Below are 57,135 nucleotides of genomic sequence, written 5' to 3' on the forward strand. Positions count from 1 at the left end.
CGCACCGGGCACCCCGCTGATCGCCAGTGGGGTGACCAGCCGGTCACCCGGAGCGGTAGCGGGGCTGACCGGGGAGACCGCTTCGAGCTTCAACGGTACGACGTCCGGACGCGTGTCGTCCGGCTGGAACTCGGCGATGCCCCGCGCATTCTCGACCGAGCTCTGGTTCAACACCACGACGTTGCTCGGCGGCAAGCTGATCGGCTTCGGCAATTCCCAGACCGGTTCGTCCACCACCTACGACCGTCACATCTACATGCAGAACAACGGGCGCCTGACGTTCGGCGTTCACCTGGATGTGCTGCGGACCATCTCGACGAGCGCCGCCTACAACGACGGCCGCTGGCACCACGTCGTGGCGACGCAGGGGGCGGGCGGCATCGCGCTGTACGTCGACGGCACCCGTGTGGCACAGGACACCACCGTCACGACCGCCCGGGCATACGGTGGCTACTGGCGGATCGGGGGTGACACGCTGAGCTCCTGGCCCAACGCGCCGTCATCGTCGCACTTCCGCGGCGCGATGGACGAGATCGCCGTGTACGGTTCCGCGCTGACGAGCAGCCAGGTCTCGACGCACCATGCTCTGGGCTCCGGGCAGCAACCGCCGACTGCTTCGTTCCAGTCCACGACGAGCGCGCTCTCCGCGAGCTTCGACGCGTCTGGCTCGAGTGCCGCGAGCGGCTCGACGATCGCGTCGTACGCGTGGCAGTTCGGTGACGGCACGGCGGGCACCGGGGTCTCGCCGACGCATGCCTACAGCCAGGCGGGCACCTACGCCGTCAGGCTGACGGTCACCGACAGCCGCGGACTGAGCCGCGCCATCACGCAGAACGTCACGGTGCAGGCACCCAACGTCCGGCCGACGGCCTCGTTCACCAGCACGGTCGACGAGCTCGACGCGGCGGTGGACGGCTCGGCCTCCTCGGATCCGGATGGCAGCGTGGCGTCGTGGAGCTGGAACTGGGGTGACGGTACGGCGAGCACCACCGGCGCGACGTCGACACACCGCTACGGGACGGCCGGAAGTTATACCGTCACGCTCACCGTGACCGATGACGACGGCGCCATCGCGGCCACGACCGGCGTCGTGCGGGTCTCCGACCCGGTCGTACTCCCCGCGGGCTTCGCGGCGTCCGACGACTTCTCGCGCACGGTGGCACCGGGTTGGGGCACGTCGGAGGTCGGAGGACCGTGGACGGTCACGGGCACCTCGGCTCCCGCATCCGTCGGCAACGGGGTCGGCACGCTCGCCCTCGGTGCGGGTTCGACGCGGGATCTGCGGCTGAACGCGCTGGCGCTTCAGGATCTGCGGGTCTCGATGGATCTGCGGCTAGACCAGGCGCCGGCGACCGGTTCCGCCTACCTGGGCGTCATCACGCGCTCGACCAGCGCCGGTGACTACCGGGTTCGGGTGTGGCTGCGCGACAACGGCACGGTGTGGCTCGTGGTGCAGCACGGCTCGACGGTGCTGCGCAGCTACCAGGTGCCGGGCATCACCCGCGCGGCCGGTGACTGGTTCACGCTCGAGGTCGAGGTCACGGGCACGACGAGCACGACGGTCGCGGCGAGCCTCTGGCGCGCGGGTACGCCGCAGCCGGCGGCGTGGCAGGTGAGCGTGACCGACGCCACCGGATCGAACCCCGCAGGCTCGGTGGGCGTGCATGCGAACCGGAGCAGCGCGGCCACCGCCACCGGCGTCTTCTCGATCGACGCGTTCCGGGTGACCGACCTCGGGTGACGGCGGGGGAGCGCCCGACGGCGACTCCCTCCTGGTGCTGGCCACGCTCGCGTACTCCGCGGGCGGGGCCGCGCTCCTTGATTCGCCCAGCGGCTACTCGGAGCGCGCTGCGGCGAGGTCGCGTGCCGGGTCAGCCGGCAGCTGCTGCGGCGCCGGGAGTCGGTCGGCGGCGCGTCGCCATCAGCCGGACGAAGCCCATGAGCGACTGCGCGTCGCGCCGGTAGATCGGCACGAGCAGGGACGCCGATGCGGTCACGAGGCCCGCGGCGAGTCCGGCTCCGACGGCAGCCCAGGGTCCCAGGGGCGAGGCCGCTTCGCCCGCACCCCAAGCGGCGACGCCGGCGAGCGGAGTGACGATGAAGATCCGGACCGCGCCGCCGTAGAGCCGCCGCGTCGGCATCGGCGTGACGCGGGAGAGCCACGCGAGTGAGATCGGCCACGCGATCGCCGGGTGCACGGCGAAGGCGATCGCGACGCCGATCAGGCCGAAGAACGAGCCGATCACGATGCAGACGACCTTGATCACCGCGGTGACGAGCGTGTATCGCAGCAGCTGCGCGCCGAGACCGCGCGCGAGGTACACCCAGTAGCCGACGTACGACAGCGTGGTGAGGAGCCCGGCGATCGCGAACATCCGCAGGATCGGCGCCGCCTCGGCCCACGCATCGCCGAGCATGATCGCGACGACCGGCTCGGCGAGGCCCGCGAGCATGGCGATAGGGATGCCGATCAGGTAGCCGAGCGCGAGCTGCGCGGCCGTGACGTAGGTCTCGAAGCGCGGCTGATCGCGCTGCAGCCTCGAGAGCACGGGGAGCGCGACGGACTGCAGCGGCGAGCGGACCTGCCCGAGGGGCGTCATCACCAACTGGAAGGCCCGGTTGTAGAGGCCGAGCGACGCCGTGCCGAAGCGGCCGGCGACGAGCACCGTGTCGACCTGCCGCGCGGCGTACTGCACGAGGTTCGCGGCCACGAGGTTCCAGCCGAACGTGATCATCGTGCGCACGCTGTGCGCTCGGGAGTAGCGGCGCGGCAGCCACCGGCCGGCGATGACGATGCCGATGAGCGAGATGGCGCCGTTGCACAGCTGCTGGATGACGAGCGCCCAGAACCCCGCGCCCAGCACCGCCGCGGCGATCGCGACCGCGAGCGCGATCGCCGCCGCGGCGACGTCGACGATGGCGAGCGGGCGGAGCCGCACCTCGCGCATGAGGTTCGCACGGTGCTGCGTCGCGAGGCCGTTGCACACGAAGAGGAGCGAGAGCCACTGGGCCATGCCGACGATGTCGGGCTCGCCCGTGATCGCGCCGAGCGGCCAGGAGGCGAGCAGCATCGCCAGCCCGAGCCCCGTGCCGATGCCGGCGTTGATCCAGAACAGGTTGTCGCGCTGCCCGGTCGAGAGCTCCGGCGCCTGGATGGAGGCGGAGGTGAGCCCGAAGTCGCGGAAGATCTCGCCGAGCCCGACGAGCACCAGCACGATCGCGAGCATGCCGTAGTCGTGCGGGGTGAGCAGCCGCGCGAGCACCGCGACCGAGATCAGCTGCAGCAGGATGCGCGCCGCCTGCGCGATCATCGTGAAGAGCGCGCCGCGCGCGGCGTCGTGCGCGAGGGTCGACGACATCATCGCGCCGCTCGTCGCACCCGGCGGAACGTGCCCCGCAGCACCCGCGCCGCCATGCGAGGCGCCGTCGCGGAGAGCCGCAGCAGGGCGTAGCCGGGGTAGCGCGGCGGGCGCCGGCCAGCGAGCATCGAGCCGAGCAGGCGTGCGCGCAGGAATCTGCGCCGCTCGGTCTGCAGCGGCTGCGCCGCCGCGAGGCGGTCCATCGAGAGCGGTGCGAGCTCGATCACGCCGGCTGCCTCTGCCTCGAGGATCGTCCGGCGTCCTCGCTCAGTGCGCGCGATGAGCGCGCTCACGCCCGCACCGTCGACGAAGGTCGGGTAGCCGTGCTCGTCCGACTCCCACGAATCCGCAGAGACGATGTCGGCGGCCTCTCCGACCGCGTCGACGCACACCTTGCAGCGCCACTGCGTCGTCGGCCCGAGCGTCCGTCCCCACGACTCGTCGTAGTCGGCGGAGACCTCGCGGTCGCCGCTCGTCGCGGTGAAGCGACCGGGCCAGCCGCGCCCGCGGTAGCGGAGCGCCCGGACCTCGGCGTGGCGCCCGACGCCGAGCTCCGACAGCAGTGCGTCGGTCGCGTGCTGGCTCGGCGTGCCGGCGCAGAAGAACGAGAGCATGAGCGGCGGCTCGCCCTCGATGAGGTCGGCGGCGGTCTGCCGCAGCGCCGAGATCTCGCAGGGCTTCGCGCAGACCGCGCTGCCGGGCGCGAGCACGTCGTCGTTGTCGAGGGCGGCGACCGGCGCGTAGCGCGAGCCCGCGGCGCTCAGCGCCTGCTCGCGCGTCATGATCGAGACGGGGACGGTGCGGCGCGGGGCGCCGGCGTCGACCGCGGCGCCGGCGACGCGCGCCGCCCTGCCGCTCTCGACGAGCCAGGTGTGCAGCGCGGTAAGCGCGCCGCCGCTGCTGCCCGTGTGGCGGATCTCGGGGTCGGTCGCCCAGGCGTTCCAGACGCCGAGGTGGGCCCCGAGCAGGGCGTGCGGCGTCGCGCCGCGCGGCGCCGTCGGCGCCTTGACCACGACGCCGGGGCAACCGCGGCGGAAGATCGCCTCGGCATCGGGAATCGGCTCCGACGGTCCGGAGAACACGGGGCGTGCATAGCCCTGCGCGTCGAGCTCCATCCGCACCGACCGATCCAGCCGTGAGCACAGGCCGCAGCCGGAGCACGCGTCCCGCTCGAGCACGTCGGCGACCGCCCGCTCGAGCCCGGTCGTCGCGCCTCCGGTCGTCGTGCTGCCGGTCACAGGGCGCCCAGCCGCTCGAGGAGGGGCAGCAGCTGCTGCTGGCCCTGCTGCTGCGCGGCGACGGCCTTCGCCCGGAGCCCATCGAGCCGCGCGTGGCGGAGGACGGCGGCGCCGATGCCGTCGGTCTCGGCGAGCTGCACGACGTGCGGCCAGCCGATCGCGTCCATGAGCGGCGCGAACTTCCGCGAGTACGCCATGGCGACCGTCGGCGTCCCGGTCGACAGCGCGTTGAGGCACGCGTGCATCCGCGCGCCGATGACGAGCTGCGCGGCGCCGATCGCGGACCGGGCGTCGTCGAGGTCGCGCGGGATGCGCAGCCCGACGCGGCCGTCGTACGCCGCATGCAGCTCGCGGGACGTCGGCAGGTCGTCGTCCGGGTTGTCGGCGTGGAGCACGTGGGGGAGCAGCGTGACGGCACGGCCGTCAGCGAGCAGCCCGTCGATCACCTCCCGGACCGCGGTCCGATAGGTGCTCGCGTCGCCATGCGCGTCGCTGTGCCACAACAGGCCGGAGACGTTGAGCAGCACGTCGAGCCCGGCCTCGGACGATGGCTGGCGCAGGCCGAAGACGAGGTCGCTCGTCACGGCGTCCGGCGCGCGTCCGAGCGCGGTCGCGGCCTCGGCGCTGATCGGGTCGCGCGCGAAGACGAGGCGGCTGCGGTGCAGCGAGCGGCGGGCGAGGAGGCGGCCTCGCGCCGTGCGGAACGGCCCGAGCGTCTGCGGCGCGAGCACCACCGGCGTGCCCGCCTGCACGGCGAACTCGTGCACGAGCGACATCGTGCCGTGCCGGCGCAGACCGTAGATGTCGGCGAAGCTGTCGCCCGAGCGGGTGTCCCAGACGAGGTCGAAGTCCGCGAGCCAGCGCATCATCCCCTTGCGGCCGGTCAGTCGCTCGCGAACCAGCGATCGGTGGTTGCCCCAGGGGATCGCGTCCGGCCGGCGCCGATAGTTCATGTAGACGAACTCGGCGTCCGGCCACGCCTGGCGCAGCAGATCGACCGAGCCCTGGCCGAGGGCGCGCACGCCGAGGTTCGGCGACGAGTCATCAGCCCATGCGACGAGGATGCGCATCGGAGCCTCCTTCATCTCGGGCGCCCGGAGACCCTGGCGTCACAGTAGCGGCACGGCGCGGGACGAGCCGGAGGGTGCGCGCCGGTAGTGTCTCACCCATGACGGGCCGATGCCGAAGCAGCAGGATCTCTTCGGCGTGCAGCGCCCCGGGTGCGAGGAGGACCGCGTGAGCGCCGAGCCGGTGCAGTGGAACCTGTCCCACGTCTGGGAGGCGCTGCGGAAGTTCTGGGCCGTCGTGGTCGGCATGACGCTGGTCGGCGGCGCTGCCGGCTTTGCGCTCTCCTCGGCGACCCCGCCGCAGTTCCAGTCCCGCGCATCGCTCTACTTCGCGCTCAACGAGGGCACGTCCGGAGCCGACCTCAACCAGGGGTCGGCCTACACGCAGAACCAGATGCTCTCCTTCGCGCGACTCGCGACGTCGTCGAGGGTGCTGGACCTCGTGATCGACGACCTCGACCTGCAGACGACGCCGCGCGACCTCGCGCGGTCGATCGCGGTCACCATCCCGCAGGACACCGTCATCCTCGACGTCATCGCCACCTCCGGCCAGCCGGAGCGCGCCGCCGCCGTCGCCAACAGCGTCGCCGAGCAGCTCGCCGTCGTCGTGCTCGAGGTCGGTGCCGACAGCGTGGAGGGCGCGGCGACGATCAGCGCCTCCGTGATCGACGACGCGGTCGCGCCGACGGTGCAGACCGTGCCGAACAAGACCCGCGACGCACTGCTGGCAGCGGCGATCGGCTTCCTGCTGGGTGTGCTGACGGCGTTCGTCGCCACCGTCGCCGACACCCGGGTGCGGAACGAGGCAGCGGTCGCGAGGGTCACGGATCTGCCGGTGCTGGGCGTCGTCACACGTGCGACGCGCGGTGTCGGCGCTGGGCTGATCGTCGCGCGCGAGCCGCACGACCCCGTGTCGGAGGACATGCGGCGGATCCAGTCGGCGCTCGCGTTCACCACGCTCGACGGCACCTCGCGCCGGCTGCTGATCACCTCGTCGTCGCCCGGCGAGGGCAAGTCGACGTTCTCGACCAACCTCGCCGTGACGCTCGCCGACTCGGGCGATCGGACGCTCGTGATCGATGCCGACCTGCGCCGCCCGCGAGTCGACGAGCTGTTCGGGCTCGACGGCTCGGTGGGCCTCACGACGGCGCTGATGGGCGGCATCGAGCTGTCGCGGGCCATCGTCGGGTGGCGTGAGCACGGCCCCGACGTGCTGACCTCGGGCGCGCTGCCGCCGAACCCCGCGACGGTGGTGACCTCGGAGGCGTTCCGGTCGGTGCTCGACGACGCGGCAGACCGCTACGACGTCGTCATCATCGACTCGCCACCCGTGCTCACCGTGGCCGACTCGAACCTGATCGCTCCGCTCGCCGACGGCGTCGTGATCGTCGTCGACGCGTCGAAGACCCGTCGGCCCCAGCTCGCGAACACGATCCGCTCGCTCGAGTCGGCCGGCGGGCGCATCCTGGGCATCGTGCTCAACCGTGCTCGCCCGTCGAAGCATCGCAACACCTACTACGCGGACGATCCCGGCGCTGAGCGTCGGCAGAAGCGGCCGGTCGCGAGAGTGCGGCATTCAGCGGTGCCCGAGGCCTGACCAGCGCCGGCCGTTCCGTACACGGCCGATCGCGGGCGAGTACACCGAGCGGAGCCGCCGCATCGGGCAGGTAGTCCCCGCAGGCGTCGTGAGGCCGAGGTCCGGCCGAAGCCGCGCGATCCGTCGTCGGGCGGTCGGGTGCTCGATGTCCTCGCGCCGTGAACGCCCGGTGCGGGAGCGCGACTCGCCGCCCGCGTCGGAGCGCGCGTCGCCGGTGTCGACGGCGATCGGCCAGATGCGGTGGGACTTCGCGTCGAGGATCCCGTCGTGCCGCATCACGACTCGGAGCCGCCGCGGCTCGCGGAGACGCCGCGGGCGCAGGGCATCGCGAAGTGCATGGGTGTCTCCTCGGTGGTGCCGGCGGCTCAGTAGGCGCCGGCAGGATGGATGACGACGCGGGCGGTGCGGACCATGATCATGAGGTCCTGCATCACCGACCAGTTCTCGACGTAGCGGAGGTCGAGGCGCACGCTCTCGTCCCACGAGAGGTCGCTGCGGCCGCTGATCTGCCAGAGACCCGTGATGCCCGGCTTCAGGTAGAGCCGCCGCATCGCCACGCCGTCGTAGGTGGTCGCCTCGCCCGGGAGCGGCGGGCGCGGCCCGACCACGCTCATGTCGCCCTTGAGCGCGTTCCAGAACTGCGGCAGCTCGTCCAGCGAGTGCTTGCGGAGGAAGGCGCCGACGCGCGTGATGCGCGGGTCGTCCCGCAGCTTGAAGAGCGGGCCGGCGCCCTCGTTGTGCGCCTGCAGCGCCGCGAGCTCCTGCTCGGCGTCGACGCGCATCGTGCGGAACTTCAGCATCGCGAAGGTGCGCCCGTCGCGGCCGACGCGCTGCTGGCGGAAGAGGATCGGCCCGGGGGAGTCGAGCCGGATCGCGATCGCGATCGGCACGGCCAGCACCCCGACCGCCAGCAGCGCGAAGGAGGAGACGACGACGTCGAGCGCGCGCTTCAGCACGTGCTCGCCCCCGTCGAAGGTGGGGATCCGCACCTGGATGAGCGGCAGGCCGTCGACCGGGCGGAAGGAGATGCGGGGGCCGGCGACATCCGTCAGGCGGGAGAAGAGCACGAGCTCGGCGCACGTGCCCTCGAGCTGCCGGCTGAGCCGCGTGAGGTAGGCGGGATCGGCGTCGGGCTTCGCCGCGAGGATCACGGTGTCGGCCCCCATGCGCTCGGCCATCTCGGCGATCCCCGCGTGGGCGCTCAGCACGGGCACGCTCCGGCCGCGAAGCTCGAGCGGGTCCCCCTGGTGACCGGCGACCGCGGCGGCGATGACGTGGTAGCCGAGGTCGGGCGCGCGCCCGAGCCGCTCGAGCACGTACGCGACCTCGTCGTGGTCGCCGACGAGGATGGTGCGCGACGCCCACTCGCCGTCGCGGCGGCGGGCGAGCAACCAGCGCCGCCACTGCCAGCGGCCGAGGAGCAGGGCGACCATGCCTGCGGGCAGCGCGATGAGCAGCTGCAGCCGGAGCGCGGGCCAGTCCGCGACGAGCGCGAGGGCTGCGAGGGCGGCGAAGGCGAGGCCCGTAGCATGCACGACCCGGCGGTACTCCATCGCGCCGGCGCCGATCACCGCGGCGTCGCGGGAGCTGATGGCGGTGAGCGCGACGAACCACACGAGCACCACGAGCACGGGCGCGGCGAGCACCTGCTCGAGCGGGACCGGCTCGAGCGCGGTCGCGCCGGCCGGAGCGGTGACGGCGCCCACGAGGAGCGTCGCCGAGGCGACGACCGCGAGATCGGTCAGCGTCAGGCGCAGCCGCGTGCGGCGCTCCTGCAGCAGCCTCCGGGCGAGCGAGGGCGTGGCGCGGGGCGACTGCGCGCCCGGGAGCGCGAGCGGGGGCGCCGTGGGGAGCGCTGCTGCAACGGCACCGAGCTTGCGCGATGTGCCATGCCATGCACGCTGCACCTGCACCACCCACTTCCGAGCGGGGCCGACGACATCTCGCGGCCCCTCGCGTAACACTGTTTGGGATCAGTATGGAGAAGTGAGGGATCTGCGACAAGCGAAGATCCCCGCACGAGGAGACTCGTGCGGGGATCGTCAGGCGGCACTGAGGCGTTGCTCAGCGGAAGGGGTGATCAGTACCCCGGGGTCAGCCCAGCGCGGACTCCAGGATCGCCGACAGCTCCTGCGCGGAGCGCTTCGCCGAACCGGTCGCCGGGCTCGCAGCGGGAGCCCGGCCGACGACCTTGAGCGTGCGGCCGTGCAGGTGCCGGGGGAGCGCAAGGTGCATGAAGGGCCATGCGCCCTGGTTGAGCGGCTCCTCCTGCACCCAGACGAGCGACGCGTTGGGGTAGCGGTCGACGGTCGCGTTGATCTCGTCGATCGGCAGCGGGTACAGCTGCTCGACGCGCACGAGCGCGATGTCGGTGCGGCCGCGCTTGGCGAGCTCGGCCTTGAGGTCGTAGTGCACCTTGCCGGAGTGCAGGAGCACGCGCGTGACCGCGCCCGGGTCCTGCACCTGGCGGTCGTCGATCACCGGCTGGAAGCGGCCGCTCGTGAAGTCCTCGACCGGGCTCGTCGCGTCGCGCAGGCGCAGCATGGCCTTCGGCGTGAAGACGACGAGCGGCCGGCGCGGCCGCGCGTATGCCTGCCGGCGCAGCAGGTGGAAGTGGTTCGCGGGCGTCGACGGTCGCGCGATCGTCATGTTGCGCTCGGCCGACAGCTGCAGGAAGCGCTCGATGCGGGCCGACGAGTGGTCCGGACCGGCGCCCTCGTAGCCGTGCGGCAGCAGCAGCACGAGCGACGACTGCTGGTTCCACTTCTGCTCGGCGGAGGCGATGAACTCGTCGATGACGATCTGCGCACCGTTGGCGAAGTCGCCGAACTGCGCCTCCCACAGCACGAGCGCGTCGGGGCGCTCGACGGAGTAGCCGTACTCGAACGCCATCGACGCGTACTCGCTCAGCAGCGAGTCGTACATCGAGAGACGACCCTGCTCCTCGCCGAGGTTGGCGAGCGGGAGCCACTCCTGGCCGTTCACGCGGTCGTGCATGACGGCGTGGCGCTGCACGAACGTCCCGCGACGCGTGTCCTGCCCCGACATGCGCACCGGCGTGCCCTCGATGAGCAGCGAGCCGAGCGCGAGCAGCTCGCCGAACGCCCAGTCGATGCCGCCCTCGCGGGTGGCCTTGACGCGCTTGTCAAGCACCTGCTGCACCTTCGGGTGCACCTCGAAGCCCTCGGGCGGGTTGCCGTGCGCGTCGCCGATCGCCTCGATGACCGACGGCTCGACGCCGGTCGTCTCGGGCTCGCCGACGAGCTGCTCGGGAGCGGGCGTGGGCGTCACGGCGGGCATGGAGCCGGTCGCGGCGGCGTGCGTCTCCATGAAGGCCTGCTCGAGCTTGCCCTGGAAGTCGGCCTGCGCCGCCTGGTACTCCTCCTCGGTGATGTCACCGCGGCCGACGAGGTTCTCGGCGTAGAGGGTGCGGACGGAGCGCTTCGCCTCGATGAGCGAGTACATGAGCGGCTGCGTCATGGTCGGGTCGTCGCCCTCGTTGTGCCCGCGGCGGCGGTAGCAGATGAGGTCGATGACGATGTCGCGCTTGAACTCCTGGCGGTACTGGAACGCCAGCTCCGCCACGCGCACGACCGCCTCCGGGTCGTCGCCGTTCACGTGCAGCACGGGCGCGTGGATCGCCTTCGCGACGTCGGTCGCGTAGGTCGACGAGCGCGACTCCGAGGGCGGCGTGGTGAAGCCGACCTGGTTGTTCACGACCAGGTGGATCGTGCCGCCGGTCTTGTACGCGCGCAGCTGCGAGAGCTGGTGCGTCTCGAACACCACGCCCTGGCCGGCCATCGCGGCGTCGCCGTGCACGAGCACGGGCAGCACCGATGCCTCGCCGTCGCCGATGCGGTCCTGCTTCGCGCGCACGATGCCCTCGAGAACGCCGTTGACGGCCTCGAGGTGCGACGGGTTGGCCGCGAGGTACACGGGCACGGTCGAGCCGTCGGCGGCCGTGAACTCACCCGAGTTGCCGAGGTGGTACTTCACGTCGCCCGAGCCCTGGAAGACGGCTGCGCCCTCGAACTCCTGGAACACCTGGCCGTAGGTCTTGCCCGCGATCGAGGTGAGCACGTTGAGGCGGCCGCGGTGCGGCATGCCGATCGCGACCTCGTCGAGGCCGGCCTCGGCGCTGCCCGCGAGGAGCGCGTCGAGGAAGGCGATCATCGACTCCGCGCCCTCGAGCGAGAAGCGCTTCTGGCCGACGTACTTGGTCTGCAGGAACGTCTCGAACGCCTCGGCCTCGTTGAGCTTGCGCAGGATGCGCATCTGCTCGTCGTGCGTCGGCTTGACGTAGGGCACCTCGAGGTGGCTCTGGAACCACTGGCGCTGCGCCGGGTCGGCGATGTGCATGTACTCGATGCCGATCGTGCGGCAGTACGAGTCGCGGAGCACGCCGAGGATGTCGCGCAGCAGCGCCGAGCGCTTGCCGCCGAACCCGCCGGTGACGAACTCGCGGTCGAGGTCCCAGAAAGACAGCCCGTGCTGCTCGATCTCGAGGTCGGGGTGGGTGCGCTGCACGTACTCGAGCGGGTCGATGTCGGCCATCAGGTGGCCGCGCACGCGGAACGAGTTGATGAGCTGCGCGACGCGCGTCTGCTTCGAGAGCTCGTCGGCGGCGCGCACCGAGACGTCGGTCGACCACTTGATGGGCTCGTAGGGGATGCGCAGGTCGGCGAAGATGCCGCGGTAGAAGTCCTGGTCGCCGACGAGCAGGTTGTTCACGATCCGGAGGAACTCGCCGGAGCCCGCGCCCTGGATGACGCGGTGGTCGTAGGTCGAGGTCATCGTGACGGTCTTGCCGACGCCCGCGTCGGCGAGCCGCTCGGGGCTCGAGCCCATGAACTCTGCGGGGTAGTCGAGCGCGCCGACGCCGATGATGCAGCCCTGGCCCTGCATGAGGCGGGGGACCGAGTGCACGGTGCCGATGCCGCCGGGGTTCGTGAGCGAGATCGTCGTGCCGGCGAAGTCGCCGGCCTCGAGCTTGTTGGCGCGCGCCTTCTTCACGATCGCCTCGTACGCCGCGACGAACTCCGAGAAGTCCATCGTCTCGCACGCCTTGATGCTCGGCACGAGCAGCGCGCGGCTGCCGTCGGGCTTCGGCATGTCGATCGCGATGCCGAGGTTGATGTGCGGCGGGGCGACGAGCGAGGGCTTGCCGTCGATCTCGTCGTAGTAGACGTTCTGGCTCGGGAACGCCTTGAGCGCCTGCACGATCGCGTAGCCGATGATGTGCGTGAACGAGACCTTGCCGCCGCGCGTGCGGCGGAGGTGGTTGTTGATGACGATGCGCTGGTCGATCATCAGCTTCGCCGGCACGGTGCGGACGCTCGTCGCGGTCGGGACCGCGAGTGACTTGTCCATGTTGGCGGCGAGCGACTTCGGCATGCCGCGGAGCGTCGTGACGACGGGCTGCTCGGAGGGAGCCTGCTCCGCCTTCGCCGCCTGCTTCGCGCCGGCGCTCGGTGCGTCGGCCGGGACGGGCGTCGGGCGGGCTGCCTGCCGCGTGGTGCGCGCGACGATGGCGCCGTCGGCGCGGGCGGGTGCGGGCGTCTCGGCCTGGCCCTCCTTCTGCTCCCGGGGCGCGTCCTGGGCGCGCTGGCCCTTGCCGGAGTCGACGGGTCCGTCCGGGCGCGACTCGGCGCGCACCGGCTTGCGGGGCGGCGCGGGCCGCGACGGCGCGGCGCTCGGGGTGGGGGCCGGGGCGGGCGGTGCCGCCGCGGGCGTCGCCGCCTCCGCAGCAGCCGCCTCGGGCGCGGCGGCCGGCGGCGTCGCCGCGCTCATGCTCGTCGTCGCATCACCGGAGGCACGCTGTGCGGCGTACCGCTCGAGGATGGGCCACCATGACTGGGCGACGGCGCTCTTGTCCTTGGCGAAGAGCTGGTACTGCTCCTCGACGAGCCACTCGTTCGCTCCGAAGTCGCTGTCGTCCGCAGGGCTGGACACGGTATCGATCGCCTCTTCCGAATTCTCGGGCATGCCGCAGGCAGTCCGCGGCCACGTGTCCTTCCAGCATAGGGCGTGCGGCTGGGGCTCAGTGCGTGAGCCCGAGCTCGGCGAGGTCGACGCCGGCCGCCTCGACCGCGAGCAGCATGACCTCGCGCCGCCACACCACGCGCGGCTCGAAGCGCAGCGGCATGCCGGCCTCGGAGGGCGTGCGATCGCCCTTCGCCCCGTTGCAGGCGACGCACGCGGTGATGGTGTTGAGCCACGTCGACTCGCCGCCCCGCGAGGCGGGATGGATGTGGTCGATGGTCGCGCCGGGGCCCTCGCAGTACGCGCACCGCCGCCGGTCGCGGTCGAGCACGCCGCGGCGGCTCCACGGCATCCGGTCGTACAGGCGCGTGTGCGGGATCTGCACGTAGTCGTTGAAGACCACGACGCGCGGCACCGGCAGCTCGAGCGAGTTCGAGCGGATGGTGCCGTCGGCGGCCAGCACGATCTGCGCGCGCTCCTTGACGATGAACGCGACCGCGCGCTGCAGCGATGCGACGCCGATCGGCTCGAGCGTCGCGTTGAGCACCACCACTTGCGCTGTCATCGCGTCTCCGGGTCCATCGTGCCGCATCCGCCTGTGGGTTGCGCAGAATAGTGTCGACGACGTGGATGCCGGACCTGGCGACGTCGGCGTCGTGCCCCTCGAGCGCGGCGCGCGCATCGCGGTCGCGACGCTCGTCGACGGCAGGGCGGTCGACGTGCGCATCCACCCGGCGGCCGAGGTCGGGCTCGACGATCGCCTGCGCGGCCGCTCGCCGGCGCGCATCGTCTGGCAGGACGCGAAGGGGGTCGCGCCCGTGCTGCTCGACGCCGCCGTGCCGATCGACCGCGTCCGCGACGTGCGGCTCGTGCACCGCATCCTCGCCGAGGCACGCGGGCTGCCGGCGGAGGAACGCTGGGCGCGCTCGCTGCGCTCCGACGCCGAGGGGCTCTTCTCGCTCGCGCCCGAGGCGGAGCCGCTCGACGCGCTCGCCGAGCAGCTGGGGCTGCAGGACGCGGCGATCGGCGACGACCCCGGGCTCGCGATGCTCGCGGCCGCCGAGTCGATGGGCGCCGTCGTCGCGGTCGAGCTGAGCCGCGAGGGGCTGCCGTTCGACCGGGCGCGGCACGACGCGCTGCTCGTGGAGGCGCTCGGCGAGCGCACCGCGCCGATCGGCGCGGCGGGCAGGCCGCGGCGCATGGAGGCGCTCGCGAGCGAGATCCGCGAGGCGCTCGGCGACCCGGCGCTCAACCCCGACTCGCCGCAGGAGGTGCTGCGGGCGCTGCGGCGCGCGGGCGTCGACGTCGCCTCCACCTCGCGCTGGGAGCTGCGCGAGCACGACCACCCGGTGATCGAGCCGCTCGTGGCCTACAAGCGGATGTCGCGGCTGCACACCGCGAACGGCTGGTCGTGGGCGCAGCGCTGGGCGCGCGTCGACGAGCGCGGCCGCTGCCGCCTCGCGATCGAGTACGTGCCGGGCGGCGTCGTCACCGGGCGCTGGGCGACGGAGGGCTCGGGTGCGATGCAGATCGCGCGGCAGATCCGCGGCGCCGTCGCCGCTGAGCCCGGCATGCGCCTCGTGGTGGCCGACGCGGCGCAGCTCGAGCCGCGCGCGCTCGCGGCGCTCGCCCGCGACGAGGCGCTCGCCGAGGCGGGCAGGGGCGCCGACCTGTACCAGGCGCTCGTCGACCGCGGTGTCGTCGACACCCGCGACCACGCGAAGCTCGGCATGCTCGGCGCGCTCTACGGCGGCACGACCGGCGAGGCGGCGGCCGTGCTGCCGAGGCTGGGCCGCGCCTACCCGCGCGCCATGGCGGCGGTCGAGGCCGCCGCGAGGGCGGGGGAGCGGCGGGAGCGGGTGCGCACGTGGCTCGGCCGCGCGTCGCCGCTGCCACCGCGCTGGCGCGACGACGAGCGAGGCGGCCGCCAGGCGCGCGCGTGGGGCAGGTTCACGCGCAACTTCGTCGTGCAGGGCACGGCGGCCGAGTGGGCGCTCGCGTGGATGGCCGGGGTGCGGCGGGCGATCCGCGACGTCGAGGGCGCGGCGCTCGTGTGCTTCCTGCACGACGAGGTGATCGTGCAGGCGCCCGCAGAGCGCGCCGAGGAGGTCGCGGACGCCGTGCGCGAGGCGGCGGCGCTCGCCGGCCGCACGCTCTTCGGCGGCTTCCCGATCGAGTTCCCGGTGCAGGCGGCGGTCGTCGGCGACTGGAGCCAGGCGAAGTAGCGTTGGGGCCATGCGATTCATCGGCGACGTGCCGGAGCACGACCTGACCTACTCCGACGTCTTCCTGGTCCCCAGCCGCAGCGGCGTCGGCTCCCGCATGGACGTCGACCTCTCGCCGGACGACGGCACGCGCGCGACGCTGCCGATCGTCGCGGCGAACATGAGCTCGGTCACGGGGCCGCGCATGGCCGCCGCGCTCGCGCGACGCGGCGCGCTCGCCGTGCTCACCCAGGACCCGCCGCTCGACGAGACCTGCCGCGCCATCGCCTGGGTGAAGGCGCAGTCGGTCACGCTCGAGTCGCCCCACCGCGCAGCCCCCGACGACGTCGTGCAGGACGCGCTCGAGCGCGTGCCCGCGATCCCGGGCCACTGCGTCGTGGTGGAGGCGCCCGACGGCTCGATGCTCGGCGCGATCCCCGCCGAGCGGCTCGCGTCGGCGCTGCCGGACGCGCGCCTCGGCGACCTGCTGCACTCGCACCTGCCGGTGCTCGGCCCGGACGACGTCCGTGACGGTCGCGCGATGTTCGCGGCGCTCGAGCGCGAGGGCGTCGACGTCGCCCCGGTCGTCGAGGACGGCCGCTGCGTCGGCATCGCGTCGCGACTCGGCGCCCTGCGCGCCGACCTCTACCTGCCCGCGCTCGACGCATCCGGCCGCCTGAGCGTGGCCGCCGCCGTCGGCATCAACGGCGACCCCGGCGCGAAGGCGAAGGCGCTCGCCGAGGCGGGCGCCGACGTGATCGTCGTCGACACCGCCCACGGCCACCAGGAGGGGATGCTGCGCGCGCTCGAGGCGGTGCGCCGCGCGATCGGCGACGACCTGCCCGTGGCCGCGGGCAACGTGGTCTCGGCCGACGGCGTGCGCGACCTCGTCGCCGCCGGCGCATCGATCCTCAAGGTCGGCGTCGGGCCGGGCGCCATGTGCACGACCCGCATGATGACCGCGGTCGGCCGGCCGCAGTTCTCGGCGGTGCTCGACACCGCCGCGACGGCGCACGAGCTGGGTGCGCGCGTCTGGGCGGACGGCGGGGTGCGCTACCCGCGCGACGTCGCGCTCGCGCTCGCCGCCGGGGCCTCGAGCGTCATGATCGGCTCGTGGTTCGCGGGCACGATCGAGGCGCCCGGCAGGCTGCAGCGCGACGCGCAGGGCCGGCTCTACAAGGAGTCGTGGGGCATGGCCTCGACGAAGGCCGTCGAGGGCAGGTTCGGCGGGCTCGACCCGTACGAGCTCGCGCGCAAGCGCCTCTTCGCCGAGGGCATCTCGTCCTCGACGATCCTGCTCGACCCCCAGCGCCCGAGCGTCGAGGACCTCGTCGACATGATCACCGCGGGTGTGCGCTCCTCGTTCACGTACGCGGGCGCGGACAGCGTGCCGGCCTTCCGCGAGCGTGCGCGCGTCGGCGTGCAGTCGGCGGCGGGCTACGAGGAGGGCAAGGCGCTGCCGGTCTCGTGGTGACCGAGTGGGCTCCGCACGGCGAGCGCCGGTAGGATGCCCGGGTGAACGACGACCCCAGTCATAGTCCCGAGCCGGGACCGATCCGCTGATGGACGTGCTGCTGATCTGCATCGGCGTCGTGCTGACGATCGGAACCGGCCTCTTCGTCGCGAGCGAGTTCGCGCTGGTGAACCTCAACCGCGCGGAGCTCGAGGCGCGGCGCGAGCGCGGCGAGTCCCGGCTCGAGGGCACCATCAAGGCGCTCCGCCAGACCTCGACGCACCTCTCGAGCGCGCAGTTGGGCATCACGCTCACGACGCTCCTCACGGGCTACACGATGGAGCCCGCGATCTCGCGGCTGCTCACCCCGGTGCTGGTCTCGTGGGGCATCCCGGAGGACTTCGCCGATCCGCTCTCGAGCGTGATCGCGATCACCGGCGCGACCGTGTTGTCGATGATCATCGGCGAGCTCGTGCCCAAGAACTTCGCGCTCGCGAAGCCGCTCGGCACCGCGATCGCGGTGACGCCCTTCCAGCGCGCCTTCACCGCGGTGTTCAAGCCCGCTGTGCTCGCGCTCAACGGCTCGGCCAACGGCATCCTCCGCTCGATCGGCCTCGAGCCGAAGGAGGAGCTCTCGGGCGCCCGCACCGCAGAGGAGCTGTCGACCCTCGTGCGCCGCAGCGCCATGGAGGGCGCGCTCGACGCGGGCGCGGCGACGCTGCTCTCGCGCACGCTGCGCTTCTCGGAGCTGAGCGCGGGCGACGTCATGACGCCGCGGCCGCGCGTGCAGGCCGTCGACCGCTCCGCATCCGTCGCCGACCTCATCGCGCTGTCGCACGCGACCGGGCTCAGCCGCTTCCCCGTCTACGACGACGACCTCGACGACGTGCTCGGGATCGCGCACATCAAGCAGGCGATCTCGGTGCCGCGCGACCGCCGCGCCGACGTGCCGGTCGGCGCGATCGCCGAGGAGCCCCACCGCGTGCCCGAGTCGGTCAAGCTCGACGCGCTGCTCGCCGACCTCAAGGAGCGCGGCTACCAGATGGCGATCGTCATCGACGAGTACGGCGGCACCGCCGGGATCACGACCCTCGAGGACCTCGTGGAGGAGGTCGTCGGCGAGGTCTCGGACGAGCACGACCGGATGCACGTCGAGGTCGTGCGCGGCCCCGGCTGGGTGACCTTCCCGGGCTCCTTCCGCCCCGACGAGCTGCGCGAGCGCGCCCGCGTCGAGGTGCCGGAGGACGGCCCCTACGAGACGATCGGCGGCTACATCATGGCCGCGCTCGGCACGGTGCCGGTCGTCGGCGACACCGTCCCGGTCGAGGGCGGCTCGCTCCGCGTCGAGCGCATCGACGGCCGCCGGGTCGACCGGGTGCGCTTCGTCGAGCATCAGCAGCAGCAGGAGGGCGCACGATGAGCGACTGGCTCGGCATCATGTGGCTCGTCATCCTGCTGGTGGCGAACGCCTTCTTCGTCGGCGCGGAGTTCGCCGTCATCTCGGCGCGGCGCAGCCAGATCGAGCCGCTCGCCGACCGCGGCAACCGCGCGGCGAAGCTCGCGCTGTGGGCGATGGAGCACGTCTCGCTCATGCTCGCGATGTGCCAGCTCGGCATCACGATCTGCTCGCTGCTGATCCTGAACGTGTCGGAGCCGGCGATCCACCACCTGCTCGAGGGGCCGCTGTCGTGGACGGGCCTCGCGCCCGAGGTCGTCTCGATCGTCGCGTTCGTCATCGCGCTGCTGCTCGTCACCTACCTGCACGTCGTGCTCGGCGAGATGGTGCCGAAGAACGCCGCGTTCTCGGTGCCCGACCGAGCGGTGCTGCTGCTCGCGCCGCCGCTCGTGCTCATCTCCCGCGTGTTCAAGCCCGTCATCTGGCTCATGAACGCGGTGGCGAACGGCATCCTGCGGCTCGTGCGGGTCGAGCCGGTCGACGAGGCCGCGAGCGCCTTCACGATCGACGAGGTCGAGACGATCGTCGAGACCTCGAAGCGCGAGGGGCTGCTCTTCGACCCGACCGGCGCGATCTCGCGCACGTTCGAGTTCACGGAGCGGCGCGTGCGCGAGGTGGCCCTGCCGCTCTCCGAGATCGTGACGATGCCGGTCGGTGCGACGCCCGCCGACATCGAGCAGGCGGTGCGCGAGCGCGGCTTCTCGCGCTACGTCGTCACCGACGCCGATGGGCAGCCGAGCGGCTACGTGCACATCAAGGACGTGCTGGGCGCCGACGACGACGAGGCGGCAGAGCCCGTGCCGGCCAAGCGCATCCGCCAGCTCGCCTCGATCTACCAGGAGGCAGAGGTCGAGGACGCGCTGGCGCTCATGCGCTCGACCGGCGCGCACATCGCGCGCTCGTTCGACGCGAACGGCGACACGACCGGGCTGCTGTTCCTCGAGGACATCATCGAGGAGCTCGTCGGCGAGGTGCGCGACGCGACCAGGAGGCTCTTCTGACGCGCGAGCGGGGCTGGCTGTGGCTCGGCTTCGGCGGCGTCCACGCGCTCCTCGCGATCCTCAACGTGCCGAGCGTCTCCGACGCCTTCGGCGACGTGCTCTACGTGTACCCGTCGTGGGTGCAGCAGGGCGAGGCGGGGGAGTGGCTCGGCATCGACGTGGAGTGGGTGTACCCGCTGCTCGCGTGGGCGCCCATCCTGGTCTCGAACGTGCTCGGCACGGATGCGCTGCCGCTCGTCTGGGTGCTGCTCGTGACGGCGCTCGACGCAGTCGCGTTCCACATGCTGCTGCGCGTGCCGCGCGGGCCCGTGCTCGCGTGCACGTGGCTGGCGCTGCAGCTCGCGCTCGGGCCGGTCGCGATCGCGCGCATCGACACCGTCGCGGTCGCGATCTCGATCATCGGCGTCGCGGTGCTGCGCGGCGGGCGGCCGGGGCTGGCCGCGGCCGCCTTCACCGTCGCGGCGTGGATGAAGGTGTGGCCCGGCGTGCTCTACCTCGCGCTGCTCATCGCGCGGCGCGAGCGCCTGCGGGTGCTCGCCGCGGGCGCGATCGTCTCGGCCGCCGTGCTCGCCGTCGCCGCGCTGCTCGGCTCCGGACACGCGCTGTCGTTCCTCACGCAGCAGGAGGACCGGGGGCTGCAGATCGAGGCGGTCGCCGCGACGCCCTACATGTGGCTCACGACGGGCGACGACGCCTACGTCTACTTCGACCGCGACATCTGGACCTACCAGGTCGACAGCGACGGCGTCGGGATGGTCGCGGCGCTCGCGACGCCGCTGCTCGTGGGCGCCGTCGTCGTGCTGTGCGCGCTCGGCGTGCTCGCGGTGCGCCGCTCGCACGGTCGCGAGGCGATCGTCTGGCTCGCGGTCGCGCTCGTCGCCGCGATGATCGTCACGAACAAGGTCGGATCGCCGCAGTTCGTGCTGTGGCTGACGGTGCCCGCGCTGCTGCTCGCGGAGCTCGGCGCGCGCCGCCACTGGATCGGCGTCGGCGCGATCCTGGCGGTGTCGGTCGCGACGCAGGTGCAGTTCCCGTGGAGCTACGACTGGCTCGTCGTCGGCGACCCCGGCGCGGTGCTGCTGCTGACGGTCCGCAACCTGCTGCACGTCGCGATCCTGGTCGGATCGGTCGTGATGCTGCTGCGTGCCGGACGGCGCGGACCGTTCGCGGTCTCAGGCGAGGAGCGGCGCGAGCAGGTCGCCAACGCGGCCGGTCTCGATGAGGAACCCGTCATGGCCGAAGCCGCTCTCGAGCACGACGGGCTCGGCGCCCGACACGCTGGTCGGCAGCCCGGCGGCGAGCCGCTGCTGGTCGGCGACGGGGAAGAGCCGGTCGCTCGAGATGCCGACGACGAGCGTCGGTGAGGTGACGCGCTCCAGCGCCGCCTCGACGCCGCCGCGCCCGCGGCCGACGTCATGGGTCGACATGGCGTCGACGAGCCGCACGTAGGAGCCGGCGTCGAACCTGCGGGTGAAGCGGTTCCCGTGCACGTCGAGGTACGACTCGACCTGGAACCGGCCGCCCGCGAGCGGGTCGACGCTCGACTGCCACTCGCGGCGGAACCGCTCGTTCAGCTCGTGCGGGGAGCGGTAGCCGAGCATGGCCATCCGACGGGCGAGCGCGAGCCCGCGAGCCGGGCCCGCGTGGCCGGGGAGGTCGTAGAAGTCGCCGCCGAGCCAGCCGGGGTCGGTCGTGACGGCCTCGATCTGCAGCGAGTTCGCCGCGATCTGGTCGGCGGTCGTGGCGGCGTTCGAGGCGAGCAGGGCGGCGGCGCCGACCCGCTCGGGATGCGTGATGGCCCACTCGAGCGCGTGCATGCCGCCCATCGAGCCGCCGACCACGGCGTTCCAGCGCTCGATGCCGAGCCGGTCGGCGAGCCGGCGCTGCGCCTCGACCTGGTCGCGCACGGTGACGCGGGGGAAGCGGGAGCCCCACTCGACGCCGTCGGTGGCGAGCGACGCGGGACCGGTCGAGCCCTGGCAGCCGCCGAGCATGTTGGGTGCGACGACGAAGAACCGGTCGGTGTCGACGGGCAGCCCCGGCCCGACGACGTCGCCCCACCAGCCGGCGGTCGGATGCCCGGGGCCCGCGTCGCCCCGCACGTGGCTGTCGCCGGTGAGCGCGTGAGCGACGAGCACGGCGTTGTCGCGCGCGTCGTTCAGGCGGCCCCACGTCTCGTACGCGAGCACGGCATCCGAGATCATGCCGCCCGCTTCGACGTCGATGTCGCCGATGCGCGCGAAGCGTCGCTCGCCCGGGTCGTCGCCGGGGCGCCAGGCGCCGGTGACGGGCACGGGCCGGGAGTGGCCGGTCGTCGTCGGGTCGCCGAACGGCAGCGCGTCGACGAGCCGCGCGGCGGGCACCCTGGAGGCAGGCTGGACGTCGTCGCTCAGCTGCCAGTCCACGGATGCCCGCCGTCTCGGCTCAGACCGCGGCGGCCTCGAGCGCGGCGGCCTTCGCGGCCGCCGCCTCGAGCCCGGTGCCGAGGTCGGCGATGAGATCGTCGACGTGCTCGATGCCGACCGAGAGCCGCACCAGCCCGGGCGTGACGCCCGCGGTCAGCTGCTGCTCGGGGGTGAGCTGCGCATGCGTCGTCGATGCCGGGTGGATGACGAGCGAGCGCACGTCGCCGATGTTGGCGAGGTGGCTGAAGAGCGACAGCGACTCGACGAGCGCCTTGCCCGCCTCGACGCCGCCGACGAGCTCGAACGAGAGCACCGCGCCGGTGCCGCGCGGGGCGATCTGCTTGCCGCGCTCGTGCCAGGGGCTCGAGGGCAGGCCGGCGTAGTGCACGCCCGCGACCTGCGGGTGCGACTCCAGGAACCGCGCGACCGCGGTCGCGTTCTCGACGTGGCGGTCGAGGCGCAGCGAGAGCGTCTCGATGCCCTGCAGGAGCTGCCAGGCGGTGTCGGGGGAGGACGAGGCGCCGACGTCGCGGAGCAGCGTGACGCGCGCCTTGATGATGTAGGCGATCTGGTCGCCGAGCGCCTCGGCGAAGGTGACGCCGTGGTACGACTCGTCGGGCTCCGTGAGGCCCGGGAACTTGTCGGACTGCGACCACGCGAATCGGCCGCCGTCGACGATCGCGCCGGCGACGACCGAGCCGTGGCCGCCGAGGAACTTCGTCGCCGAGTGCACGACGATGTCGGCGCCGTGCTCGAGCGGGCGGATGAGGTACGGCGTCGCGATCGTGTTGTCGACGACGAGCGGGACGCCCGCGTCGTGCGCGACGCCGGAGACGCCGGCGATGTCGAGCAGGTTGATGCGCGGGTTGCCGATCGTCTCGGCGAACAGCAGCTTCGTGTTCGGGCGGATCGCGCGGCGCCACTCGTCGAGGTCGTCCTGGTCCTCCACGAAGGTGACGTCGACGCCGAGGCGCTTCAGCGTGAAGTTGAAGAGGTTGTACGTGCCCCCGTAGATCGACGACGACGAGACGATGTGGTCGCCGGCGCTCGCGATGTTGAGGATCGCGTAGGTGGTCGCCGCCTGTCCGGACGAGAGGAGGAGCGCCGCTGCGCCTCCCTCGAGGGCCGCGAGCCGCTGCTCGACGACGTCGTTCGTGGGGTTCATGATGCGCGAGTAGATGTTGCCGAACTCCGCGAGCCCGAACAGTCGGGCGGCGTGGTCGGCGTTGTCGAACACGTACGAGGTCGTGCGGTAGACGGGCGTGATGCGCGCCTTCGTCGTGGGGTCGGGCTGCGCGCCCGCGTGGACCTGCAGGGTCTCGAACTTCCAGTCGCTCATGGTGCGCCTCCTCGGCTGTCGGCTGATCGACGTGCTCGCCCCAGGGTGGAGCGGATGCGCGCCGGTGGCCAGTCCGGCCCGACGCACGGCGTAACACGACGCGATTGGCGCTCGCGGCGCATCCGGTGCTTGCATTGCGGCATGAGCGAGAAGCGGATCATCGTCACGGGTGCGTCGAGCGGCATCGGGGAGGCGGTCGCGCGGCAGGCCGTCGCGCGCGGTTGGCGGGTGCTGGCGGTCGCCCGCCGCGAGGAGCGGCTCGAGGCGCTCGCCGCCGACATCGGCTGCGAGGTGCTCGCGGCCGACCTCACCGACGAGGGCGACATCGCCCGGCTCGCCGAGGCGGCGGTGGCGTTCCGCCCGACGAGCCTCGTGCAGGTCGCCGGCGGCGCGAAGGGTGCCGCGCCCCTCGCAGAGACGACGATCGAGGACTGGCGCTGGATGTTCGAGTCGAACGTCATCGCCGCGAAGCGCGTCATCGACGCGGTGCTGCCGCTGCTGCGGGCGTCGACCCGTGCGACGGAGGATGCGCCGGGCGGCTACGCCGAGATCATGGTCGTCACCTCGATCGCCGCGACCGTCGCCTACTCGGGCGGGTCGGGCTACAACGCGGCGAAGTCGGCCGAGAAGCAGCTCGTCGACGTGCTGCGGCTCGAGCTGCACGGCGAGCCGATCCGCGTGATGGAGGTCGCGCCCGGCATGGTCTGGACCGAGGAGTTCTCGCTCGTGCGCTTCGAGGGCGACAAGGAGAAGGCGGATGCCGTCTACAAGGACGTGCAGGACCCGCTCTCGGCCGACGACGTCGCGCAGGTGATGACCGACATCCTCGCGCTGCCGGGACACGTCTCGATCGACGAGACGATCATCAAGCCCGTCGCGCAGACGCACCCGTGGATGGTGCACCGCGGGCCGCTCGTCGCGAAGGGGTAGCCGGGATCGGCCTCAGCGCGTCGTGGCTGCCGCGTCGGGCGCCGGCTCGGGGTCGGCGAACGCGAGCCGCGGTACCGCCACGAGCCCGACGGCGGCGACGAGCGCGGTGACGCCGCAGACGATCCAGACGACGATGTAGCCGCCGATGCTCGCAGCGGTGCCGATCGCGCCGACCGCGAGCACGATCGCGAAGATCGACGACGCGAAGGATCCGCCGATCGTCTTCGTCGTGTTCGTCATGGCGGTGGCGACGCCGGTCTGCCCGCGCGGTGCGGCGGCCGCGGCAGCCGCCGGGAGTGCACCGACGAGGGCGCCGGAGCCGATGCCCGCGATCGCCATGCACGCGAAGACCTGCCAGGTCTCGAGGTGGAACGGCACGAGCAGCAGGTAGCCGATCCCCACCAGGGTCGCCGCGACGATGAGCAGCAGTCGGGGGCGGATGCGCGTCGACAGCACGGCCAGCGCGGCGGCGCCGACGATGAGCGACAGCAGGTAGACGCCGATGAGGATCGAGCGCCCTGACGCATCGAGGCCGAGTCCGTAGCCGAGCGACGGGTCGGTGCCGGCGTAGGTGGCGAGCGGCGTCTGCGCGCCGAGCAGGCTGACGCCGACGAGGCCGGCCGTGAGCTGCACGGGCCACATCTCGGGGCGGCGCATGACGCGCAGGTCGATCGCGGGGTCGTCCTTGCCGAGCACCCAGCGGCCGAAGGGGAGCAGCAGCCCGACGCCGATGAGCATCACCGCCCAGCCCCACCACGCATCCGCACCGCCGATCTTGAGGAAGGTGAGCCCCGAGGTGATCGTGAGCAGCGAGAGCGCGAGCAGCACGAAGCCTCCGGCGTCGAGGCTGCGGCCGGGGAGCGGCTCCGACTCGGGCACGCCCCACAGGATCGCGAAGAAGGTGAGCGTCACCATCGCGGCCGGCACCATGAGCGTCGGCGCCATCGCCTCGCCGAACGCGCCGAGAGCGATCGCGGACCCGAGCGCGCCGAGGATCGCGCCCGCCTCGAGCGCGATGACGAGCAGTCCCGCCGCACGCCGGGTGGTGGAGGGCGCGGCACCCGTGCGACGACCGCGATCGAAGATGAGCGCGACCTCGAGCGGCAGCCAGACGGCGTAGGCGCCCTGCAGCGAGAAGGCGATGAGGTAGCTCCAGAAGTCGCCCGCGAACGCCATCCACCAGCTCGCGCCGGCGGTGAGCGCGGTGGCGACGAGCAGCATCCGCTTGTGGCCGTGCATGTCGCCGAGCTTCGCGAGCACCGGCACCATGAGCGCAGACAGCAGCAGCTGCCCGGCCTCGAACCAGTTGACGTCGGCGTCGGTGACCGACAGGTGCCGCGCGATGTCGGGCGTGAGGGTGACGTACCAGCCCTGCAGCACGCCGCTCGTGAGCTCGACGCACACGAGCCAGCCGATGAGGGCGAGGGGGACGGCGCGCGTCGTTGGCACGAGTGCATCATGGCATCGCGCTCGCGGCCCGGCGCGCAGCCGGCGCGAACGCGAAGGCGTGGCGGAGATCTGTCCCCCACGACACGGCTCCCGGACGTACGCTTCCCGCATGGGGGAGTCGCTCATCTTCGGCATCGTCGCCTCCAGCGCGCTCATCATCGGCGCGCTCGTCGGGGTCCGCTTCGATCTGCCCAAGCGGCTGCTCGCGATCCTGCTCTCGTTCGCCGCCGGCGCGCTCATCACCGCCCTCGCCTTCGAGCTGTTCGAGGACGCCTACGAGATGGGTGGCATCTGGCGTGCCGCCGTCGGCCTGTTCGTGGGCGCCGCCGTCTTCACCGGGCTCAGCGCGCTGCTGGACCGAGCTGCGCAGCCGGGGAAGGGCAAGCCCGCGGACGAGGTCGAGGGCAGCGCGAAGCTCGACACGGATGCGGCGGCCTCCGATCGCAGCGCGACGAAGGCGACGACCCGCGGTGCGGCGGGGCTCGCGCTGCTGGCTGCCGTGACGCTCGACGGCGTGCCCGAGAACGTGGCGCTCGGCGTCTCGCTGGGGGAGGGCTCCGGCGGCCTCGCGCTGCTCGCGGCGATCTTCGTCTCGAACCTGCCCGAGGCGCTCGTCGGGGCATCCTCCATGCGGACGCAGGGGATGGCGCGAGCCAAGATCCTCGGGCTCTGGACGGCGTGCGCGGTGCTGCTCGTCGGCGCGGTGGTCCTGGGTGCCGGGCCGCTCGCGTCGGTCGACCCGGAGTCGATCTCGCTGCCGCTCGCCTTCGCGGCCGGTGCCGTGATCGCCTCGCTCGCCGACACGCTCATGCCCGAGGCCTACGAGCACGGTGGCCCCGCCGTGGCGATGAGCACGGCGGCGGGGTTCGTGCTGTCGTTCGTGCTGTCGCTCGCCTGACAGCGACGGCTTGCCTGGTCGAAGTCGGCTCAGAAGGGTGGCGGGTCGCCGGGCGGTCCGGTGGCGGCGGTGACGGGGAGTCCCCAGATGGGGTCGCGCTCGACGAACACCGGTCCTTGGGGTTCGGGCTCGTCGCGGATGATGCGGCCGAGGGGTGAGGTCCACTCGAGCACGCCGCCGGGCAGCTGTCTCACCGTCCACCGGGTCGAGTGCTTCATGACGTGGTGGCGGCGGCAGAGGTGGGCGAGGTTGCCGATCGTGGTCGTCCCGCCCTTCGCCCAGTCCTGGGTGTGGTCGAGGTCGGCGCGGTGGACGGGGTTCGAGCAGCCGGGCCACCGGCAGTGCCCGTCACGGGCGCGCAGCGCCCGCCGCTGCGCCCGGTTCGGCGTGTAGGTGTCGACGGTGACCGGCATGCCGGTGACGGGGTGGAGGAAGAGGCGCTCCCACGTGACCGTCTCGGCCGCGAGCGACCGGATGGTGGCGGAGTCGACGAGGATCCTCCCGTCGAGCAGGGCCGGGAACCGCAGCTGCGGCACGTCGGGGTCGTCGGGGTCGCCCAGCAGCTCGGTCGCGGGGACCGTCACCGTGACGGTGGCCGTGATGGCGCTGACCTCGTGGAGGTCCTCGGGGGAGACGCCGGAGAGGAGCAGCTCGAGGAACGCATCGGCGCGGAACTGGTCGAAGGTACGGGGGTCGTCCTTCGGCTTCCGCCTCGCCGCATCGGTGAGTCGGTTGAACGCGGCAGTGCCCGGGAGCGCGGGGAAGTACCCGCCGAGGAAGACCATGCCGTTCGACGCGTCGACCAGGTGCACCTCGCGCTGCTCCCGAGCATCGTCGTGGCGCTGCTGCAGCGGCGCGGTCAGGACCCGGTTGACGACGAGCTTCGCCCGCGACCGCAGCCGCGACGGGCTGGTGTCCTCGGCGATCGCCACGAGCTCCGCCTCCACCCGGGCCGCCTGCTCCTGATCGACGCCGTCGTCGACCCGGACCGCGCGGGTCTCCTGCTCGATCACCCGCAGGTGGCCGCCGGAGATCCGGCCCGCCTTGTGGGCGGCGTGCGCGAGCGGCAGCTCGTGCACGATCGTCCACGCGGCCGACATGCGCTGCTCGATGCCGCGATCCGACTGGCGCAGCTCGACCGCGAGGATCGACGCCGCCTCCCGCAGCCCCGTCGAGACCTCGCCGCCGTCGGCCCGCACCCGGTCGAGGCGGGCGGCGAGCATCTCCCGCTCCTCCGCCTCCAGCCTCGCCCGCTGCGCCTCGAGCGCCTTCACCCGGCCCGCGAACTGCTCCTCCAGCCGCAGCCGCCGCATCGGCTCCGACTCCGCCGGCCGCGGCAGCTGCGGCACCTCCATGCGCCCCTCGACCACCGCGTCGAGCTCCGCCGGGGTCATCGCGATCAGCCGCTCCGCCCACTCCTCGTCGTGTGCGTCGAGCTCCGCCTGCAGCTCGTCGGCGGTACGGCCGAAGGGATCGATCGCGCCCGCCCGGATCGCGGCGATGTAGCCCTCGCCGTCGATCCCCCAGTCGTCCATGAGCGCAGTACACCACGGGCCACTGACATGGAATGGGGGCTGTGGAGAACGGGGGTCGGATGGTCTCGACTCGGTCAGGGCGCCGCACAACCGGACCGGCTCGACCGACAGCAGGGGTGGTCTCGACTCGGCCAGGGCACTGCGCGCACGGACCGGCTCGACCGGCCGGAGCGGTCGCCTAGACTGGAGGCATGGCCACCCCCCACCCCTTCACGCTGTCTGTGCGCGACATCGTGCAGAAGCCGGGTCGGATGCGCGAGGTCGAGGAGACCGCTCCCTTCGGCGAGAAGGTCGGCGAGGGTCTCGCGACCGTGCTGCCCGACCAGCCCGTCGAGCTCGACGCCCGGCTCGAGAGCGTCCACGAGGGCATCCTCGTCACGGGCGAGGCCTTCGTCACCGCGCTCGCCACGTGCTCGCGCTGCCTCGTGGAGTTCGACCTGGATGTCGAAGTCGACTTCCTCGAGCTGTTCGCGTATGCTGGTGCGTCGGAAACCGACTACCTCGTGGTCGACGAAACTGTCGACCTGCTTCCGGTGGTCCGGGACGCGGTCGTGCTGGCGCTGCCGTTCCAACCGGTCGATCGACCGGACTGCTCTGGGCTCGACCCGGAGACAGGGGAACGGCTCGAGCCTGGTACGGAATACGTGCCGAAGGAGACCATCGATCCTCGATGGGCAGCGCTCCAGGGTTTCACCGAAGACGTGACCGACGACAAGTCGGAAGATGGCGCCCAGGCGCCGAAGAAGGAGTGAGCAATGGCTGTTCCCAAGAGGAAGATGTCGCGGTCCAACACGCGTGCGCGTCGTTCGCAGTGGAAGGCCGTCGTGCCCAAGCTCGTGAAGACCATCGAGGGCGGCAAGACCGTCTACAGCCTCCCGCACCGCGCGAAGGTCGTCGAGGACTCGGCCGGCACCCCGCTGTACATGGAGTACAAGGGCCGCAAGGTCGCTGACGTCTGATCTCCGTCCTGTGACGGAGCACCGACTGCTCGAGCAGCTCGGGGTCGACATCGACCCCGGGCTGCTGTCGTTGGCGCTCACGCATCGGTCGTGGGCGTACGAGCACGGCGGGACGCCGCACAACGAGCGCCTCGAGTTCCTCGGCGACTCGATCCTCGGCCAGGCGATCACGATCGAGCTCTACCGCCGCTTCCCCGACGCCACCGAGGGTGAGCTGGCGAAGCGGCGCGCCGGCGTGGTCTCGTCGGTCGCGCTCGCGGAGGTCGCGCGCAGCATCGGGCTCGGCGAGCACATCCTCCTCGGCAAGGGCGAGGCCGCATCCGGCGGCGCCGACAAGCCGTCGATCCTCGCCGACACCGTCGAGGCGATCTTCGGAGCCGCGTTCCTCAGCGCCGGTCACGCCGCATCCGCCGCGCTCGTGCTGCGGCTCGTCGGCCCCCTGCTCGACGACCCTGGCCGCACCGGCGCCGCGCTCGACCCGAAGACCGCGCTGCAGGAGGTCGCTGCCGCCCAGGGCGTCGGCGCCCCCGTCTACGAGGTGGATGCCACCGGTCCCGACCACGCGCGCACCTTCACCGCGACCGTGCGGATCGACGGCGAGGCTGTGGCGACCGGCTCGGGCACGAGCAAGAAGGTCGCCGAGATGGCCGCCGCGCTCGCTGCGCACGGCCGGCTCACCGCCTCGGACCCCGCGCGGTCCTGACGTGCCGGAGCTGCCCGAGGTCGAGGTGGTCCGCGCCGGCCTCGCGCCCGCTGTCACCGGCGCTCGCATCGAGGGCGTCGAGGTGCTCGACGTGCGCTCGCTCTCGCGCCACACCGGGGGACCCGAGGACTTCGAGGCGACCCTCGTCGGACGCACGCTCGGCGTGCCCGCCCGCCGGGGCAAGTTCCTGTGGGTGCCGCTCGACGGCGAGATCGGTGAGCGCGGACCGGAGGCGCTGCTGGCCCACCTCGGCATGTCCGGCCAGATGCTCGTGCGCGAGCCGGGCGCTGCCGCCGATCGGCACACGCGCATCCGGCTGCTGCTCGACCAGCCCGGGTTGCATCCTTCTGGGCACGGCCCCGTCGAGGTGCGGTTCGCCGACCAGCGCCTGTTCGGTGGCCTCGCCGTGCGGCCCACCGTCGACGGTGTGCCCGATCAGGCTGCGCACATCGCGCTCGATCCGATCGACCCGGCGTTCGACGCATCCGCCGTCGCCCGACGCCTGCGGATGCGCCGTCAGGGCGTCAAGGCGGCGCTGCTCGACCAGACGCTCGTCTCGGGCATCGGCAACATCTACGCCGACGAGGCGCTCTGGCGCAGCCGGCTGCACTACGCGACGCCGGGGGAGCGCATCACCCAAGCGCGGGCGCTCGCGCTGCTCGCCGACGTGCGGGACGTGCTCGACCTCGCGCTCGCTGAGGGCGGCACTTCCTTCGACGCGCAGTACGTGAACGTCAACGGCCAGGCCGGGTACTTCGCGCACAGCCTCAACGCCTACGGGCGCGGAGGCCTGCCGTGCCCGCGCTGCGGCTCGACGATGGTGCGAGAGCCGTGGGCGAACCGCTCGTCGACGCGCTGCCCGCGGTGCCAGCGGCGGCCGCGCGGCATCGCCGTCTGAGCGTCGGCGCTAGCCACTCCGACGAGCGGCTGACACCCATCCATCTTTGGGCGGCGGAGCCGCTAGCCTCGCGGGGGTGAGCCACCACCGCAGGGAGCCGCCGCGCTCCTCCGGCCGTGCCCTCATCGCGAGCGGCATCGGCTTGATCGTCTTCGCCGCGGTCGGGGCCGTCTCGCTGTCCACCGGCAGCGACGCACCCATGAGCGTGCGTTCGGCGCTCAGCCCTCTCGTGGCGATCCTCGGCGTGCCGGTCGGGATCGGCCTCATCGTCGGCGGCATCGCCAAGATCAGGCGCGGACACCGCTGAGGACGCGCTCCGCCGACCGTGGCGCTTCGCGGTTCGACGGTCGTCGTAGGCTCGAGGGATGGCATTCGACGGATTCGGTGACGATGCGTTCGCGTTCTACCGCGAGCTGGAGGCGAACAACGAGAAGCCCTGGTGGCTGGCCAACAAGCACCGCTACGACGAGGCGGTGCGCGCGCCGTTCGAGGCGCTCGCCGAGGAGCTCGAGCCGGTCGCGAGCACGGTGAAGATCTACCGGCCCTATCGTGACGTGCGCTTCGCCAACGACAAGACGCCGTACAAGACGCGGCAGGGGCTGTTCGCGCAGCGCGCTCCCGGCATCGGCTGGTTCCTCAACCTCGACGCGACCGGTGTCTCGCTCGGCGGTGGCTTCTTCGGCGACGCGACGCTCACCAAGGCCTACCGCGCCGCCGTGGAGGCGGTCGCGCCGGGCACGGAGCTCGAGGGGATCGTCGCCGAGCTCGAGCGCGCGGGCTACGAGCCGGGCGGGGAGGCGGTGAAGACGGCGCCGCGCGGCGTCGACCCGCAGCATCCGCGCATCGAGCTGCTGCGCTACAAGTGGCTCACCGCGCGCCGGCACGTCGAGCCGGCGGACGCGGGGCCGGCGCTGCTCGACGCGCTCTTCGACACGGTGGAGGACCTGCAGCCGCTCGTCGGGTGGGCGGCGAAGCATGTGGCGCCGAAGCGGTGATCTCGATACGCGGTGCTTCGCACTGCTACTCGATCAGCGGGTTGGGCGGTGCTTCGCACTGCTACTCGATCAGCGGGTGGGGCGGCGCTTCACGCTGCTACTCGATCAGCGGGTGGGTCAGCCGAGGATGCGCCTCGCGATCCGGCCGCGCAGCGCGGTGAACGGCGGGTAGATCACCCGCAGCGTGTCGACCGCGGTCGGCTTCGAGAGCACGGCCTTCCGGTGGCTGAAGACCTCGAACGAGTGCCGCCCGTGGTACGCGCCGGAGCCGCTCTCGCCGACGCCACCGAACGGCAGCCCCGCCGCGCCGACGTGCGCGACGGCGATGTTGATGCCGAGCCCGCCCGATGAGGTCTCGCGCTCGACGCGCCGCACCGCATCCCGGTCGCGCGCGAAGACGTAGAGCGCGAGCGGCTTGTCGCGCCCGCGCATCGTCTCGATGAAGCCGTCGACGCCGTCGACGGGCAGCACGGGCAGGATCGGGCCGAAGATCTCCTCCTGCATCACCGGCGCATCCTCCGCGACATCCGTGAGGATGGTGGGCGCGATGTAGCGCGCGTCGGCGTCGACCTCGCCGCCGGTCACCACCGAGCCGCTCCCGAGCAGGCCGCGCAGGCGCTCGAGGTGGCGGCCGTTGACGATGCGCGCGAAGTCGGGTGAGGTGCGCGCGTCGCCGAGCTGCTCAGCGGTCGCGAGGCGCAGCTGCTCGACAAGCTCGTCGGTGACCTCGCGGTCGACGCGGATGTGGTCGGGCGCGACGCAGGTCTGCCCGGCGTTGATCCACTTGCCCCACGCGATGCGGCGCGCGGCCGCCGCGATGTCGGCCGAGCGGTGCACGTAGACCGGGCTCTTGCCGCCGAGCTCGAGCACGGTCGGCGTCAGGTGCTTCGCCGCGGCCGCGGCGACGACCCGCGCGACCGTGCCGTTGCCGGTGTAGAAGATGAGGTCCCAGCGCTGCTCGAGGAGCGCGGTCGTCTCGTCGACGCCGCCCTCGACCACCCGCACCGAGCGGGGGTCGAGGTGCTCCGGTGCGAGGCGCGCGAGCAGCCGCGAGGTGGCGGGCGCGAGCTCGCTCGGCTTCACCACGGCGGCGTCGCCGGCGGCGATCGCCCCGATGAGCGGCGCGAGCGCGAGGTGCAGCGGGTAGTTCCACGGCGCGATGATGAGCGTCGCACCGAGCGGCTCGGCGACGGTACGCGCGGTCGCCGGCTGCAGGGCGAGCGGCGCCGCGACCCGCGTCGGGGCCATCCAGCGGCGGAGGCTCCTGCGCGCGGCGCGCGCCTCCGCGACGACGTAGCCGATCTCGGTGAGGTGCGCCTCGATCTCGCTCTTGCCGAGGTCGGCCTTCAGCGCCGACTCCCACTCCGAGGCGTGCTGCAGCAGCATGCGCACCAGCCCCTCGAGCTGCTGCTCGCGGTAGACCCTCGGCCGGGTGACGCCGCCATCGACCGCGGCCCGCAGCTCGGCGGCGATGCCGTCGACGGATGCGGCGGGCGGGGCTTCGGTGCGGATGTCGCTCATCCGCTCATGCTGGCAGGTCACGCTGTGCTCAACCGGCGGGGGAGACGCGCTTCTGCCAGCCGCCCTCGGCGCCGACCGGCGTGAAGCCGAGCGCCTCGTTCACCGCGAGCATCGGGCGGTTCTCCTCGGCGTTCCAGGTGACGACGCGCGAGCGGTCGGGGTGGAGTCGGCCCAGCTGCAGCAGGTTCTCGGCCTTCACGAGCATGCCGAGCCGGTGTCCGCGGTGGTCGGCGTGCACGAGCGTGTCCTCCTGCGTGGCCGGGCGGCCCTCCGCGGGCACGAGCAGCACGGTGAAGGCGACCACCTCGCCGGTCGCGCGATGCACCGCAGCAGCCTGCAGGATCGACTGCCCGGCCTCCTCGAGCTCGCGCTCCGTGCGCTCGAGCCGTGCGGCGTCCCAGTGCTCGTCATCGGTGTCGAGCCCCGCGCTCGGGACATCCGTCGCCATCCGGGCGTGCAGGGCCGCCATGCCGTCGCGCAGCTCCGGCGGCGTGCGACCCGACCACGAGCGCGCCTCGTAGGCGTCGCCCGCCTTCGCCGCCGCATCCGCGCGGTGCTGCTCGAGCGATCCGCGGGCCGCCTCGACGTCGAGCTCGGAGATGCGCTCGACCTGCTCGAGCGCGTAGCCCATCGCGACCGCGAGCCGCGCCGCGGCATCCGCGGCCACCGAGCCGTGCCCGCTCACGGGCGAGACCGCGGCGTCGCCCTCGACGGGCGCCCGGTGGTCGGCCCACGCCTGCAGCGTCGTCGCGCCGAGCTCGATCGCGATCCGCTCGGTGTGCTCGGCGATCGCTCGACCCAGGCCGTGCCCGCGCGCGTCGGGCACGACCCAGGCGGAGACGTAGGCCACCGAGGAGCCCTCCTCGGTGTTGAGCGCGGCCACCGATCGGCCGACGTCGCGGCCGTCCTCGACGACGAGGAAGCGGCGCACGACCTCGTCCTCCTGGTGGCGCATGCTCGCGAGGATCTCGTCGACCGTCGTGTCGCGCGAGTCGTCGCCCCAGAAGTCCTGGGTGACGCGGTTGGCCGTCGCGACGTAGCGAGCGATGCGCGAGAGCGCCGGCTCGTCGAAGTCGTCGGCCGGAGCCTCGAGCTCCAGGTACTCCACCGTGCCGGTCATGCCGCCGACTCCTTCCGTTGCCAGACCCCGCCGTGGCAGATCGTCTCGAACCCGAGCGCCTCGTTCACCGACAGCATCGGGCGGTTCTCCTCGGCGTTCCAGGTGCGGACGACGCCCCGAGGGTCGCGCTCCGCGAGCGCGAGCAGGTTGGCGACCTTCACCGCCATGCCCAGCCGGTGCCCGCGGTGCTCGACGTGCACGAGCGTGTCGTGCTGGTACCAGGGCTCGCCGACGCCCTGCCCCGCGAGCGTCGTGAACGCCACGACCTCGCCCGTCGACTCCTCGACGGCGACCGCGCGCAGCAGCGTGCGCCCGCCGTCGAGCTGGCTCGTCTCGTAGCGCTCGAGCCGCTCCGCGTCCCAGCCCTCCGCCTCGTGCTCGACGCCCGCCGACGGCGCATCCGTCGACATGCGTGCGTGCAGCGCGGCGAGCGATGCGACCCGCTCGGCCGGTGCTCGCCCCTCCCAGGTCTCGACGCGGTACCGCGGCGCGGCATGCGCCTCGGCATCGGCGCGATGCGCGGCCAGCGCGGGCACGGCAGTCGCGAGGCGCAGCTCGCTCGCCCGCTCGATCTGCTCGAGCTCGAAGCCGTAGCGCTGCAGCAGCGCCACCTGCGCGCTCCTGGCGGGGATCTCGCCGAAGCCAGTCGGCGACGGCATCGTCGGTCCGGGCTCCGGGTGATGGTCGACCCAGGCCTGGAACGTCGTCGCGCCGCGCTCCCGCATCCGCGCGATGAGGTCGTCGGCGAGCGCCGCGCCGACGCCGCGGCGCCGCGCGCTCGCCAGCACCATCACGTCGACCTCGGCGATGGTCGTCCCCTCGAGCAGGCCGCGCGAGGCGTAGCCCCGCCCCGCGGGCACGCCGTCGAGGAGCGCGACCGTGCGGAGGTCGTCGCTCTCGCCCACCTGGCTCTGCCACTGCGCCCACGCCTCCCGATGGCTGAAGGCGTGGCTCTCGTCGCCGCCCCAGCCGTCGGCGACCACCGCGTTGCGCACGTCGACGAGCATCCGCAGCCGCCTGGCGCCCTCGCTGTCGTCGTTCCATGCCGCCGGCACGGGCACGTCGATGATCTCGATCGTCATCGCTCCGCCTTCCACTGCCACTGCGCCTCGTAGGCGACCGGTGCGAATCCGGATGCCTCGTTCACGGCGAGCATCGGCCGGTTCTCCTCGGCATTCCAGGTGACGACGCGCACGAGCTCCGGTCGCAGCTCGCGGAGCCGCACGAGGTTGTCGAGCTTCATGAGCATGCCGAGGCCGTGCCCCCGGTGCGGCTTCGTGACGAGGGTGTCGTGCTGGCGGGCGGTGGCACCGCTCAGCGGGAGGATGAGCGTCGAGAAGCCGCCGAGCTCGCCCGTCGACCGCTCGCGCGCCGCGACCGTGAGCAGCGTGCGGCCGCCCGCCTGCACCGTGCGCTCGAACTCGACGAGCCGCGCCTCATCCCACACCTCCTCCTCCCACGCGAGGTTGCCGATCGGCGCATCCGTCGACATGCGCTCGTAGAGGGTCCGCATCGCCGGCCGATGCTCGGGCGGCGTGCCGCCGATCCAGCGCACGAGCTCGTACCCCGGCGCACCGGCCGCCGCCGCGGCGAGCCGCGCGTCGAGGTCGGGCAGGTCGGCGAGCTCGGCCACGCTCACCCGGTAGACCTGCTCGAGGGCATAGCCACGGCGCACGAGCGGCGCGGCCTCCGGATGCGCGGGGTCGGCACCGCCGAAGCCGCTCGTCGCGGTGACCGCGCCCTCCGCGGCACCGACGGTCGACATGATGACCGTCGAGCGCCCGTCCGTAGCCGCCAGCTCGTGGGCGCGCTCGGTGAGCGCCTCGGCGAGCTCGTGCTGCTCGGCGGCGCTCAGCGCGCTCGAGAGCTCGGGCTGCGCCTCGACGACGTCGGTCGAGTCGAGCAGGTTCGAGTAGAGCGTGATGATGCCCACGAGCCGGTCGCCGTCCCACGCGTGCAGCCGGTCGAGCCGGTAGTCGGCGTTCGGCTGCAGCGAGGCGAGGAACTCGACCGGGGTGTTCACGTAGAGGCCCTCGCCGTAGCGCTCGGCGTTGCTGCGCTCGTTGTAGGCGTGGGCGAGGCGGAACTCGTCGCCCGCCGGGCCGTCCTCGTCCGGGTGCGCCGGCAGCACCATGGGGCGGATGTCGATCTGCATGGGATTCCGCCGCTCGCACCGGCACCGTGCCGGCGGGCAGCCTTGCAGAGTAGCCGCGCGCGTGCCGTCCGCGCAACGAGCGATCGCCCGGCTACGGTGTTCCCAGCACCGACCCGGGAGCCGCATGCACCTCAAGAGCCTGACCGTCAAGGGCTTCAAGTCGTTCGCGCGCCCGACGACCTTCCAGTTCGAGCCGGGCGTCACGTGCGTCGTCGGCCCGAACGGGTCGGGCAAGTCGAACGTCGTCGACGCCCTCGCCTGGGTGATGGGGGAGCAGGGCGCGAAGACGCTCCGCGGCGGCAAGATGGAGGACGTCATCTTCGCCGGCACCGCGACGACCGGGCCGCTCGGCCGCGCGCACGTCGAGCTGACGATCGACAACGCCGACGGGGCGCTGCCGATCGAGTACGCCGAGGTGCAGATCTCGCGCACGCTCTTCCGCAACGGCGGCTCCGAGTACGCGATCAACGGCGAGTCCTGCCGCCTGCTCGACGTGCAGGAGCTGCTGAGCGACTCGGGGCTCGGCCGCGAGATGCACGTCATCGTCGGCCAGGGCCAGCTCGACAACGTGCTGCAGGCGACCCCGGCGGACCGGCGCGGGTACATCGAGGAGGCCGCGGGCATCCTCAAGCACCGGCGGCGCAAGGAGAAGACGCTCCGCAAGCTCGACGCGATGCAGGCCAACCTCACGCGGCTGCAGGACCTCACGGGCGAGATCCGCCGCCAGCTGAAGCCGCTCGGCCAGCAGGCCGAGATCGCGAAGGAGGCCGCGACCATCCAGGCGACGGTCCGCGACGCTCGCGCACGGCTCATGGCCGACGAGGTCATCGGGCTGCGCCAGCAGCTGGAGTCGGCCGCCCGCTCGGAGTCGGAGCGCAAGTCGGAGCGGATCGTGCTGCAGGAGCAGCTCGAGCAGGCGCGCCTGCGTGCCGGCCGCATCGAGGAGTCGATGGTGGGCGACGACGTCGACCGCGCCCGCACCGTCGCGCACGCGCTCGAGCGCGAGCTCTCGCGCCTGCAGTCGCTCCACGCGCTCGCGGGGCAGCGGCTCGCGCTGCTCGAGGAGGCGCCGGAGGTCGGCGACGCCGCACCGCTCATCACGCCCGACATGGTGCAGGCCGCGCGCGACGAGGCCGCGGCGCTCGGCGCTCGGGTGGCGGATGCCGAGGGCCGCCTCGGCAAGGCCGCGTCGGCGACCGCGCTGGCCCGCGCCGGGCTCGACTCGCTCGACGAGGAGATCGCCGCGCAGGCCGCGCTCGTCTCGCGCCACGACCTCGAGGCTGCCGCCCATCGCTCGAAGGTCGAGGTCGCGCAGTCGACGCTCGCGGCCCGCGAGGCGGAGGTCGCGCGACGCGAGAGCGCACTCGCGAACGCCGAGCAGCGGCTCGCCGACGCGCAGGGCGCCGCCACCGACCTCGGCGACGAGCAGGCCGACGGCGACGCGGAGTCGCTTGCGCAGCGCTACCGCGACGCCGACGACCGGCAGGCTGCCCTCTCGGCCGACCTCGACGAGCGGCGCGAGGCGCTCCACGCGGTCGAGCGCGAGCGCGATGCGCTCGCCGCCCGCACCTCGGCCCTCACCGCGGCGCTCGCGACCGCGAACGCGTCGGCGGGTCTCGTCGACGCGGGCATCCCGGGACTCCGCGGCCTGGTCGCCGAGCGGGTCAAGGTGAAGAAGGGCTTCGAGGCGGCGATCGCGGCGGCGCTCGGCACGCTCGGCGAGGCGGTGCTCGCCGACACGCGCGAGGCCGCCGCGGCGGCCATCGAGCACGCGCACGAGGCCGGCCTCGGCCGCGTCGAGGCGGTCGTCGCGGATGCCACGCCCATGAGGCCCGACGTGCGCCCCGTCGAGGGCGCCGTGCACGCGCCGACGGTCGTGGATGCGCCGGCCGGCGTGCTCGGCGTGCTCGCCTTCACGTTCGTCGTCGACTCGCTGGAGGCGGCGCGGCAGGCGGGGCCGGCGATCGCCGCGCTCGAGCTCGGCGCGCCGGTAACGATCGTCACGAGGCGCGGCGACTACGTCAGCGAGTACCTGCTGCGCGGCGGCAGCGACGACGCGCAGTCGCGGCTCGAGCTGCTCGCCGAGCGAGACGCGGCGACCGAGCGGCTCGATGAGCTCTCGACCGCGATCGAGCGGGAGGCGGGTGCGCTCGAGGACGCGCGCCAGGCGCACCAGCAGGCCAAGCGCGGCGCGCAGGAGGCGCTCGAGGAGCTCCGCGCGCACGACGCGGCGTCGGCGGCGCGCGGCGAGCAGCGCAGCCGGGCTCGGGCCCGGCTCGAGTCGGCGACCGATGAGCACCAGCGGGCGGAGGCCGCGCTCGCCGAGGCGAGGCAGGGCATCCGCGAGGCCGCAGAGGGGGTCGAGGCGGCGCAGCTCGCCCTCGAGCGCTTCCAGGCCAAGCCGCGGCCGATGCTCGACGCCTCCGCGCGCGACGGGATGCTGCAGGAGCTCGAGGCCGCGCGCACGGCTGAGACGGATCTGCGCATCGAGCTCGAGACGGCGCGCGAGCGCGTGCGAGCCGAGCTCGCCCGCGCCGAGTCGCTCGCCCGCGACGTCGAGGCGCAGCGGGCGCGGGCCGAGGAGGCCGCGCGCCGCGCCGTGCTGCGCGAGCGCCAGCGCGAGCAGGCGGCGCGGGTGCTCGCCGCGATCCCGCCGGTGCTCGGCGTCGCCGAGCGATCGGTCGCCGACGCCCGCGGCGTGCTCGCCGAGCGCGAGGCTGCGCGGCGCGACCGCAACGAGGAGCTCGGCAGGCTGCGCCGCGACGAGGCGAGCCTGCGCGAGCGGCTGCAGGTGATCACCGAGCACGTGCACGTCGCCGAGATGGAGGCGTACGAGCAGCGGCTGCACCTGTCGAACCTGCTCGAGCGCGCCGGGAGCGAGCTGGGCCTCGAGGAGGCGGTGCTCGTGGCCGAGCACGCGCCCGAGGAGGGCTGGGACCGCAAGGCTGAGCAGGCCCGGCTGCAGGACGCGGAGCGCAAGCTCGCCCGGCTCGGCCGCGTCAACCCGCTCGCGCTCGAGGAGTTCGCCGCGCTCGAGCAGCGCCACACGTTCCTCACCGAGCAGCTCGCCGACCTCGCGTCGACCCGCAAGGACCTCGAGCAGATCATCGCCGACCTCGACGTGACGATGGAGCAGATCTTCGCGGCGGCATTCGAGGACACGAAGGCGGCCTTCACCGAGGTCTTCCCGATCCTGTTCCCGGGCGGCTCCGGCGCGCTCGCGCTCACCGATCCCGACAACATGCTCGAGACGGGCATCGAGGTGACGGTGCGGCCGGCCGGCAAGAAGATCGACCGCATCTCGCTGCTGTCGGGCGGCGAGCGCTCGCTCGCAGCGGTCGCTCTCATGGTCGCGATCTTCAAGGCCCGGCCGAGCCCGTTCTACATCATGGACGAGGTGGAGGCGGCGCTCGACGACGCCAACCTCGGGCGACTGCTGACCGTCTTCGAGCAGCTGCGTGAGGCGAGCCAGCTCATCATCATCACGCACCAGAAGCGCACGATGGAGATCGCGGATGCCCTCTACGGCGTCTCGATGCGCCAGGACGGCGTCTCGGCGGTCGTCGGTCAGCGCACGGTGCGCGAGCGGGAGCGCGTCGAGGCGTAGCGCCCGCGGGTCGCGACGGCTTCAGTCGACGAACCACGACGTGACGTGGATGACGCCGTCACCGTAGACCCGGTCGAACGCGGCCTGCATCGACCCGTCGTCGTAGACGACATCGACGACGTAGGTGCCGTTCTCGCCTCCGTGCCCCAGCACATCCGGCCGCTCGAGCGTGAGCAGATCCGCCTGCAGCGCCGCGAAGGACGCCTGGTCGAGGTCCCCGGCGGGGATCTCGCGCGCCGGCATCGTGAGCGCCGCGGGGTCCAGCGGCGGCTCGGTCGGCGTGACCGTGAACGCCTCGGCGTCGTAGGTGGTCCGCAGCGCGACGAGGTCGGCCCAGCGCACGCCCGACGCCTCCTCGTGCGCGACGGCCGTCCAGTCCCAGCCGACGATCGCCGGCCCGCCGCACTGCGGCGGGTACGACGTGGCGACGTTGAAGCAGAGCATCGGCGTGCCCGAATCGATGACCGTGCCGACAGCGAGCACCGGCTCGGTCGCGCTCGGCATCGGCAGCTCGCCGAATCGGGTGTCGGCCGTCTCACCGATCTCCGGGTCCGCTGTCGGTGCGGACGATGACGGAGCGGGTGGCACCGTCGCTGTCTCCGAAGACGGGGGTGTCGCAGAGCCGCTGCCGGCCGTCGCCGCGCAGCCCGCCAGGACCAGCAGGGTGGCCGCCCCGACGATGGCGGTGTGCAGCCTGCTCATGGGCTCACCGTAGCGCTGGCACCACGAAGACGACGCCGTCGCCGTAGATGTCGTCGATCGCGGCCTGCACCGAGCCGTTGTCGTACGTGACGTTCAGCACGACCGTGCCGCGCTCGCCCCAGCTGCCGAGCATGTTCGGCCCGGGGATGCTCGTCAGGTCCTCCTGCACGGCCGCGATCGTCGCCTCGTCGAGCTCGCCCTCGGGCGTCTCGACCGCGGGCAGCTGGATGGCGGCGGCGCTCGTCGGCTCGCCCGTCGGCGTGAAGGCCTGCGCCTCCGCGTCGTAGGTGCCCTCGATGGCGACGCCCTGCACCCAGCGCACGCCGCCGGTCTCCTCGTGGTCGAACGCGGCCCAGTCCCACCCGAGCAGCTCCGGGCCGTCGCACTGCGGGGGCGCGGACTCGGCCACGGCACCGACGCAGAGGATCGCGCCGCCGTCCTGCTCGAGCACGGTGCCGATCGCGAGCACGGGCTCGGTCGCGCTCGGTGTCGGCAGGTCGGCGAGCCGTGCCTGCGCGTCGGCGCCCGTACCGACCGGTGCGGCTGGAGCAGCAGGGCTGTAGGTCGCGCCCGGTGACGCAGGGACGTCCGGAGCGCTGCCGGCTGTCGAGGCGCAGCCGGCGAGGGCGAGGGCGAGCGATGCGGCCGCGATGCCGCCGAGCACGATGCTTCTCATGGCATCACGCTAGGTCGGCGCCGCGCGAAGCACATCCCAACGTTCTCCGGCATTCGCACGTCCAGCGCTCCGCGCTCGGGCTAGCGTGACCGCATGCCGGTCATCCTGTCGCCGTTCCACCTCGACGAGCGGCTGCGCGGCGGCTGGCCGCTCGACGCCGCGACCGTGCTCGACCCGTCGCTGCCCGATGCAGCGCCGTGGGAGCGCATGGCGGTCATCGCTCGCGGCATCGCGGATGCGGTCGCCGCGGAGCGTGCGCGCGGTGCGGTGCCGCTCGTGCTCTCGGGCGACTGCGTCGCGGCGCTCGCGGTCGTTGCCGGCGTGCAGCGCGCCGGCGACGACCCGGTCGTCGTCTGGCTCGACGCCCACGGCGACGTGCAGTCGCCGGAGACGAGCGCCTCCGGCTACCTGGGTGGCATGCCCATCCGACAGCTGCTCGGCGGCGCCGACCGGACGGTCCCGGAGGCGCTGGGCCTCCGGCCGCTCGACGAGGGCGACGTGATGCTGCTCGACGGCCGCGACCTGGACCCGCCGGAGGCGGCCTTCCTCGCCGCCTCGCGGGCGCGGCACGAGCCGCTCCACGCGGTGGAGACCGATCGACCGGTCGTGCTCCACGTCGACGTCGACGTCGTGGACGGCGCGGACCTCCCCGGCCTGCTGTTCCCGGTGGGCGGCGGACCGTCGCTCGAGCGGGTCGTGGAGGTCGTCACCGCGATCGTCGACGGGAACGACGTCGCCGCGGTGAGCCTCGCGTGCACGACGGCGGATCGCGCGTCGGCCGGGATGCGGGCGATCGCCGAGGCTGCGCGGGGAGCGCTCGAGCGATCGCGCTGAGCCGTCGGGCTGAGCCGCCGCCTGGCTCGCCGAGCAGCTGCGAGGTCAGCGGGGGAGTCGCCCCTCGTGCAGCACGCCGTCGGGGTCGGCGGCGTCGCGGATCGCGCGCAGCCGCGCCAGGTCGTCGGCGGTCGCGCAGCGCTCGAGCGTGTCGTCCTCGCCGAGGAAGGTCGGCACCATCCGCTCGGAGGAGTGCGGCCGCAGCAGCGCGTCGAGACCGGCGAGGCTCGCCGCGCCCGCCTCGGGCGGTGCGCCGGGGAACATCGGCGCAAGCCCCATCGAGAGCCACGAGGCGCCCGCGAGCGTCGCGAAGCCCGGACGCTGCGGCGCGTCGAGCGCACCGCCCAGCATGCGCATCGTCACGCCGATGAGCGCCGCCTGCTCCGGCCGCGCGCGCCACTCGAGCAGCTCGTCGATCACCGGGTCGGGCAGCCCCTCGAGCGCGATCGAGCTGCCGCGGCTCGGCGACGGGTCCTCGGGCTCCATCGACATCGCGGCCATCGCCGCCTGGGTCGTCGCTCCGAGCTGCTCGCGCACCGGCGTCGCCACGGCGCGCAGGTCGGCGAGCGGTGCGAGGTCCGCCTCCGCGCGCGCGAGCACGTCGACGGTCGTGAAGCTGCGCCCGCGCACCTCCTCGGGCAGCATCGGCGCGTCCGGCATGCGCATCGTCGAGACGAACAGACCGAGCCCCTCGGGCGCGTCTGCCGCCGCATCGCGCACGGCCCGCAGCACCGCGGGTCCGTCGGCGGCCGAGAACACGAGCGAGCCGCCGAAGAGCGTCGGCGCCTCGAGCAGGTCGATCTCGAGCTCCGTGACGATGCCGACCGCGCCGCCGGCGCCGCGCAGCGCCCACATGGTGTCGGGGTCGGATGCGTCGTCGACGCGCTCGTGCGTGCCGTCCGGCCGCACGATCCACGCGGCCCGCAGCGACTGCGCGCCGAGCCCGGCCCAGCGGCTCAGCCACGAGTGGCCGCCGCCCAGCAGGTAGCCGGCGGGGCTCACGACCCGGCTCGTGCCGGAGGGCACGACGAGGCCCGTGCCGTCGAGCGCCGCGATCACCGCGCCCCACTGCACGCCCGCGCCGACGACCGCGGTGCGCGCATCCGCGTCGATCTCGAGCCGGTCGAAGGCGGCGGGACGCGTGAGGATCGCCCCCTCGAGCGCGCTCGAGGCGCCGTGCCCGTTCGGCTGGACGGTGACGGTCGCGCCGCTGTCGCGGGCGAAGGCGAGGATCGCCTGCAGGTCGTCGACGCCTGCGGGGTGGGCGATCGCCGCGGGGCGCTGGTCGACGGCGAGGTTCCAGGGGGAGCGCTCGGCGTCGTAGTGGGGGTCGTCGGGGGTGGTCAGGCGGCCGCGGAGGGTGTCGGCGAGGGAGGTGAGGGCGGCGGGGGCGACGTAACGCTGTTCCGTGGTCACGCGGGCGAACGTACTCCCTGCGACGGACGCCCGCCAGAGTCGCGAGGTGCGAGGATCGACGGGTGACCGACCGCGACGCCCTCTTCGCCGGCCTCCGCCGGTGGCCCGACGTCGAGGATGCGGCGCTGCAGGCGCACGACGCGAGCGACGCGCTCGTCCTCGACCAGGCGGCCGGGGGGATGGCACAGGGCCGGATGCCCGCCGAGGTCGTCGTGATCGGCGACCGGCACGGGGCCCTCACGCTCGGCGCGCTGCACGACGGCGCCGAGCACGTGCGGGTGCACCAGGACTCGATCGTGGGGGAGCGGGCGCTCGACGCGAACGCCGCGGCGGCGGGCATGACCGGCTACGCGCACCACCAGCTCGACGCCTCGCTCGTGGAGGGCGCGCGGCTCGTGCTGCTGCAGCTGCCCAGGTCGCTCGACGAGCTCGACGAGATCGCCGAGCTCGTCGCCACGCACGCCGACGAGCGCGTCGTGCTCGTCGCCGGCGGGCGCGTGAAGCACATGTCGATGAGCATGAACGCGCTGCTCGAGCGCAGCTTCCGCAGCGTGCACGCGTCGCTCGGCTGGCGCAAGTCGCGGGTGCTGCGTGCGCAGGCGCCGCGTCGGCCCGGCATCAGCTGGCCGCGCACGCGCCGGCACGACGTCGCGGGGGAGCCGCTCATCGTCGCGGCCCACGGCGGCGCGTTCGCCGGCACCTCCATCGACATCGGCGCGCAGACGCTGCTCGCGCACCTGCCCGAGATCCTCGACCGCCCGCTCGCAGCGGATGCGCCGCAGGTCGTCGACCTGGCGTGCGGCACCGGCGTGCTCGGCGTCGCGCTCGCGCTCGCGCACCCCGACATCCGGGTGCTCGCGACCGACGCCTCTGCCGCGGCGGTGGCGTCGGCGCGGGCGACGGCCGCCGCGAACGCGGTCGAGGACCGCGTGGTCGTGCGGCAGGCCGACGGCCTCGAGGACGTGCCCGACGGCTCCGTGCCCCTGATCCTGCTGAACCCGCCGTTCCACATCGGCGCGGCCGTGCACACGGGCATCGCGGAGCGGCTCATCGCCGACGCCGGTCGGGCGCTCGCGCCCGGCGGCGAGCTGTGGTGCGTGTGGAACGGCCACCTCGGCTACCGCCCGCTGCTCGACCGGATCGGCGAGACCCGGCAGGTCTCCCGCAACGCGAAGTTCGTCGTCACCGCCACGCGGCGTCGGTGACCGCGCCCGCCCGATGAACGCCCGATCCGCGTCGGCCCGCGAGTTCACCGCGGTCGAGGAGGCGATCGACCGCGCCGCGCACCGGCTGCTCGACGGCCGCGGCCGCTCGCGCTGGCGACGCGGCGTCATCGAGCTCGGCGTCTTCACGCTCAAGCAGGCGTGGGCGAGCGTCTTCGGCGGCCTGCTGCTCGCCTGCATCCTCGCCGCGCGGCTCTGGTGGCCCGACGACGCGGCCGTCGCGCGCAACGACGCGCTCACCGTCGCGGCCGTGCTCATCCAGCTGGCGATGCTGGGCTTCCGGCTCGAGACGCTGCGCGAGCTCTGGGTGGTCGCGCTCTTCCACATCGCGGGCACGGTCATGGAGCTCTTCAAGACCGACGTCGGCTCGTGGGCCTACGAGGCGGAGGGCATCCTGCGCGTCGGCGGCGTGCCGCTGTTCTCGGGCTTCATGTACGCCGCGGTCGGCTCCTACATGGTGCGCACGATGCGCATGTTCGACCTGCGCTTCACGCGCTACCCGCCGCTCTGGGCGACGATCGTGGTGGCGGTCGGCATCTACGCGAACTTCTTCCTCCACCACTTCTGGATCGACCTGCGCTGGGTGCTCGTCGCCGCGATCGTGCTGCTGTGGGGCGCGTGCACCATGCGCTTCCGCGTGCTGCGCACCCACCTGTGGATGCCGATCCTCGCGGCGTTCGCGCTCGTCGCGATCGTCATCTGGGGCGCCGAGAACATCGCGACCTGGGGCGGCGCCTGGGCCTACCCCGACCAGGTCGGCGGCTGGCAGCCGGTGTCGTGGACGAAGATCGTCAGCTGGTTCCTGTTGATGATCCTGTCGGTGGTGCTCGTGACGCTCGTGCACCGTCCGCAGCCGGCCGTGCACGCGCGCGCCGACACGCCGTCACCGCTGCGCGACGGCGTGCACGGCGACTGATCTGATGGCGGCACAGGAACCCGGCCACGTATGAGGTGGCCGGGCTTCGTGCATCCGGGGCTCCATCGCCGGCGCGACGGCCGCTGACGAGGAGGAGGCCCCGCGCGGTATGAGCGTGCGGGGCCTCCGGCCCTCCGAGGAGGGTCACCCTCCGGAGAGGGTCGCATCAGCATGCGCCTCGCACCGACGGAGCGCAAGCCCCGTCGGCGAACCGGCCTCGACCGATGGTCGAGGGTTCGATCAGGCCGGCTCGCTCGCCGCCGCCCAGCAGCGCAGCATGAGCGCGGAGCGGTGGCCTGCGCAGTCGGCGGCGAATGCGGCGAGATCGGCGAGCCCGTCGCCGATGCCGAGCCGCCGGGCGCCCTTCCGCACCGCGACGTCGCCGAGCAGCAGCACATCGGGATCGCCGAGCCGCAGCGAGAGGTAGCCGACGGTCCACGGGCCGATGCCCTTGAGCTCGAGCAGCTGCGCGCGGATCGCCTCGAGGTCGGCAGTGCCGGCGTGGGATGAGCGCTCGAGGGGGATCGCGCCGCTCGCGACCGCCTCGGCCGCCCGCCGCACGGTCGCGGTCTTCGCGGCGGGCCCGCGCAGCACGTCGGCGCCGTCTGCGACCTGCGCCATCGTGGGGAAGCAGCGCTCGATGCCGTCGTCGGCGAGCTCCGGCGGCAACGAGTCGCCGAGCGCGCCGAGCAGCGCGAGCTGCTGCGTCGCCGCGACCACCGAGATCTGCTGCCCGACGATCGCGCGCACGAGCATCTCGTGCGCGTCGGCGCACCCCGGCTGGGCGAGCGCCGGCTGTGCGGCGATGGCGTCGGCGAGCGCCGGCACGCCGTGCCGCTCCGCCGCCCACGTGAGGCGCGCATCCGCATCGGCCCGAGCATCCGTGCCACCGGCTGCCCGGTGCAGGTCGAAGACTCGCGCGAGGTCGGGGTCGGCTGTCGTGGCGACGTCGTCGGCGACGGCCGCGGTCGCTACGCGGGGACCGCGCAGCGACCGCCGGTAGCCATCGGGCCCGACGACCTCGACGCCCGGCACCGCGCGCGGCGCGAGCCACGCGAGGATGCCGGACGCCCCGGTCACGCGTCGGTCAGACGTTGCGGTCGCCGCGCTCGTCGAGCTCGCGCGCGTCGAGGTTCTCGCCCTTCGCGATGCGGCGACGGAGCTCATCGAGCGCATCCGGGTCCATGTCCTCGCGAGCGGCCTCGCGCAGCACGTCCTCGTGGAAGTCGGCGGCGGGCGCCTCGGTGCCCTTCGCGTCGATCACCTGGAGCGTGCCGGTCTCGGAGTGCTCGACCCGCAGCGGGCGGTAGAAGGTCCGGCCGGTCGCGTCGACGATGTGGTAGTGGCCGTCGGCGCCCAGCTCGGCCTCGGACGGGCCGAGGTGGAGCGATGCGTCGCCGGTCTGCTTGGCGTCGATGCGGATCTTGATGAGCGACGCGACGACCGCGACGACCATCGAGACGAGGATGACGAGCAGCGAGTGCCAGGTCTCGATGTGGGGGACCCACTCGATGTGCTGGCCGCCGTTGATGAACGGCAGCTCGTTCTCCTCCATGGCGTGGAAGACGAGCTTGACGCCGATGAAGCCGAGGATCGCCGCGATGCCGTAGTGCAGGTAGACGAGGCGGTCGAGCAGGCCACCGAGCAGGAAGTAGAGCTGGCGGAGACCCATGAGCGCGAAGATGTTGCACGCGAAGACGAGGAACGGATCCGTCGTCACCGAGAAGATCGCGGGGATCGAGTCGATCGCGAACAGCAGGTCGGTCGTGCCGAGCGCGATGATCACCATCAGGAACGGCGTGAAGTAGCGGACGCCCTGCTCGGTGAGCGTGGCCTTGCCGCCGTTCCACGTGTCGGTGAAGTTGACGCGCTTCTTCATCAGGCGGACGACGAGGTTGTCCTTCTCGCCCGAGTCGTCGTCGTGGCCGAACGCCTGCTTGTAGGCGACGTAGACCAGGTAGCCGCCGAAGATGTAGAAGAGCCACGAGAGCTGCTCGACGAGCTGCACGCCGACGACGATGAAGATGCCGCGGAGCACGATGGCGATGAGGATGCCGATCATCAGCACCCGCTGCTGCATCTCCTTCGGCACCGAGAAGCGGCTCAGGATGATGATGAAGACGAACAGGTTGTCGATCGACAGCGAGTACTCGAGCAGCCAGCCGGTGACGAACTCGCCCGCGTGCTGGGCGTCGCCCATCACGAAGAGCACGCCGGCGAAGACGAGCGCGAGCGCGACGTAGACGACGACCCAGCCGGTCGCCTCCTTCATCGACGGCACGTGCGGCCGCTTGATGACGATGAGCAGGTCGAAGATGAGGATGGCGACGAGGATCGCCATCGAGGCGATCTCGAAGATCTGATAGGGAGTCAAGCGACGGCCTTCCGATGGGTGCGCGAACGGGCGCGAACGTCTCTCCCGCGCTTCACGCGCCGCCGCGACCGGGAGCGCAGCATCGGGCTCCGTGATGACGATCGCGGCGAGTCGGGATACTCCCCTTCGCCGGAGCCGAGTCTAGCGGCTGCCCGCCTAGCATGGACGCATGGCAGCGAAGTGGTCTCTCACCGGCGCCCTCCGGGGCATGTTCCAGCGCGAGACGATCACCGAGGAGACCTGGGACGACCTCGAGACGGCACTCATCACGGCCGACTTCGGCCCGGACATCACCGAGCAGCTCGTCGACGCGCTGCGCGCCGACGTCGAGCGGCTCATGGTCGACGACCCGCAGGACCTGCGCCGGATGCTGCGGGAGCGGCTCGAGGAGCGCTTCGCCGAGTACGACCCGACGCTCGCGCTCAAGGAGCGGCCCGCGGTCATCCTCGTGGTCGGCGTCAACGGCGTCGGCAAGACCACGACGATCGGCAAGCTCGCCCGCTTCCTCGTCGTGAACGGCCAGTCGGTCGTCGTCGGCGCCGCCGACACGTTCCGCGCCGCGGCCGTCGAGCAGCTCGCCACCTGGGCGCAGCGCGCGGGCGCAGCGATCCTGCGCCCGGAGCGCGAGGGCCAGGACCCCGCATCCGTCGCCTTCCAGACCGTCGAGGCGGCGAAGGCGCACGGCCACTCGATGTGCATCATCGACACCGCCGGCCGCCTGCACACGAAGGGCGGGCTCATGGACGAGCTCGGCAAGATCAAGCGCGTCATCGAGAAGCAGTCGCCGATCGCGGAGGTGCTGCTCGTGCTCGACGCGACCACCGGCCAGAACGGCGTCAACCAGGCGATGGCGTTCATCGAGCACGCGGGCATCACGGGCCTCGTGGTGACGAAGCTCGACGGCAGCGCCAAGGGCGGGTTCATCCTCGCGGTGCAGGAGCGCACCGGCATCCCGATCAAGCTCATCGGCCAGGGCGAGGGCATCGACGACCTGACGGGGTTCACGCCGCACGTCTTCGTCGAGCAGCTCGTCGGGTAGAGCAGGTCGGTCGTGACGGACGGGCGACTGAGGGCGACGCCCGTTGCGGGGTCCCGAACGCAATTCGCCAATCCCTTCCAGCTCAACGTGTTGCTGCTCGCTGCGGCTCCCCTCCTGATCGTGATGGTCGGTCGTCATGCGCTCGCGGAGCGGGACTGGCTCGTGTGGTCGATGGCCTCGGCGATGCTCCTGAGCGGAACGCTCGCGCTCTTGGCGCTGGGTTGGCGCTGTCGCGTGCTGGTCACGGAGCACGAGGCGATCTTCATCAAGCGTCTCTCGGTCGTTCGCCTCGAGCGCCGCGCGATCGAGCGATTCTCGACCGTGGAGGACTGCGACGCGGCGACGGACGTCGTCTCGCTCAGCCACTTGAACGTGCATCCGGACCTCTGCTCGATCGAAGTGCGCATGGTCGGACGACCACCCCTGCGCTTCAGGTCGAACGCCGGTACCCGACGCTCCGTCGAGGAGACCGTGAAGCGCTTGAACCTGTGGCTCGGAGACGGCGTCGCAGGCGCGACCCAGCCGCTCGCGACTCGGAGCGGACGGCACGAGGCATGACCGGGATGAGCCGCGTTCGCGGACCCGTGCATCTTCTCGCGGCTAGTCCGACGTGTCGGGCTGCGTGAGCGGGCCGACGATCGTCAGCATGCCGTCCTCGATGCGGGCGCGGTCCTCGGTGATCACGGTCGAGTGCGCCCCGCGCACCCACAGCAGGCCGCTCGCGTCGCCGCGGCCGCGGTGGCCGACGATGCCGAAGTCGCTGCCGGGCAGGCGTCGCCCGACGGTGCCTGGATGCGCCGAGAGCAGCTCCGGCGTCGCGACCGCGACCGTGCCGGTCTGCACCGACCCGTAGGCGCTCAGGACGATCGGACCCCAGACGGTGTGGAGGCGGCGCACGAGGTCGGCGTCGACATCCTGGCCGGCGACCACGATGCGGCGCAGCCGCGGGGGCGCCTCGCCGGTGCGCTCGAGCTCGTCGAGGATGCCGGCGAGCTGGCTCGGTGAGGCGGAGAGCACCGACACGAAGCGGTCGCGGATGATGCGGATGCGATCGGCCGACGGCGTGTGGGCGGCGCTCACGAGCGTCGCGCCGGTGAGCAGCGCCATGCCGAGCAGCTGCAATCCCTTGCCGCGGTGCAGCGGCGCGCAGGTGAGGATGACGTCGGTGCCCTCGATGCCGAGCCGGTCGTGCAGGCCGGCGAGCTGCCGCAGGCCCTGCACGCCCATCGCGCCCTGCACGTGCGTGGTGATGGTGCCGGCGAGCGAGCGGTCGGGGAGCACGATGCGCGCGCCGCGGCGCGGTCGGGCGAGCCCGGAGCCGTCGCTCGTCGACCACGCGACGATCTGCTCGGCCTGCACCGTCGGCCCGCGGTGCCAGGCAGGCGCCTCGCCATCGTGGATGAGCAGCGCGTCCTGCGGCACGGCGCGGCGGAACTCCTCGAGCGAGCCGCGGCTCACCGGCATGACGTCGAGCCCGAGCCGCGCGACGGCGATGAGCGAGAGCGGCATCGCGGGTCCGGCGCACGCGATCACGACCGGCCTCGGCGTGCGGTCGAGCGGGCCGAGGTAGAGCACCGCGGCGACGCCCTGCGCCGCGCTCCAGAGCTCGCCGAAGGTCACGCTCCAGCCGTCCACGACGAGCCCGAGCCTGTCGCGGTGCACGCGCGCCGCGTGGCGGGCGAGGGCCGTGATGGTGAAGCCGTGGAAGCGGACGCTGCGCGCCAGCGACCTGGCGTGCGACGGCGGCATGCCTCGAAGACGCATCCGGACCCTCCTCGTGCTGGCGGCAGGCGCGGCCTGCTCGCCACCAGCATGCCAGTCGGATCGGTAGACTCGGCCCATCATGGCTGCCTTCGGTTCACTCTCCACCCGCCTCACCGAGACCCTCGCCAAGCTGCGGACGAAGGGCAAGCTCTCGGCGGCGGACGTCGACGGCACGGTGCGGGAGATCCGTCGCGCCCTGCTCGACGCGGATGTCGCGCTCGAGGTCGTGAAGTCGTTCACCGCCGCGGTGCGCGAGCGGGCCCTCGGCGCGGAGGTCTCCGAGGCGCTCAACCCCGCGCAGCAGGTCGTGCAGATCGTCAACGACGAGCTCGTCGGCATCCTCGGCGGCGAGTCGCGCCGGCTCGAGCTCGCGAAGCAGCCGCCCACCGTCATCATGCTCGCCGGCCTCCAGGGCGCCGGCAAGACGACCCTCGCGGGCAAGCTCGCGAAGCACCTGCTCGGCCAGGGGCACACGCCGCTGCTCGTCGCGAGCGACCTGCAGCGACCGAACGCCGTCACGCAGCTGCAGGTCGTCGGCGGCCAGGCGGGCGTGCCCGTCTTCGCCCCCGAGCCCGGCAACGGCGTCGGCGACCCGGTGCGCGTCGCCCGCGACGGCGTCGCCGAGGGCAAGCGCAAGCAGCACGACATCGTCATCGTCGACACGGCCGGCCGCCTCGGCGTCGACGCCGACATGATGCGCCAAGCCGCGGACATCCGTCGCGCCGTGCAGCCCGACGAGGTGCTGTTCGTCATCGACGCGATGATCGGCCAGGACGCGGTCGCGACCGCGAAGGCCTTCCAGGAGGGCGTCGACTTCACCGGCGTCGTGCTGACGAAGCTCGACGGCGACGCGCGCGGTGGCGCCGCGCTCTCGATCCGCGGCATGACCGGCAAGCCGATCCTCTTCGCGTCGACGGGCGAGTCGCTCGACGACTTCGAGCCCTTCCACCCCGACCGCATGGCGAGCCGCATCCTCGACCTCGGCGACATCCTCACGCTCATCGAGCAGGCGCAGAAGGCCTTCGACGAGGACGAGGCCCTCCGCATGGCGGAGGCGATCGCGACCGACGGCTTCACGCTCGAGGACTTCCTCAAGCAGATGCAGCAGCTGCGCAAGGCCGGCAACTTCAAGCAGATGCTCGGGATGCTGCCGGGCGGCAAGGGCATGCGCCAGGCGATCGACTCGTTCGACGAGCGCGAGCTCGTGCGCACCGAGGCGATCATCCAGTCGATGACGCCGCAGGAGCGCAAGCAGTCGAAGCTGCTCAACGGCTCGCGCCGGCTGCGCATCGCGCGCGGCGCAGGCGTGACCGTGACCGACGTCAACCAGCTCGTCTCGCGCTTCGAGCAGGCGGCGAAGATGATGAAGACGGTCGCGAAGGGCGGCGTGCCCAACATGCCCGGCATGGGTCCCATGCCTCCGGGCATGCGCGCGCCGAAGAAGGCCGCGAAGCCGCAGGGCAAGCAGCAGCGACGGTCCGGCAACCCCGCCAAGCGCCAGGAGCCCGCGGTGGAGGCGCCGCAGGGGAGCGCCTTCGGGAAGCCCAAGGCAGAGGGCGCCTTCGGCGAGCTCTCCGGCCCCGACCAGGCGGCGCTGCAGCGCATGCTCGGCAACGGCTGACGCGCCGCGCCGAAAGATTTGACTTAGGTAAGCCTTACCTCATAGCCTGCTGTCAGACATGCAGGGCCGCCCGCGGCCGCATGCTGACCTCGCCCCGCTGAGCCCACGCCGGTCCAGTGCGCCGGCGGCATCCAGCACAAGGAGACAGCCATGCCCTCGAACCGTCCGCTCGCCGGCCTCTCGGCGCTCGCCGCGTCCGCGATGCTCCTCGCGGGCTGCTCGGCCGCCACCGCCGAGGAGGCGCCCGTCGAGACGACAGCCGCCGCCTCGACCGTCGAGATCACCGACAACGCAGGCACGCACACGATCGAGCTGCCGCCGACCTCCGTCGTCGCGCTCGACAACCGCACGTTCGAGACGCTCGACGCCTGGGGCATCGAGCTGAGCGCCGCCGCCGTCGCGCTCATGCCCGACACGATCTCGTACACCGAGGACGACGCGATCATCGACATCGGCAACCACCGCGAACCCGACCTCGAGGCCATCGTCGCCGTCGAGCCCGACCTCGTCATCAGCGGCCAGCGCTTCTCGGACCGCGACGCCGACATCGCCGCCCTCGTGCCCGACGCGACGATCCTGCAGCTCGAGCCGCGCGAGGGTGAGCCCTTCGACGAGGAGCTCCGCCGCCAGGTGACCGTGCTCGGCCAGGTGTTCGGCAAGCAGGCGGAGGCCGCGCAGCTCGTCGCCGACTTCGACGCCGCGATCGAGCGCGCTGCCGCGGCCTACGACGACGCGGACTCCGTCATGGCGGTCACGACCTCCGGCGGCGAGATCGGCTACCTCGCGCCGGGCGTCGGCCGCACGCTCGGGCCGGTGTTCGACATCCTCGGCCTCACGCCGGCGCTCGAGGTCGACGGCTCGACCGACGACCACCAGGGCGACGACATCTCGGTCGAGGCGATCGCGGCCTCGAACCCGGCATGGATGCTCGTGATGGACCGCGACGCGGCCGTGGCCGCCGACGACCCGGCCTTCTCGCCCGCCGCCGACATCCTCGAGGGCTCGGAGGCGCTCGCGGGCGTCACCGCGGTGCAGGAGGACCGGATCGTCTACATGCCCGCCGACACGTACACGAACGAGAGCATCCAGACCTACACCGAGTTCTTCGAGGCGTTCGCGGACGCGCTCGAGTCGGCGAGCTGATCCGCCCGTGACGCGCGCGACGGCGGCGGTGCCCGGTCCTGTGGCCGGGGCCGCCGTCGTCGCGCCGTCGCAGCGCCCAGCGGGGGAGCGATGACCACCACCGACGTCCGGGCGAGCACGCGCCCGCCGCTGCTCGACGGCCGCCTCGTCATCGGCATCGCCGTCGTGCTGCTGCTGCTCGGCGCGTCGCTCCTCACCGGTGTCTACGACGTCTTCGGCGCGAGCGACGGGCAGGAGATGTTCGCGATCACCCGCATCCCGCGCACGATCGCGCTCGTGCTGGCGGGCGCCGCGATGGCGATGTGCGGCCTGGTGATGCAGCTGCTCACGCAGAACCGCTTCGTCGAGCCGACCACGACCGGCACCACCGAGTGGGCGGGGCTCGGGCTCATGGCCGTCATGATCATCGTGCCGACCGCAGGCATCCTGCCGCGCATGCTCGGCGCGGTCGCCGCGGCCTTCGTCGGCACGATGCTCTTCTTCCTCTTCCTGCGCCGCATCTCGCTGCGCTCGTCGCTCATCGTGCCGATCGTCGGGATCATGATGGGCGCCGTCGTCTCGGCGGTCTCGACCTTCATCGCGCTGCAGACCGACATGCTGCAGAGCCTGGGCGTCTGGTTCGCCGGCAGCTTCACCTCGGTGCTGCGCGGCCAGTACGAGCCGCTCTGGATCGTCGCCGTCGTGGCGATCGTCGTCTTCGTCGTGGCCGACCGCTTCACGCTCGCGGGGCTCGGCGAGGAGGTCGCCACGAACGTCGGTCTGAACTACCAGCGCGTGGTGCTGCTCGGCGCGGCGCTCGTCGCGATCGCGACCGGCGTCGTGACCGTCGTCGTCGGCAACCTCCCGTTCCTCGGCCTCATCGTGCCGAACATCGTGTCGATGGTGCGCGGCGACGACCTGCGCAGCAACCTCCCATGGGTGTGCCTCGTCGGCATCGCGATCGTGACCGCGTGCGACCTGCTCGGCCGCACGATCATCGCGCCGTTCGAGGTGCCGGTGTCGCTCATCCTCGGCGTGCTCGGCGCCATCGTGTTCATCGCCCTCCTGCTGCGGCAGCGTCGCCGTGGTTGACGTCGTGCGCTCGGGGTCAGCGGATGGCGCGCGAGCGGTTGCGACGCCTGCGGATGCGGCCCCGACGGCTGCGCGCACCTCCGGACCGCTCGCCGGGCGCGCGCGCCGCCGCTACTGGGTCGTGCTCGGCGCGCTCATCGTGCTCGCGCTGGTGTTCGGCGTCGGCCTGCTCGCCTGGGACAACCCCATGCCGATCGGCTCCGCCGGCTTCTGGACGATCGCCGAGATGCGCGCGACGAGCGTCACGGTCCTGGCCGTCGTCGCGGTCTGCCAGGCCTTCGCGACCGTGAGCTTCCAGACCGTGACGAGCAACCGCATCATCACCCCGTCGATCATGGGGTTCGAGGCGCTCTACGTGGCCGTGCAGACCACCTCCGTCTACATGCTCGGCATCGCCGGCGTCGTGGCCCTCCAGGGCGTGCCGCAGTTCGTGCTGCAGGTCGCGCTCATGGTCGGCTTCGCGCTGCTGCTCTACGGCTGGCTGCTCTCCGGCCGCTACGGCAACCTCCAGGTGATGCTGCTGATCGGCATCGTCATCGGCGGCGGGCTCGGCTCGGTGTCGGCCTTCATGCAGCGGCTGCTCTCGCCGAGCGAGTTCGACGTGCTCAGCGCGCGGCTCTTCGGCAACGTCTCGAACGCCGATGCCGACTACCTGCCGATCGCGATCCCGCTCGTCGTCGTCGCTGCCGCGCTGCTGTGGCTGCTGTCGCGGCGGATGAACGTGCTCGCGCTCGGCCGCGACGCGAGCACGAGCCTCGGGCTCCACCACCGCGGCGAGGTCATGCGCGTGCTGCTGCTCGTGTCGGTCCTCATGGCCGTCTCGACCGCGCTCGTCGGGCCGATGGTGTTCCTCGGGTTCCTCGTCGCGACGCTCGCGTACCAGGCGGCCGACACGCACGACCACCGGTACATCCTCCCGGTCGCCGCGCTGCTCGGCTTCGTCGTGCTGAGCGGCGCCTACTTCATCATGCGCCACGTGTTCTACGCGGAGGGCGTCGTCTCGATCATCATCGAGCTGATCGGCGGCAGCGTGTTCCTCTTCGTCATCCTCAGGAAGGGCCGACTGTGATCACGCTCCGAGGAGTGCGGAAGGACTACGGCAGCGAGGTCTCGATCGGGCCGGTCGACCTCGACATCCCGCGCGGCGGCATCACGGCGCTCGTCGGCCCCAACGGCGCCGGCAAGTCGACGCTGCTCACGATGATGGGGAGGCTGCTGAGCCTCGACGCGGGCTCCATCGAGATCGCGGGGCACGACGTGACGCGCACGCCGTCGAAGCGGCTCGCGACCGTCGTCTCGATCCTGCGGCAGGAGAACCACTTCGTCACCCGCCTCACCATCCGCCAGCTCGTCGCGCTCGGCCGCTTCCCTCATTCGCCCGGCCGCCTGACGCCCGAGGATGAGCGGCACGTGAGCGACGCGATCGACTTCGTCGACCTCCGGGAGCTCGAGCACCGCTACCTCGACGAGCTCTCGGGCGGTCAGCGGCAGCGCGCCTACGTCGCGATGGTGCTCGCACAGGACACCGAGTACGTGCTGCTCGACGAGCCGCTCAACAACCTCGACATGCGCCACTCGGTGCAGATGATGCAGCACCTGCGCCGGGCCGCTGAGGAGCTGGGGCGCACGATCGTCATCGTGCTGCACGACATCAACTTCGCGGGGCACTACGCCGACCGCATCTGCGCCGTGAAGGACGGCCAGGTGGTCGAGTTCGGCACGCCCGACGAGGTGCTCACCGACGAGGTGCTGTCGCGGGTGTTCGACACGCCCGTGCAGATGGTCGACGGGCCGAGCGGCAGGCTCGCCGTCTACTACTGAGGCACGACGCCCAGGCGCTCCGCGTAGCGTTGCGGGCATGGCACGCATCCTCGTCCTCGGCGGACACGGCAAGATCGCTCTCCTCGCGCAGCGCATGCTCGCATCGGCCCAGCACACCGTGCACGGCGCCATCCGCAACCCCGACCACGCCGGCGACGTCGCCGACACCGGTGCGGAGCCCGTCGTCGCCGACCTCGAGCAGCTCGACCAGCAGGGCGTCGACGAGCTCGTCAAGGGCTTCGACGTCGTCGTCTGGTCGGCGGGCGCGGGCGGCGGCTCCGCCGAGCGCACCTGGGCGGTCGACCACGACGCGGCGCTGCGCGTGCTCGACGCGGTGCAGCGCAGCGGCGCGCGGCTCGTGATGGTCTCCTACTTCGGCTCCCGCCGGGACCACGGCGTGCCGGAGGACCACCCGTTCCACACCTACGCCGAGGCGAAGTCGCTCGTCGACGAGGCCATCCGCGCGTCCGGCGCCGACTGGGTGATCCTCGCGCCCTCCACCCTCACGCTCGACGAGGAGGGCGGCATCGAGCTCGACGAGCCCTCGGGCTCGCTCGAGTCCGGCGAGATCCCGCGCGCGACCGTCGCGCGGCTCATCGCCGAGGTGGTCGCGCACCGCGGGGTGCGCGGCATCACGCTCCGCTGCAACGCCGGCGGGACGCCG

At 72.8% G+C, this 57,135-nt stretch carries 46 protein-coding genes (2 of these 46 only partly in view); 26 read left to right on the forward strand and 20 right to left on the reverse strand.

Annotated elements, in window-relative coordinates:
* Window positions 1-1,741, forward strand: partial view of a PKD domain-containing protein gene (locus ABIB37_RS10175; protein ID WP_354260032.1) — the final stretch only. It extends 1,775 nt beyond the left edge of the window; only the last 1,741 of its 3,516 coding nucleotides appear in the window; the start codon falls outside the window, past its left edge; it ends in the stop codon at window positions 1,739-1,741.
* A 130-nt stretch (window positions 1,742-1,871) separates the two neighbouring features.
* Here ABIB37_RS10175 and ABIB37_RS10180 read toward each other — a convergent pair whose 3' ends face one another.
* The 3 genes from ABIB37_RS10180 to ABIB37_RS10190 are packed head-to-tail and all read right to left on the reverse strand — an operon-like array spanning window position 1,872 to window position 5,667.
* Window positions 1,872-3,362 (reverse strand): lipopolysaccharide biosynthesis protein, encoded by a 1,491-nt coding sequence (locus ABIB37_RS10180; protein ID WP_354260035.1) that lies wholly within the window; start codon window positions 3,360-3,362, stop codon window positions 1,872-1,874.
* Entirely contained in the window at window positions 3,359-4,597 is a 1,239-nt protein-coding gene (locus tag ABIB37_RS10185) for a Coenzyme F420 hydrogenase/dehydrogenase, beta subunit C-terminal domain (protein WP_354260037.1), read from the reverse strand. The genes ABIB37_RS10180 and ABIB37_RS10185 overlap by 4 nt, the downstream gene beginning before the upstream one ends.
* Window positions 4,594-5,667: a polysaccharide pyruvyl transferase family protein gene (locus ABIB37_RS10190; RefSeq protein WP_354260039.1), complete on the reverse strand. Its 1,074-nt coding sequence runs from the start codon at window positions 5,665-5,667 to the stop codon at window positions 4,594-4,596. The genes ABIB37_RS10185 and ABIB37_RS10190 overlap by 4 nt, the downstream gene beginning before the upstream one ends.
* A 109-nt stretch (window positions 5,668-5,776) precedes the next feature.
* On the opposite strand from ABIB37_RS10190, the gene ABIB37_RS10195 reads away from it, so the two are divergent.
* The gene (locus ABIB37_RS10195; RefSeq protein ID WP_354260042.1) at window positions 5,777-7,261 is read left to right on the forward strand and encodes a tyrosine-protein kinase domain-containing protein; all 1,485 of its coding nucleotides are present in this window, start codon (window positions 5,777-5,779) and stop codon (window positions 7,259-7,261) included.
* A 365-nt stretch (window positions 7,262-7,626) separates the two neighbouring features.
* On the opposite strand, the gene ABIB37_RS10200 is transcribed toward ABIB37_RS10195, so the two are convergent.
* The 3 genes from ABIB37_RS10200 to ABIB37_RS10210 all read right to left on the reverse strand — a co-directional run bounded on the left by ABIB37_RS10200 (window position 7,627) and on the right by ABIB37_RS10210 (window position 13,808).
* Entirely contained in the window at window positions 7,627-9,168 is a 1,542-nt protein-coding gene (locus ABIB37_RS10200; protein ID WP_354260045.1) for a sugar transferase, read from the reverse strand.
* Window positions 9,169-9,355: 187 nt separating this feature from the next.
* A complete protein-coding gene (locus tag ABIB37_RS10205; RefSeq protein ID WP_502914043.1) occupies window positions 9,356-13,246 on the reverse strand; it encodes a multifunctional oxoglutarate decarboxylase/oxoglutarate dehydrogenase thiamine pyrophosphate-binding subunit/dihydrolipoyllysine-residue succinyltransferase subunit in 3,891 nt (1,296 codons plus the stop codon).
* Between the two features lie 55 nt (window positions 13,247-13,301).
* Window positions 13,302-13,808: an HNH endonuclease gene (locus tag ABIB37_RS10210; protein WP_123698237.1), complete on the reverse strand. Its 507-nt coding sequence runs from the start codon at window positions 13,806-13,808 to the stop codon at window positions 13,302-13,304.
* 61 nt (window positions 13,809-13,869) lie between these two features.
* Here ABIB37_RS10210 and ABIB37_RS10215 point away from each other — a divergent pair, with 61 nt between their 5' ends.
* The 4 genes from ABIB37_RS10215 to ABIB37_RS10230 all read left to right on the forward strand — a co-directional run bounded on the left by ABIB37_RS10215 (window position 13,870) and on the right by ABIB37_RS10230 (window position 19,357).
* Complete coding sequence (locus ABIB37_RS10215; protein WP_354260052.1) at window positions 13,870-15,468, forward strand: bifunctional 3'-5' exonuclease/DNA polymerase; 1,599 nt, start codon at window positions 13,870-13,872, stop codon at window positions 15,466-15,468.
* Window positions 15,469-15,478: 10 nt separating this feature from the next.
* Window positions 15,479-16,921, forward strand: a complete 1,443-nt coding sequence (gene guaB1, locus ABIB37_RS10220; protein ID WP_354260055.1) for a GMP reductase — start codon at window positions 15,479-15,481, stop codon at window positions 16,919-16,921.
* 88 nt (window positions 16,922-17,009) lie between these two features.
* Complete coding sequence (locus ABIB37_RS10225) at window positions 17,010-18,320, forward strand: hemolysin family protein (protein ID WP_354260058.1); 1,311 nt, start codon at window positions 17,010-17,012, stop codon at window positions 18,318-18,320.
* Window positions 18,317-19,357, forward strand: a complete 1,041-nt coding sequence (locus ABIB37_RS10230; protein ID WP_354260061.1) for a hemolysin family protein — start codon at window positions 18,317-18,319, stop codon at window positions 19,355-19,357. The genes ABIB37_RS10225 and ABIB37_RS10230 overlap by 4 nt, the downstream gene beginning before the upstream one ends.
* 1,172 nt (window positions 19,358-20,529) lie before the next feature.
* Here the strand turns inward: ABIB37_RS10230 and metX are convergent.
* Window positions 20,530-21,762: a homoserine O-acetyltransferase MetX gene (gene metX / locus ABIB37_RS10235; RefSeq protein ID WP_354260064.1), complete on the reverse strand. Its 1,233-nt coding sequence runs from the start codon at window positions 21,760-21,762 to the stop codon at window positions 20,530-20,532.
* A gap of 19 nt (window positions 21,763-21,781) precedes the next feature.
* Complete coding sequence (locus ABIB37_RS10240) at window positions 21,782-23,101, reverse strand: bifunctional o-acetylhomoserine/o-acetylserine sulfhydrylase (protein WP_354260067.1); 1,320 nt, start codon at window positions 23,099-23,101, stop codon at window positions 21,782-21,784.
* 141 nt (window positions 23,102-23,242) lie between these two features.
* Between ABIB37_RS10240 and ABIB37_RS10245 the strand changes: the two genes are divergently transcribed.
* The gene (locus ABIB37_RS10245) at window positions 23,243-24,031 is read left to right on the forward strand and encodes an SDR family NAD(P)-dependent oxidoreductase (RefSeq protein WP_354260070.1); all 789 of its coding nucleotides are present in this window, start codon (window positions 23,243-23,245) and stop codon (window positions 24,029-24,031) included.
* Window positions 24,032-24,043: 12 nt separating this feature from the next.
* Here the strand turns inward: ABIB37_RS10245 and ABIB37_RS10250 are convergent, their stop codons facing one another.
* The gene (locus tag ABIB37_RS10250) at window positions 24,044-25,480 is read right to left on the reverse strand and encodes an MFS transporter (protein WP_354260073.1); all 1,437 of its coding nucleotides are present in this window, start codon (window positions 25,478-25,480) and stop codon (window positions 24,044-24,046) included.
* 109 nt (window positions 25,481-25,589) lie between these two features.
* Between ABIB37_RS10250 and ABIB37_RS10255 the strand changes: the two genes are divergently transcribed.
* Window positions 25,590-26,378, forward strand: a complete 789-nt coding sequence (locus tag ABIB37_RS10255; protein WP_354260076.1) for a ZIP family metal transporter — start codon at window positions 25,590-25,592, stop codon at window positions 26,376-26,378.
* Between the two features lie 29 nt (window positions 26,379-26,407).
* On the opposite strand, the gene ABIB37_RS10260 is transcribed toward ABIB37_RS10255, so the two are convergent.
* The gene (locus tag ABIB37_RS10260) at window positions 26,408-27,913 is read right to left on the reverse strand and encodes an HNH endonuclease signature motif containing protein (protein WP_354260079.1); all 1,506 of its coding nucleotides are present in this window, start codon (window positions 27,911-27,913) and stop codon (window positions 26,408-26,410) included.
* A gap of 191 nt (window positions 27,914-28,104) precedes the next feature.
* Between ABIB37_RS10260 and ABIB37_RS10265 the strand changes: the two genes are divergently transcribed.
* The 6 genes from ABIB37_RS10265 to ABIB37_RS10290 all read left to right on the forward strand — a co-directional run bounded on the left by ABIB37_RS10265 (window position 28,105) and on the right by ABIB37_RS10290 (window position 31,468).
* Entirely contained in the window at window positions 28,105-28,665 is a 561-nt protein-coding gene (locus ABIB37_RS10265; protein WP_354260082.1) for a YceD family protein, read from the forward strand.
* A 3-nt stretch (window positions 28,666-28,668) separates the two neighbouring features.
* Window positions 28,669-28,872: a 50S ribosomal protein L32 gene (gene rpmF, locus ABIB37_RS10270; protein WP_123698226.1), complete on the forward strand. Its 204-nt coding sequence runs from the start codon at window positions 28,669-28,671 to the stop codon at window positions 28,870-28,872.
* 10 nt (window positions 28,873-28,882) lie between these two features.
* On the forward strand, window positions 28,883-29,575 hold the full coding sequence (rnc, locus tag ABIB37_RS10275) for a ribonuclease III (RefSeq protein ID WP_354260085.1): 693 nt from the start codon (window positions 28,883-28,885) through the stop codon (window positions 29,573-29,575).
* Window position 29,576: 1 nt separating this feature from the next.
* Window positions 29,577-30,473 (forward strand): bifunctional DNA-formamidopyrimidine glycosylase/DNA-(apurinic or apyrimidinic site) lyase, encoded by an 897-nt coding sequence (gene mutM / locus ABIB37_RS10280; RefSeq protein ID WP_354260088.1) that lies wholly within the window; start codon window positions 29,577-29,579, stop codon window positions 30,471-30,473.
* A 76-nt stretch (window positions 30,474-30,549) separates the two neighbouring features.
* Window positions 30,550-30,780: a hypothetical protein gene (locus ABIB37_RS10285; protein WP_354260091.1), complete on the forward strand. Its 231-nt coding sequence runs from the start codon at window positions 30,550-30,552 to the stop codon at window positions 30,778-30,780.
* Between the two features lie 58 nt (window positions 30,781-30,838).
* Window positions 30,839-31,468 carry a DUF2461 domain-containing protein gene (locus ABIB37_RS10290; protein ID WP_354260094.1) on the forward strand — a complete coding sequence of 210 codons (630 nt, stop codon included), beginning with the start codon at window positions 30,839-30,841 and terminating at the stop codon, window positions 31,466-31,468.
* Between the two features lie 117 nt (window positions 31,469-31,585).
* On the opposite strand, the gene ABIB37_RS10295 is transcribed toward ABIB37_RS10290, so the two are convergent.
* Genes ABIB37_RS10295 through ABIB37_RS10310 form a run of 4 tightly spaced genes read right to left on the reverse strand, consistent with a single transcriptional unit; the run spans window position 31,586 to window position 36,264 of the window.
* Window positions 31,586-32,989 carry an aldehyde dehydrogenase family protein gene (locus ABIB37_RS10295; RefSeq protein ID WP_354260097.1) on the reverse strand — a complete coding sequence of 468 codons (1,404 nt, stop codon included), beginning with the start codon at window positions 32,987-32,989 and terminating at the stop codon, window positions 31,586-31,588.
* A gap of 28 nt (window positions 32,990-33,017) precedes the next feature.
* Complete coding sequence (locus tag ABIB37_RS10300; protein ID WP_354260099.1) at window positions 33,018-34,109, reverse strand: GNAT family N-acetyltransferase; 1,092 nt, start codon at window positions 34,107-34,109, stop codon at window positions 33,018-33,020.
* A complete protein-coding gene (locus ABIB37_RS10305; protein ID WP_354260102.1) occupies window positions 34,106-35,191 on the reverse strand; it encodes a GNAT family N-acetyltransferase in 1,086 nt (361 codons plus the stop codon). The genes ABIB37_RS10300 and ABIB37_RS10305 overlap by 4 nt, the downstream gene beginning before the upstream one ends.
* Window positions 35,188-36,264 (reverse strand): GNAT family N-acetyltransferase, encoded by a 1,077-nt coding sequence (locus tag ABIB37_RS10310; protein ID WP_354260105.1) that lies wholly within the window; start codon window positions 36,262-36,264, stop codon window positions 35,188-35,190. The genes ABIB37_RS10305 and ABIB37_RS10310 overlap by 4 nt, the downstream gene beginning before the upstream one ends.
* Before the next feature lie 124 nt (window positions 36,265-36,388).
* Here ABIB37_RS10310 and smc point away from each other — a divergent pair, with 124 nt between their 5' ends.
* Window positions 36,389-39,871, forward strand: coding sequence for a chromosome segregation protein SMC (gene smc, locus ABIB37_RS10315; protein WP_354260108.1), 3,483 nt, complete (start codon window positions 36,389-36,391; stop codon window positions 39,869-39,871).
* 21 nt (window positions 39,872-39,892) lie between these two features.
* On the opposite strand, the gene ABIB37_RS10320 is transcribed toward smc, so the two are convergent.
* A complete protein-coding gene (locus tag ABIB37_RS10320; RefSeq protein WP_354260111.1) occupies window positions 39,893-40,573 on the reverse strand; it encodes a hypothetical protein in 681 nt (226 codons plus the stop codon).
* 4 nt (window positions 40,574-40,577) lie between these two features.
* On the reverse strand, window positions 40,578-41,249 hold the full coding sequence (locus ABIB37_RS10325) for a hypothetical protein (protein WP_354260114.1): 672 nt from the start codon (window positions 41,247-41,249) through the stop codon (window positions 40,578-40,580).
* Between the two features lie 93 nt (window positions 41,250-41,342).
* On the opposite strand from ABIB37_RS10325, the gene ABIB37_RS10330 reads away from it, so the two are divergent.
* Window positions 41,343-42,083 carry an arginase family protein gene (locus ABIB37_RS10330; protein WP_354260117.1) on the forward strand — a complete coding sequence of 247 codons (741 nt, stop codon included), beginning with the start codon at window positions 41,343-41,345 and terminating at the stop codon, window positions 42,081-42,083.
* A 45-nt stretch (window positions 42,084-42,128) separates the two neighbouring features.
* Here the strand turns inward: ABIB37_RS10330 and ABIB37_RS10335 are convergent, their stop codons facing one another.
* Window positions 42,129-43,499: an FAD-binding oxidoreductase gene (locus ABIB37_RS10335; RefSeq protein ID WP_354260120.1), complete on the reverse strand. Its 1,371-nt coding sequence runs from the start codon at window positions 43,497-43,499 to the stop codon at window positions 42,129-42,131.
* Window positions 43,500-43,561: 62 nt separating this feature from the next.
* On the opposite strand from ABIB37_RS10335, the gene ABIB37_RS10340 reads away from it, so the two are divergent.
* Window positions 43,562-44,704 (forward strand): class I SAM-dependent methyltransferase, encoded by a 1,143-nt coding sequence (locus ABIB37_RS10340; protein WP_354260123.1) that lies wholly within the window; start codon window positions 43,562-43,564, stop codon window positions 44,702-44,704.
* Window positions 44,705-44,717: 13 nt separating this feature from the next.
* Window positions 44,718-45,638 (forward strand): DUF817 domain-containing protein, encoded by a 921-nt coding sequence (locus ABIB37_RS10345; RefSeq protein ID WP_354260126.1) that lies wholly within the window; start codon window positions 44,718-44,720, stop codon window positions 45,636-45,638.
* Between the two features lie 240 nt (window positions 45,639-45,878).
* Here the strand turns inward: ABIB37_RS10345 and ABIB37_RS10350 are convergent, their stop codons facing one another.
* Both ABIB37_RS10350 and ABIB37_RS10355 read right to left on the reverse strand, forming a co-directional pair.
* Window positions 45,879-46,718 carry a DNA-3-methyladenine glycosylase family protein gene (locus ABIB37_RS10350; RefSeq protein WP_354260129.1) on the reverse strand — a complete coding sequence of 280 codons (840 nt, stop codon included), beginning with the start codon at window positions 46,716-46,718 and terminating at the stop codon, window positions 45,879-45,881.
* 7 nt (window positions 46,719-46,725) lie between these two features.
* Window positions 46,726-48,012: a TerC family protein gene (locus tag ABIB37_RS10355; protein WP_354260132.1), complete on the reverse strand. Its 1,287-nt coding sequence runs from the start codon at window positions 48,010-48,012 to the stop codon at window positions 46,726-46,728.
* Between the two features lie 169 nt (window positions 48,013-48,181).
* Between ABIB37_RS10355 and ftsY the strand changes: the two genes are divergently transcribed.
* Both ftsY and ABIB37_RS10365 read left to right on the forward strand, forming a co-directional pair.
* Entirely contained in the window at window positions 48,182-49,051 is an 870-nt protein-coding gene (ftsY, locus tag ABIB37_RS10360) for a signal recognition particle-docking protein FtsY (protein ID WP_123698210.1), read from the forward strand.
* Between the two features lie 12 nt (window positions 49,052-49,063).
* Window positions 49,064-49,609, forward strand: a complete 546-nt coding sequence (locus ABIB37_RS10365) for a hypothetical protein (RefSeq protein WP_354260135.1) — start codon at window positions 49,064-49,066, stop codon at window positions 49,607-49,609.
* 42 nt (window positions 49,610-49,651) lie between these two features.
* On the opposite strand, the gene ABIB37_RS10370 is transcribed toward ABIB37_RS10365, so the two are convergent.
* Window positions 49,652-50,815, reverse strand: coding sequence for an AMP-binding protein (locus ABIB37_RS10370; protein ID WP_354260138.1), 1,164 nt, complete (start codon window positions 50,813-50,815; stop codon window positions 49,652-49,654).
* A 79-nt stretch (window positions 50,816-50,894) separates the two neighbouring features.
* Here ABIB37_RS10370 and ffh point away from each other — a divergent pair, with 79 nt between their 5' ends.
* From ffh to ABIB37_RS10400, 6 genes are all read left to right on the forward strand, one after another.
* Entirely contained in the window at window positions 50,895-52,436 is a 1,542-nt protein-coding gene (ffh, locus tag ABIB37_RS10375; RefSeq protein WP_354260141.1) for a signal recognition particle protein, read from the forward strand.
* A gap of 150 nt (window positions 52,437-52,586) precedes the next feature.
* Window positions 52,587-53,579, forward strand: a complete 993-nt coding sequence (locus tag ABIB37_RS10380) for a siderophore ABC transporter substrate-binding protein (protein ID WP_354260144.1) — start codon at window positions 52,587-52,589, stop codon at window positions 53,577-53,579.
* A 90-nt stretch (window positions 53,580-53,669) separates the two neighbouring features.
* The gene (locus tag ABIB37_RS10385; RefSeq protein ID WP_354260146.1) at window positions 53,670-54,650 is read left to right on the forward strand and encodes an ABC transporter permease; all 981 of its coding nucleotides are present in this window, start codon (window positions 53,670-53,672) and stop codon (window positions 54,648-54,650) included.
* Window positions 54,643-55,719, forward strand: coding sequence for an iron chelate uptake ABC transporter family permease subunit (locus ABIB37_RS10390; protein ID WP_354260148.1), 1,077 nt, complete (start codon window positions 54,643-54,645; stop codon window positions 55,717-55,719). The genes ABIB37_RS10385 and ABIB37_RS10390 overlap by 8 nt, the downstream gene beginning before the upstream one ends.
* A complete protein-coding gene (locus ABIB37_RS10395; protein WP_354260150.1) occupies window positions 55,716-56,471 on the forward strand; it encodes an iron ABC transporter ATP-binding protein in 756 nt (251 codons plus the stop codon). The genes ABIB37_RS10390 and ABIB37_RS10395 overlap by 4 nt, the downstream gene beginning before the upstream one ends.
* Window positions 56,472-56,508: 37 nt before the next feature.
* Window positions 56,509-57,135, forward strand: partial view of an NAD(P)H-binding protein gene (locus ABIB37_RS10400; protein WP_354260152.1) — the 5' portion only. Its footprint extends 33 nt past the window's final position; the window shows 627 of its 660 coding nt (coding positions 1-627); its start codon is at window positions 56,509-56,511; the stop codon falls past the right edge of the window.

The sequence above is a fragment of the Agrococcus sp. UYP10 genome (assembly GCF_040547205.1).
Lineage (GTDB): Bacteria > Actinomycetota > Actinomycetes > Actinomycetales > Microbacteriaceae > Agrococcus > Agrococcus jenensis.

What these genes read in the sequence shown, in the direction of transcription:
- ABIB37_RS10180 (WP_354260035.1), bottom strand. Translation starts at nt 3,362, where the DNA reads ATGATGTCGTCGACCCTCGCGCACGACGCCGCGCGCGGCGCGCTCTTC.
- ABIB37_RS10190 (WP_354260039.1), bottom strand. Translation starts at nt 5,667, where the DNA reads ATGCGCATCCTCGTCGCATGGGCTGATGACTCGTCGCCGAACCTCGGC.
- ABIB37_RS10195 (WP_354260042.1), top strand. Translation starts at nt 5,777, where the DNA reads ATGCCGAAGCAGCAGGATCTCTTCGGCGTGCAGCGCCCCGGGTGCGAG.
- ABIB37_RS10205 (WP_502914043.1), bottom strand. Translation starts at nt 13,246, where the DNA reads ATGCCCGAGAATTCGGAAGAGGCGATCGATACCGTGTCCAGCCCTGCG.
- ABIB37_RS10210 (WP_123698237.1), bottom strand. Translation starts at nt 13,808, where the DNA reads ATGACAGCGCAAGTGGTGGTGCTCAACGCGACGCTCGAGCCGATCGGC.
- guaB1 (WP_354260055.1), top strand. Translation starts at nt 15,479, where the DNA reads ATGCGATTCATCGGCGACGTGCCGGAGCACGACCTGACCTACTCCGAC.
- ABIB37_RS10225 (WP_354260058.1), top strand. Translation starts at nt 17,010, where the DNA reads ATGGACGTGCTGCTGATCTGCATCGGCGTCGTGCTGACGATCGGAACC.
- ABIB37_RS10230 (WP_354260061.1), top strand. Translation starts at nt 18,317, where the DNA reads ATGAGCGACTGGCTCGGCATCATGTGGCTCGTCATCCTGCTGGTGGCG.
- ABIB37_RS10240 (WP_354260067.1), bottom strand. Translation starts at nt 23,101, where the DNA reads ATGAGCGACTGGAAGTTCGAGACCCTGCAGGTCCACGCGGGCGCGCAG.
- ABIB37_RS10245 (WP_354260070.1), top strand. Translation starts at nt 23,243, where the DNA reads ATGAGCGAGAAGCGGATCATCGTCACGGGTGCGTCGAGCGGCATCGGG.
- ABIB37_RS10255 (WP_354260076.1), top strand. Translation starts at nt 25,590, where the DNA reads ATGGGGGAGTCGCTCATCTTCGGCATCGTCGCCTCCAGCGCGCTCATC.
- ABIB37_RS10260 (WP_354260079.1), bottom strand. Translation starts at nt 27,913, where the DNA reads ATGGACGACTGGGGGATCGACGGCGAGGGCTACATCGCCGCGATCCGG.
- ABIB37_RS10265 (WP_354260082.1), top strand. Translation starts at nt 28,105, where the DNA reads ATGGCCACCCCCCACCCCTTCACGCTGTCTGTGCGCGACATCGTGCAG.
- rpmF (WP_123698226.1), top strand. Translation starts at nt 28,669, where the DNA reads ATGGCTGTTCCCAAGAGGAAGATGTCGCGGTCCAACACGCGTGCGCGT.
- ABIB37_RS10290 (WP_354260094.1), top strand. Translation starts at nt 30,839, where the DNA reads ATGGCATTCGACGGATTCGGTGACGATGCGTTCGCGTTCTACCGCGAG.
- ABIB37_RS10295 (WP_354260097.1), bottom strand. Translation starts at nt 32,989, where the DNA reads ATGAGCGACATCCGCACCGAAGCCCCGCCCGCCGCATCCGTCGACGGC.
- ABIB37_RS10300 (WP_354260099.1), bottom strand. Translation starts at nt 34,109, where the DNA reads ATGACCGGCACGGTGGAGTACCTGGAGCTCGAGGCTCCGGCCGACGAC.
- ABIB37_RS10305 (WP_354260102.1), bottom strand. Translation starts at nt 35,191, where the DNA reads ATGACGATCGAGATCATCGACGTGCCCGTGCCGGCGGCATGGAACGAC.
- ABIB37_RS10310 (WP_354260105.1), bottom strand. Translation starts at nt 36,264, where the DNA reads ATGCAGATCGACATCCGCCCCATGGTGCTGCCGGCGCACCCGGACGAG.
- smc (WP_354260108.1), top strand. Translation starts at nt 36,389, where the DNA reads ATGCACCTCAAGAGCCTGACCGTCAAGGGCTTCAAGTCGTTCGCGCGC.
- ABIB37_RS10320 (WP_354260111.1), bottom strand. Translation starts at nt 40,573, where the DNA reads ATGAGCAGGCTGCACACCGCCATCGTCGGGGCGGCCACCCTGCTGGTC.
- ABIB37_RS10325 (WP_354260114.1), bottom strand. Translation starts at nt 41,249, where the DNA reads ATGAGAAGCATCGTGCTCGGCGGCATCGCGGCCGCATCGCTCGCCCTC.
- ABIB37_RS10330 (WP_354260117.1), top strand. Translation starts at nt 41,343, where the DNA reads ATGCCGGTCATCCTGTCGCCGTTCCACCTCGACGAGCGGCTGCGCGGC.
- ABIB37_RS10345 (WP_354260126.1), top strand. Translation starts at nt 44,718, where the DNA reads ATGAACGCCCGATCCGCGTCGGCCCGCGAGTTCACCGCGGTCGAGGAG.
- ftsY (WP_123698210.1), top strand. Translation starts at nt 48,182, where the DNA reads ATGGCAGCGAAGTGGTCTCTCACCGGCGCCCTCCGGGGCATGTTCCAG.
- ABIB37_RS10370 (WP_354260138.1), bottom strand. Translation starts at nt 50,815, where the DNA reads ATGCGTCTTCGAGGCATGCCGCCGTCGCACGCCAGGTCGCTGGCGCGC.
- ffh (WP_354260141.1), top strand. Translation starts at nt 50,895, where the DNA reads ATGGCTGCCTTCGGTTCACTCTCCACCCGCCTCACCGAGACCCTCGCC.
- ABIB37_RS10380 (WP_354260144.1), top strand. Translation starts at nt 52,587, where the DNA reads ATGCCCTCGAACCGTCCGCTCGCCGGCCTCTCGGCGCTCGCCGCGTCC.
- ABIB37_RS10385 (WP_354260146.1), top strand. Translation starts at nt 53,670, where the DNA reads ATGACCACCACCGACGTCCGGGCGAGCACGCGCCCGCCGCTGCTCGAC.